General features: G+C 42.9%; 41 protein-coding genes (1 of these 41 cut by a window edge). 18 read left to right on the top strand and 23 right to left on the bottom strand.

The genetic code is table 11. The features are described from left to right. Positions 1-168: 168 nt before the first annotated feature. From crr to cysZ, 5 genes are all read right to left on the bottom strand, one after another. Positions 169-678 (bottom strand): PTS glucose transporter subunit IIA, encoded by a 510-nt coding sequence (gene crr, locus HC752_RS19645; RefSeq protein WP_190336897.1) that lies wholly within the window; start codon positions 676-678, stop codon positions 169-171. A gap of 40 nt (positions 679-718) precedes the next feature. Next, on the bottom strand, positions 719-2446 hold the full coding sequence (ptsI, locus tag HC752_RS19640; RefSeq protein WP_190336896.1) for a phosphoenolpyruvate-protein phosphotransferase PtsI: 1728 nt from the start codon (positions 2444-2446) through the stop codon (positions 719-721). Between the two features lie 139 nt (positions 2447-2585). Then, the gene (locus HC752_RS19635) at positions 2586-2843 is read right to left on the bottom strand and encodes an HPr family phosphocarrier protein (RefSeq protein ID WP_101113636.1); all 258 of its coding nucleotides are present in this window, start codon (positions 2841-2843) and stop codon (positions 2586-2588) included. Between the two features lie 304 nt (positions 2844-3147). Beyond that, complete coding sequence (gene cysK, locus HC752_RS19630) at positions 3148-4116, bottom strand: cysteine synthase A (protein WP_190336895.1); 969 nt, start codon at positions 4114-4116, stop codon at positions 3148-3150. A gap of 214 nt (positions 4117-4330) precedes the next feature. Beyond that, entirely contained in the window at positions 4331-5074 is a 744-nt protein-coding gene (gene cysZ / locus HC752_RS19625; protein WP_190336894.1) for a sulfate transporter CysZ, read from the bottom strand. 336 nt (positions 5075-5410) lie between these two features. Between cysZ and zipA the strand changes: the two genes are divergently transcribed. The 5 genes from zipA (at position 5411) to cueR (ending at position 11060) form a co-directional block, all read left to right on the top strand. Next, positions 5411-6301, top strand: a complete 891-nt coding sequence (gene zipA / locus HC752_RS19620) for a cell division protein ZipA (RefSeq protein ID WP_190336893.1) — start codon at positions 5411-5413, stop codon at positions 6299-6301. An 83-nt stretch (positions 6302-6384) separates the two neighbouring features. Then, positions 6385-8400: an NAD-dependent DNA ligase LigA gene (gene ligA / locus HC752_RS19615; RefSeq protein WP_190336892.1), complete on the top strand. Its 2016-nt coding sequence runs from the start codon at positions 6385-6387 to the stop codon at positions 8398-8400. A gap of 504 nt (positions 8401-8904) precedes the next feature. Further along, entirely contained in the window at positions 8905-9900 is a 996-nt protein-coding gene (locus HC752_RS19610; RefSeq protein ID WP_190336891.1) for a porin, read from the top strand. A 75-nt stretch (positions 9901-9975) separates the two neighbouring features. Beyond that, positions 9976-10593, top strand: a complete 618-nt coding sequence (locus tag HC752_RS19605; protein WP_190336890.1) for a YccT family protein — start codon at positions 9976-9978, stop codon at positions 10591-10593. 68 nt (positions 10594-10661) lie between these two features. After that, positions 10662-11060 carry a Cu(I)-responsive transcriptional regulator gene (gene cueR / locus HC752_RS19600; protein ID WP_190336889.1) on the top strand — a complete coding sequence of 133 codons (399 nt, stop codon included), beginning with the start codon at positions 10662-10664 and terminating at the stop codon, positions 11058-11060. 89 nt (positions 11061-11149) lie between these two features. On the opposite strand, the gene HC752_RS19595 is transcribed toward cueR, so the two are convergent. From HC752_RS19595 to HC752_RS19575, 5 genes are all read right to left on the bottom strand, one after another. Then, a complete protein-coding gene (locus HC752_RS19595) occupies positions 11150-11602 on the bottom strand; it encodes an NfeD family protein (protein ID WP_190336888.1) in 453 nt (150 codons plus the stop codon). A 1-nt stretch (position 11603) separates the two neighbouring features. Beyond that, on the bottom strand, positions 11604-12521 hold the full coding sequence (locus tag HC752_RS19590) for an SPFH domain-containing protein (protein WP_190336887.1): 918 nt from the start codon (positions 12519-12521) through the stop codon (positions 11604-11606). A 192-nt stretch (positions 12522-12713) separates the two neighbouring features. Next, entirely contained in the window at positions 12714-13568 is an 855-nt protein-coding gene (locus HC752_RS19585) for a co-chaperone YbbN (protein ID WP_190336886.1), read from the bottom strand. A 362-nt stretch (positions 13569-13930) separates the two neighbouring features. Further along, positions 13931-14758: an SDR family oxidoreductase gene (locus HC752_RS19580; RefSeq protein WP_190336885.1), complete on the bottom strand. Its 828-nt coding sequence runs from the start codon at positions 14756-14758 to the stop codon at positions 13931-13933. A 75-nt stretch (positions 14759-14833) separates the two neighbouring features. Then, positions 14834-15748: a TIGR01777 family oxidoreductase gene (locus HC752_RS19575; RefSeq protein ID WP_190336884.1), complete on the bottom strand. Its 915-nt coding sequence runs from the start codon at positions 15746-15748 to the stop codon at positions 14834-14836. Between the two features lie 408 nt (positions 15749-16156). Here HC752_RS19575 and HC752_RS19570 point away from each other — a divergent pair, with 408 nt between their 5' ends. The 5 genes from HC752_RS19570 to yfcE all read left to right on the top strand — a co-directional run bounded on the left by HC752_RS19570 (position 16157) and on the right by yfcE (position 19159). Continuing rightward, positions 16157-16891 (top strand): DUF1538 domain-containing protein, encoded by a 735-nt coding sequence (locus tag HC752_RS19570; RefSeq protein ID WP_190336883.1) that lies wholly within the window; start codon positions 16157-16159, stop codon positions 16889-16891. Further along, complete coding sequence (locus HC752_RS19565) at positions 16888-17682, top strand: DUF1538 domain-containing protein (protein ID WP_190336882.1); 795 nt, start codon at positions 16888-16890, stop codon at positions 17680-17682. The genes HC752_RS19570 and HC752_RS19565 overlap by 4 nt, the downstream gene beginning before the upstream one ends. Next, on the top strand, positions 17672-18022 hold the full coding sequence (locus tag HC752_RS19560) for a P-II family nitrogen regulator (protein WP_101113492.1): 351 nt from the start codon (positions 17672-17674) through the stop codon (positions 18020-18022). The genes HC752_RS19565 and HC752_RS19560 overlap by 11 nt, the downstream gene beginning before the upstream one ends. Continuing rightward, on the top strand, positions 18019-18423 hold the full coding sequence (locus HC752_RS19555) for a CBS domain-containing protein (protein WP_190336881.1): 405 nt from the start codon (positions 18019-18021) through the stop codon (positions 18421-18423). The genes HC752_RS19560 and HC752_RS19555 overlap by 4 nt, the downstream gene beginning before the upstream one ends. 190 nt (positions 18424-18613) lie before the next feature. After that, entirely contained in the window at positions 18614-19159 is a 546-nt protein-coding gene (yfcE, locus tag HC752_RS19550) for a phosphodiesterase (protein WP_190336904.1), read from the top strand. 15 nt (positions 19160-19174) lie between these two features. Here the strand turns inward: yfcE and HC752_RS19545 are convergent, their stop codons facing one another. Genes HC752_RS19545 through HC752_RS19530 form a run of 4 tightly spaced genes read right to left on the bottom strand, consistent with a single transcriptional unit; the run spans position 19175 to position 21708 of the window. After that, positions 19175-19453, bottom strand: coding sequence for a SelT/SelW/SelH family protein (locus HC752_RS19545; protein ID WP_190336880.1), 279 nt, complete (start codon positions 19451-19453; stop codon positions 19175-19177). Positions 19454-19463: 10 nt separating this feature from the next. After that, entirely contained in the window at positions 19464-20228 is a 765-nt protein-coding gene (locus tag HC752_RS19540; protein ID WP_190336903.1) for a sulfite exporter TauE/SafE family protein, read from the bottom strand. 45 nt (positions 20229-20273) lie between these two features. Then, positions 20274-20816 carry a regulatory protein ToxS gene (locus tag HC752_RS19535; protein WP_190336879.1) on the bottom strand — a complete coding sequence of 181 codons (543 nt, stop codon included), beginning with the start codon at positions 20814-20816 and terminating at the stop codon, positions 20274-20276. Between the two features lie 19 nt (positions 20817-20835). Further along, positions 20836-21708: a winged helix-turn-helix domain-containing protein gene (locus HC752_RS19530; RefSeq protein ID WP_190336878.1), complete on the bottom strand. Its 873-nt coding sequence runs from the start codon at positions 21706-21708 to the stop codon at positions 20836-20838. Positions 21709-21979: 271 nt separating this feature from the next. Between HC752_RS19530 and htpG the strand changes: the two genes are divergently transcribed. From htpG to rfaH, 4 genes are all read left to right on the top strand, one after another. Continuing rightward, positions 21980-23884: a molecular chaperone HtpG gene (gene htpG / locus HC752_RS19525; protein WP_190336877.1), complete on the top strand. Its 1905-nt coding sequence runs from the start codon at positions 21980-21982 to the stop codon at positions 23882-23884. A gap of 331 nt (positions 23885-24215) precedes the next feature. After that, on the top strand, positions 24216-24860 hold the full coding sequence (gene adk, locus HC752_RS19520; protein ID WP_190336876.1) for an adenylate kinase: 645 nt from the start codon (positions 24216-24218) through the stop codon (positions 24858-24860). Between the two features lie 235 nt (positions 24861-25095). Beyond that, the gene (gene hemH / locus HC752_RS19515; RefSeq protein WP_190336875.1) at positions 25096-26061 is read left to right on the top strand and encodes a ferrochelatase; all 966 of its coding nucleotides are present in this window, start codon (positions 25096-25098) and stop codon (positions 26059-26061) included. 476 nt (positions 26062-26537) lie between these two features. Beyond that, positions 26538-27053 (top strand): transcription/translation regulatory transformer protein RfaH, encoded by a 516-nt coding sequence (gene rfaH, locus HC752_RS19510; protein WP_190336874.1) that lies wholly within the window; start codon positions 26538-26540, stop codon positions 27051-27053. Between the two features lie 32 nt (positions 27054-27085). Here the strand turns inward: rfaH and asnB are convergent, their stop codons facing one another. The 5 genes from asnB to nagB all read right to left on the bottom strand — a co-directional run bounded on the left by asnB (position 27086) and on the right by nagB (position 33855). Continuing rightward, positions 27086-28750 carry an asparagine synthase B gene (gene asnB / locus HC752_RS19505; RefSeq protein ID WP_190336873.1) on the bottom strand — a complete coding sequence of 555 codons (1665 nt, stop codon included), beginning with the start codon at positions 28748-28750 and terminating at the stop codon, positions 27086-27088. A 227-nt stretch (positions 28751-28977) separates the two neighbouring features. Further along, positions 28978-30561: a cation:proton antiporter family protein gene (locus HC752_RS19500; RefSeq protein ID WP_190336872.1), complete on the bottom strand. Its 1584-nt coding sequence runs from the start codon at positions 30559-30561 to the stop codon at positions 28978-28980. 123 nt (positions 30562-30684) lie between these two features. After that, positions 30685-31899, bottom strand: coding sequence for a DNA-binding transcriptional regulator NagC (nagC, locus tag HC752_RS19495; protein ID WP_190336871.1), 1215 nt, complete (start codon positions 31897-31899; stop codon positions 30685-30687). Between the two features lie 2 nt (positions 31900-31901). Beyond that, positions 31902-33038, bottom strand: coding sequence for an N-acetylglucosamine-6-phosphate deacetylase (gene nagA / locus HC752_RS19490; protein WP_190336870.1), 1137 nt, complete (start codon positions 33036-33038; stop codon positions 31902-31904). 13 nt (positions 33039-33051) lie between these two features. Next, on the bottom strand, positions 33052-33855 hold the full coding sequence (gene nagB, locus HC752_RS19485) for a glucosamine-6-phosphate deaminase (RefSeq protein WP_190336869.1): 804 nt from the start codon (positions 33853-33855) through the stop codon (positions 33052-33054). A 256-nt stretch (positions 33856-34111) separates the two neighbouring features. Between nagB and nagE the strand changes: the two genes are divergently transcribed. Next, positions 34112-35677 (top strand): N-acetylglucosamine-specific PTS transporter subunit IIBC, encoded by a 1566-nt coding sequence (gene nagE / locus HC752_RS19480; protein ID WP_190336868.1) that lies wholly within the window; start codon positions 34112-34114, stop codon positions 35675-35677. Between the two features lie 175 nt (positions 35678-35852). Beyond that, positions 35853-37523, top strand: coding sequence for a glutamine--tRNA ligase (gene glnS, locus HC752_RS19475; RefSeq protein WP_190336867.1), 1671 nt, complete (start codon positions 35853-35855; stop codon positions 37521-37523). A gap of 148 nt (positions 37524-37671) precedes the next feature. On the opposite strand, the gene fcrX is transcribed toward glnS, so the two are convergent. From fcrX to HC752_RS19455, 4 genes are all read right to left on the bottom strand, one after another. Then, a complete protein-coding gene (fcrX, locus tag HC752_RS19470; protein WP_190336866.1) occupies positions 37672-38121 on the bottom strand; it encodes a ferric iron uptake transcriptional regulator FcrX in 450 nt (149 codons plus the stop codon). 367 nt (positions 38122-38488) lie between these two features. After that, positions 38489-39022, bottom strand: a complete 534-nt coding sequence (fldA, locus tag HC752_RS19465; protein ID WP_190336865.1) for a flavodoxin FldA — start codon at positions 39020-39022, stop codon at positions 38489-38491. Positions 39023-39083: 61 nt separating this feature from the next. Continuing rightward, positions 39084-39305: a DUF2788 domain-containing protein gene (locus HC752_RS19460; RefSeq protein WP_101113511.1), complete on the bottom strand. Its 222-nt coding sequence runs from the start codon at positions 39303-39305 to the stop codon at positions 39084-39086. 149 nt (positions 39306-39454) lie between these two features. Then, positions 39455-40222, bottom strand: coding sequence for an alpha/beta fold hydrolase (locus HC752_RS19455; RefSeq protein ID WP_190336864.1), 768 nt, complete (start codon positions 40220-40222; stop codon positions 39455-39457). A 92-nt stretch (positions 40223-40314) separates the two neighbouring features. Here HC752_RS19455 and seqA point away from each other — a divergent pair, with 92 nt between their 5' ends. Beyond that, positions 40315-40848: a replication initiation negative regulator SeqA gene (gene seqA / locus HC752_RS19450; protein ID WP_190336863.1), complete on the top strand. Its 534-nt coding sequence runs from the start codon at positions 40315-40317 to the stop codon at positions 40846-40848. Positions 40849-40938: 90 nt separating this feature from the next. Then, positions 40939-41532: the 5' portion of a phosphoglucomutase (alpha-D-glucose-1,6-bisphosphate-dependent) gene (gene pgm / locus HC752_RS19445; protein ID WP_190336862.1), read on the top strand. Its footprint extends 1053 nt past the window's final position; the window shows 594 of its 1647 coding nt (coding positions 1-594); the start codon lies at positions 40939-40941; its stop codon lies off the right edge, out of view.

The raw sequence follows: 41532 nt of genomic DNA, 5'->3' as shown, positions 1-41532 counted from the left end.
GAAATTCAGCAGTAGCTTGAAGTTCTAAAGAAAATTCAGACATAAAAAATCGGTCCCAGATACATATCTGGGACCGATTATGAAGACTATTAAGGATCGTTCAAGAGTCTTAAACGATCGGCATTAACCCGAAGGCAGCGTTTTAAATCGATGATGCGACTAAGAAAATTACTTAGTTACACGAAGTACAGTCGTTTCGCCAACAGATACCGCACCAGAAAGTTTGTTCAACTCTTTGATTTCGTCCATGTTAGATATAACAACAGGCGTTAGAGTTGATTTCGCTTTCTCTTCTAGAAGTGCGAGATCGAATTCGATGATAGTGTCACCTACTTTCACTGTTTGACCTTCTTCAGCGATACGAGTGAAACCTTCACCTTTCAGCTCAACAGTATCAATACCGAAATGTACAAACAGCTCAACGCCATCGTCAGACTCGATAGAGAACGCGTGGTTAGTTTCAAAGATTTTACCGATAGTACCGTTTACTGGAGCAACCATCTTGTCACCAGATGGTTTGATAGCGATACCGTCACCAACGATTTTTTCAGCGAATACTACATCTGGCACATCTTCGATGTTTACGATTTCGCCAGATAGAGGCGCAATGATTTCAATTGCACCAGCGTCAGCACTGTCGTCAGAAACCAGCTTCTTCAGTTTGTCAAACAGACCCATGTCATGCTCCTAAACGTTAATTTTATTCTGTTGAATTATATTAGCAGTTTGTTTTTTCTGCGATAAATTTTTCTACGTGTGCTTCAATCTCTGCGGCTGTTGGCATTTGAAGGGCTTCTTCTGCCATAGCTTTAACCTCTGCGAAGTTGGCGTTACGAATCACTTTCTTCACTTTTGGAATAGAGATACCGCTCATGCTGAATTCATCTAGACCCATACCTAGAAGAAGAAGCGTTGCGCGTTCGTCACCAGCAAGCTCACCACACATACCTGTCCACTTGCCTTCCGCATGAGAAGCATCAATCACTTGCTTGATTACGGTTAGTACAGCAGGTGATAGTGGGTTATATAGGTGAGAGATTAACTCATTACCACGGTCTACTGCTAGAGTATACTGAGTTAAGTCGTTAGTACCAATACTAAAGAATGATACTTCTTTCGCTAAGTGGTGAGCAATTGCCGCTGCTGCTGGTGTTTCAACCATAACACCGATTTCGATGTTTTCGTCAAACGCTAAACCTTCAGAGCGCAGTTCTGCTTTGTATTCTTCAATTGCCGCTTTAAGCTCACGAATTTCTTCAACAGAAATGATCATTGGGAACATGATGCGTAGCTTGCCGTGAGCAGAGGCACGTAGAATGCCACGTAACTGATCACGTAGGATATCACGGCGATCCAAACTGATACGAACCGCACGCCAGCCTAGGAATGGGTTCATTTCTTTTGGTAGATCCATGTATGGTAAATCTTTATCACCACCGATATCCATTGTGCGGATGATTACGGGCTCGCCATGCATCGCTTCTGCGACTTCTTTGTATGCTTGGTATTGCTCTTCTTCTGTCGGAAGCGCATTACGATCCATAAATAGGAATTCTGTTCGGTAAAGACCAACACCTTCACCGCCATTGCGGTTGATGCCGTCACAGTCTTTTACTGTACCGATGTTGCCGCAGACTTCGACGTTGTGCCCATCTAAAGTTGTTGCTGGCAGGTCTTTCAGCTTTGTAAGCTCTTCTTTTTCCGCTAGGAAAGCATCACGGATCGATTGTGCTTCAGACATTTCAGCGTCTGTAGGGTTGACGATAACTTTGTTATTCATCGCGTCCAGAATCAGCATATCGCCATTTTTAACTTGCTTGGTGATGTCGTTAGTACCAACAATCGCTGGCAGCTCAAGAGAGCGCGCCATGATCGATGTGTGTGATGTGCGACCACCAATGTCACAAGCGAATCCAAGAACGTAATCTAGGTTGATTTGTGCTGTTTCTGATGGCGTTAGATCGTACGCAACAAGAATCACCTCTTCATCAATATCACTTAGAGAAACGATGTTGATGCCAAGAGCGTTTTTAACAAAACGCGAGCCAATGTCGCGGATGTCGGTTGCACGTTCTTTTAAGTACTCATCATCCAGTGACTCAAGAGCCGTCGCTTGTTCTTCAATCACAGAATAGATCGCGTTATCCGCTGAAAGCTTATCATTTTTGATCAATGCTAAAATTTCTTCTTCTAGCTCTTCATCTTCAAGAAGCATGATATGACCTTCGAAGATCGCTTCTTTCTCTTCACCGAATGTTTCAAGTGCTTTCTGCTTGACAATTTCAAGTTGGTGGGAAGATTTGTTACGAGCATCGTAAAAGCGTTGTATTTCTGCTTCTACTTGATCGTCGGTGATGGTGTTTGTGTTTAGGACAATTTCATCTTCTTGAAGAAGCAGTGCTTTGCCAAAAGCAATACCAGGAGATGCCAGGATGCCTGAAATCATAGCCTTACCTTAAGTTGGTCAACAATAAACGGGAAAGTGTTTGACTAAAATGCTAACGAGTAGTTGTAGCGTAAAAAGATGTCGTATTCAAATAAAGCCATTTTGCGGTAACAAAATGGCTTTAATCAGAACTTTCTAACTAGTGAAGTTGGTCCATAAGAGCAACTAGGTGGTCTACTGCGTTTTGAGCTTGTGGGCCTTCAGCAGAGATAGTAACAACAGTACCTTTCACCAAACCCAAAGTTTGTAGTTTGAACAAGCTTTTTGCACTTGCACTTTTACCGTTAGAAGTCACAGTGATGTCAGCGTCAAAGCCTTTTGCTTCTTTTACGAACTGAGCCGCTGGACGAGTGTGAAGACCGTTTTCTGCAGTGATTTCTACTTGCTTCTGATACATGTGATATACCCCAATTGATTTATTTTTGTGTCTGTAGTCGGCAGCGTGTTGAGTATTCATAACCAGTGCTAGTCCAGAGGATATGAAAACGCATAACCGATATCAGTGTTTTCAACTTACTTTGCTTGTATTCATATGATACCGCAAAGTTGAGTGATTCTTTAGTTAGCGAGCTTCTTTTATTTTGAAGCGAAAAATAAAGCTGAGGTGATATTACCAAAGGTGAGGCAAGGATCAACCAAAAAGCCCCTTAACGGGGCTTTTTTAGACCAAAAATTGATTTCAACACAGTTTTATTACGTGCTTATTGCAGGTTTTCTTTCTCTGTGAATAGATCTGCAAATAGCGCGGTACTGAGATAACGCTCACCAGAACTTGGAAGAACCGTTACGATAGTTTTACCTGCAAATTCAGGCAGTTCAGCCACACGGTTTGCAGCAACAACTGCCGCACCAGAAGAAATGCCAGCTAGGATACCTTCTTCTTCCATTAGGCGACGAGCCATCTCAATTGCTTCTTCTGAAGTAACAGACTCAACACGGTCAATTAATTCTAGATCCAAGTTACCAGGAATGAATCCAGCACCAATACCTTGAATTTTGTGAGGTGCAGGTTGAATTTCTTCACCAGCAAGTGCTTGGGCAATGACTGGCGATTCTGCGGGTTCAACAGCAACGGTGGTGATTGCTTTACCTTTTTCGCCCTTAATGAAGCGACTAGTGCCTGTTAGCGTACCACCTGTACCTACACCCGATACAAATACGTCGATCTCGCCGTCAGTTGCTTCCCAGATTTCAGGACCAGTTGTTTTTTCATGAATGGCTGGGTTAGCTGGGTTATTGAACTGCTGAAGAAGCAGGTATTTGTCTGGGTTGCTGGCTACAATTTCTTCAGCTTTAGCAATGGCGCCTTTCATACCTTTCGCGGCTTCGGTTAGCTCAAGGTTTGCACCCAGTGCTTTAAGCAGTTTACGACGTTCAAGGCTCATTGATTCGGGCATAGTAAGAGTCAGTTTGTAACCACGAGCTGCTGCTACGAATGCAAGAGCGACACCTGTGTTACCACTTGTCGGCTCAACAAGCTCAATTCCAGCTTTTAGAGTGCCAGCTTTTTCAGCTTCCCAGATCATGTTTGCACCAATACGGCACTTAACACTAAAGCTTGGGTTACGTGATTCAATTTTTGCTAGAACGTTGCCTTTACTTACACGGTTTAGACGTACAAGTGGAGTGTTACCAATAGCTTGTGAGTTGTCTTCGTAGATTTTGCTCATGTTGATGTTCCTTCATTACACGGGGTAGGGTGCACGATGCACTCTGTGTTTATAGTGATTAAGCATAAGTGCTAATAATCAACCGAAAAAGAATAAATGGTTATAACTTATAGGGTGTACACAGTATGCCATTATCCGTTTCTTTGTTTGTAGAAATGGTCTAGTAACGTAATTAAAAGGCTGAAGAATGTCAGCCTTTAAGTCGCAGAAATCGTTATCTCGCATACTGTAGACGGTATTTATCCACCCACATTGCCGTCGCTCCACAAACTGCTACTGGCATCACAAACAGGTTGAGAATGGGGACCATGGTGAACAATGTCACCATAAACCCGAAACCATAAGATACGGATTGATTTTGTTTCAAATCATTTCTCATATCCTGAAAGGAGACTTTGTGGTTATCGAATGGGTAATCACAATATTGTATTGCCATCATCCAAGCAGAAAATAAGAACCAAAGTATGGGACCTACGGTCTGACCTAATGCTGGGATAAGCAGTAAGATGAACAGACCTAGAGCTTTGGGAAGATAGTACATCAGTTTTCGCCATTCACGCCCCAGAATTCGTGGAACATCTTTGAAAAGGGAAAGCATTGACTGATCACTTAGCTTTTTTCCCGTTAGCTTTGCCTCAAGTTGCTCTGCGAGCAGTCCGTTAAATGGTGCGGCGACGAAATTTGCAATCGTGCTAAACAAATAGGTAAAGGTAGCCAGTATGGCAAGTGCTAACAAAGGCCATAGCAAATAGGATAGCCATGAAAGCATATCAGGCAGGTACCCAAGCCAAGCATTAATCCATTGATTTAGATTGGAAAACAGTAAATAGATGGCTCCACCTATTAATAAAATATTTACTAGAAGAGGCAATATCACAAAGCGTCTGATACCGGGCTGAAAGGCCAGTTCAAACCCGTGAAAAAAGTATCCGACGCCACTTCGATTGTTTGTTGTCATAAATTTGATCTTCCTAGATTGCTCTATCAGGGATTCTAACGTATACCCAAGTAACCTCAAGGAGTTAGCTTGATAGGTTTGGTTCATTGTTTGATTCCGGTCTGACTCGAACGCTTAATGTCACTAGGTATAAAATACGCTATATGAACAGAAGCTGAAACTCGCATTTTTAGATAGTTTGAGTATAAAGCGTGCAGAAGGTCACGCGATGCTTGTTAGCATCGACACATATTTATTCAAATTTCTCAGAGAGTTTTGGTAAAGTAACACACATAAATGATAAATAAGCTGCAGCTTGAACACGTATTCAGCGATGCAGAGAACAGAGAGTGAAAAATGCAGGAATTGCGACTAGTACTTATTATCGTAGGCTTACTTGCCATTGCCGCCTTGCTATTCCACGGTTTATGGACAAGTAAAAAAGAAGGTAAAGCCAAGTTTGGTAATAAGCCTCATCGTAAGCTCGAAAATGTCGAGCAAGAAGAGCCCGATTATGCTGCGACTCGTGCGTTTGCTCCAGAAGATGATTTTGAGGTTATTCGCAAGCCACGCACAGAGCCAGAATTCAACCGTGAAGACGCAGAGAAAGAGACGCCATCTTTTGACCCACTCGTCGATAGTGACGAGCCTTTACCTTCTTTCTCGTCCATTGATGATGCTGACGTTGCAGCAAGAACTAATGTCGAAGAACCATTAGACTCTTCGGATGCCACATTATCAGAGGCCCAAGAAGTCATTGAGCCGCGTCCTCAAGAAGAACTTTCTCAAGTTGCGGAAACCGACATCCAAGCCAAAAAAGCAGAGCCAGAGAAAGAAATGGAAGTTCTGGTTTTAAATGTTCACTGCGCAGGTGCCACTCCTTTTGTCGGAACCAGTCTGTTTGAAAGTATGAAACAAAATGGTTTGCTTTATGGTGAGATGGATATCTTCCATCGCCATGCAGATATGTCTGGCACTGGTAAGGTATTGTTTAGTGTGGCGAATATGATGCAACCTGGCACATTGGCACATGATGATCCAGAAACTTTTGAGACAAAAGGTATCTCCTTCTTTATGACGCTGCCATGTTTTGGTGAAGCTGACCAGAACTTCAAATTGATGTTGAAAACAGCTCAGCAAATTGCAGATGATTTGGGTGGAAATGTTCTAGATGATCAACGCAATTTAATGACACCGGATCGATTGGATGCTTACCGCAAGCAGATCCGTGATTTTTACGACAGTTAGTATTGCATTTTACGGATAGTAGATAGAATAAAACAATCAGGGCTCAATTAGAGCCCTTTTTACTGAGCAAAACAGAGCAAGTTATGACTAAAAAGACTGAGCAGCGATATTCTGAATTGAAGCAAACCCTTCACCACCATGCTGTAAAATATTACGTGGAAGATAATCCAGAAGTGCCTGATGCCGAATATGATCGGTTGATGAGACAGCTCCAAGAGATTGAAGCTGAGCATCCTGAATGGGTTACGATTGATTCTCCCAGTCAGCGGGTGGGTGGACCAGCATTAGAGAGCTTTACCTCTGTTGCTCATGAAATCCCAATGCTGTCACTTGATAACGCGTTCGATGATACCGAGCTTCAGGGCTTCTATCGCCGCGCTAAAGAGAGAGCGATAGGTTCTGATTTTTCTACATTCAGCTGTGAGCCAAAGCTGGACGGTTTAGCCGTGAGTTTATTGTACGAAAATGGTTTACTCGTTCAGGCTGCAACTCGTGGTGACGGTACTACGGGTGAAAACATTACAGAAAATGTTCGTACCATTAACGCGATACCTCTTGTACTCCAAGGAGATGACTGGCCAACACGCATAGAAGTGCGCGGCGAAGTGTTTATGCCTAAAGCAGGCTTCGACAAAATGAACCAAGAGGCGCTCAAAAAAGGTCAAAAGCCATTCGTAAACCCGAGGAACGCTGCCGCAGGTAGCCTACGTCAACTCGATTCTAAAATTACGGCCACTCGTCCACTTAGCTTTTATGCATACAGTGTTGGAGTGGTTCAAGGAGGCGCTCTTTCAGACAGTCACTACGAGCGTTTTCTTCAGTTGAAATCTTGGGGTTTACCCATGTGTCCTGAGACCCAAAAAGTAGAAGGATTGGACAGTGTTTTTGATTTCTACAGGCATATTCTAACGATACGAGACAGCCTTCCTTATGAGATTGACGGTGTTGTCATCAAGATCGACGATATTGCCATTCAAGAGGAATTAGGCTTTGTTGCAAAAGCACCTAGATGGGCTATCGCCTACAAATTTCCGGCTCAGGAAGAAATCACCATATTGAATGATGTTGAATTTCAGGTTGGGCGAACAGGAGCGATTACGCCTGTAGCGAAGCTAGAACCTGTTTTTGTAGGTGGTGTGACAGTAAGTAATGCCACCTTGCATAATGCAGATGAAATTGAGCGCTTGGGCGTTAGAATCGGAGACAGTGTCATTATCCGACGTGCAGGGGACGTTATTCCTCAAGTAACTGGTGTGGTGATGGAGCGTCGCCCAGCAAGTGCCTCGGAAATTCTGTATCCAACAAGGTGTCCAGTGTGTTGTTCAGACGTTGAACGTCTTGAAGGAGAAGCGGTCACTCGATGTACGGGTGGGTTAATTTGTCAGGCACAACGAAAAGAGGCATTGAAGCATTTTGTTTCTCGTAAAGCGCTTGATGTCGATGGGCTAGGTGTAAAAGTCATAGAGCAGTTAGTTGATAGGGAAATGGTCGAAACGCCAGCCGATCTCTTTAAATTGACGGCTGGTGTTATCACCGTGCTTGATAGAATGGGACCCAAGTCAGCGCAAAACATTGTTGATGCGTTGAATAAATCGAAAGCAACGACACTTCCTAGATTTTTGTATTCGCTTGGGATTAGAGAAGTGGGCGAAGCGACGGCAGCTAACTTGGCGAGTCATTTCAAAACACTGGACGCCATTCAAGCAGCCTCGAAAGAACAACTTATAGAAGTGAATGATGTTGGTGAGGTCGTGGCAACGCATCTCAAGCGTTTCTTTGAATCAGAGACGAACCTAGATGTTATCGCCAAATTGCGAGAGCATGGTGTTCATTGGGAAGATGTGAGCGATAAAACGAGTGAACAGCCTCAACTGCTTGATGGAAAAACCGTTGTGATTACAGGCAGTTTCTCTCGCTTGAACCGCAATGAAGCAAAAGCAGCACTTCAGGCATTGGGTGCAAAAGTGACCGGGAGTGTATCTAAGAAAACGGATATTTTATTTGCAGGTGAAGCCGCAGGTTCTAAGTTGGCGAAAGCACAAGAGCTAGGCATTGAAATTCAAGATGAGGAAAGCCTTGCAGAGTTGCTTGGTCTATAGCCCAAAATAAACTCAATCATAGAATAAGGCGAGCTTGTGAGCTCGCCTTTTACGTACCTCGCGCCGCCATTGATGATCTATTGTGAATGAAGATATCAATTGTCAGTGACCTTTCTCTGGTTTTGACACCTAACTACTATTGATGTGTCTCATTTTCGAGTCACTTCAATTTTCTTTAAAAGAATTCTTACCTAACTCATTGAAATATATAGGCGTGAATCTTATTTCTAAGCTCAAATTTAATAATTGTGATTCATATCATTAAGTTGAGAAAAGTTTGCTCTCCTTCATATTTTTTTTAATAAAAAATAAGTTCTCATTGATGTTTCTCTCCACGAAGTTAGTCTTGCTTTCTATGGATACACACTGTGTATGCAGGAAGAAAGTCGATAGAGCGAATAGTATTTGGCTCTTCGATAAAATAGGAACATTACCCTTACTCGCAGCGGCCAACTTAGAGTTAGAGGTAATAAAAACAGCTATATCCATTTTTGGGAGTTTTCCATGGACAAATTTTTCAAACGTACGCTTCTTGGTGCCGCAGTTTCTGCAGTAGCACTATCAGGCGCTTCAAATGCAGCGATTGATCTAAACGGCAAAGCTGTACAATTCTACGGTCAAGCAGCTGGTTACATTCAGATCGCAGATAGCGGCGCTGAACTGAAAGATACATCAGTTACTGCAACAATCGAGTCACGTATTGGCTTTAAAGGTGAAGTTGAATTCGAAGACTTCGGACCAAACCTAGTTTGGCAGATCGAAGGTGGTAATGCTGACAACCAAGGTTTTGCGGCTGACAAATCTTGGACTCACGTAAACAATGGTCAGTTGGGTGCTCGTGATACGTTCCTAGGTCTAAGCTTTGACGGTGTTGGTTCATTCAAATATGGTCGTCAGCTAGTTGCTGCATACAACTACGTTGATTGGCCTCACTCAAACCCAGGTCTAGGTGACGTATTTGACTGGAACCAAGACATTGGTGCAGGTTTCCAAGACCGTGCAGACAACGTGATTCGTTTCGATTCAGCTACATTCAATGGGTTTAACTTCCAAGCGACACTAAGCGGCATGGAAAGTGATACAAAAGATGTGGTAACGAGTGTTGGTGCCTCTTTCACTAAAGAGAAATTTAGTGTTCACGGTGGTTACTACAACCAAAACGAAGCGAAGCTAAGCTACGGTATTGTGGGGGGTAGTGTATTCCTTGGCGACCTAACGCTTACTGGTGCATACAAAGCCATGAATCACGATTCTGTTAAGCAAAACGCGATCTCTGCAACTGCTCAATACATCATCGACAGTAAGTGGGTTCTTAAAGGCGGTTATGCGTCAACAGATGACGCTACAGGTCAGAAAGATTCTGGTGACGTTGCTGTAACAGCTCGCTTAGGTTACTTACTTCCAAGCACTTACTTGTTCCTAGATTCGCGCAATTACAAAATGGATAACGCGAATGACTGGGATAATAGAATTCTTGCTGGTGTAGAATACTACTTCTAGTCGAAATACCATTGCCTATCTATTTAGCGAGCACTATGTAGGTGCTCGCTTTTTTTTACACAATGAGGAAAGAGAATGAAATTGTTGTATAAGATATTGATCACAAGTGCTGTTCTTTTGTCTTTTCAGGTTCAGTCTGGTGTTAAAGTTCATTTTCATCGGGATTTAGCACCTGTTGTGATAGATGGTGAAGAGGTAGGGTTTAGTGTTGGTAAAAAAAGCTCAGTGGTGCTTGAAAATGGCATCAATCAAATTGTTGTCAGAGTATCTAAACTCGTGGCGAAACAAGGTGAGCACGAAAAATTTAATTCTGAACCCATAGTCGTTACTTTTGATGCTAAAGATACGGAATTAACGCTAAATCCGACGAAAGTCATTACTCGTGTCGAGCAAATCGGTTCGTTTGGAGACAACCCAAAAGTTGAGATGTTTGATAAGGAAGGGCACGCCTATTTAATTCAGCAAGGAATCTTAAAGAGAGGAAGTGGACTGACACGCGACTACGAACGTGAGTTAGCTAAATTTAACAAAAAAAATGATATCAATCTGCCTTCTGTTACAGCCGTTTCAAATACAACCTATACTTCGTTAAATGAAAAAGCGTCTTCAGCTCTTAATGATTTGAAACTTAACTTCGCGCAGCTTACTCCTACTGAAAAGAAAGAATTCTTAATGTGGGCAGTTGGTCAATAACATAAAGTTTATTCTTCAAAAAATAGCGTTTATAGTTGGCTGATATAAACAGATTACAATGCGTGGATATGAATATCAGCCAAGCCTCTAAACTTACGGGTTTGACCCCTAAATCCATTCGATTTTATGAATCGAAAGGCATCACTTCTCAAGCCATACGCAGTGAGAATGGTTACCGAAAATATTCGGAAAAACACATAGAAGAACTGCAATTAATTGTCAGAGCAAGATCGGCAGGGTTCAGTCTGGACGAATGCAAAAGTTTATTGGAACTCGCATTCAATCCAACGCGAACGAGCGCCGAAGTGAAAGCGAAAACACGCGATAAGCTTGTTGAAATAGAAACCAAAATTGCGGAGTTGAACTTGATAAAAAATCAATTAGAAAGTTGGATATCTGAGTGTCCGGGAGATGAAGGAAATGAGTGCCCGATTATTGATAATTTGTGTGGGCATACTCCTAAATGACCATGCGTCTCTTTAAAAGGAGGCGCAAATAAAAATAGGTTTGTTCGAACAAACCTATTTCATTGTTAGCGTTTATTAGGAATGGGGATTTACTCGACAGCTTTAATGGTCAGTACGATGCCGTCAACGGCGGTTACTTTAACGGTGGTGCCCGCACTGAGCGGTTGATCACTCACCGCAGACCACGTGGTATCACCCATACGGATTCGGCATTTCCCAGCTTGAATGTCTTCTTCTAAGCGAGTTATTTGCCCGACAAGCTGTTTGTCTCGTTGGTTTAAGTTTGTCTCTTCTTCATCTAAGACGTCCTTTTTGTGCTGGTAGCGCCACCAAAGCCAAGTGGTTACCAGTGAGAAAACAGCGAAACATACCCATTGAAGCTCCCAACTGATTGGAATGAGCAATTTTACGAATCCCACTAAGATGGCAGATATGCCAATCCACAATAGGTAGCCGGCAGTGCCGAGCAATTCTCCACACAATAGCACCAAACCTAGAGCAATCCAGTGCCAGTGGTTCATCTGGTTAAGGATTTCAATCATATTATTTCTCTTTCGAGTCTTTGAACATCTCTGCAATACCCGCGACAGAGCCCATTAAGCCTGTTGCTTCGAGGGGCAGCATGATGATTTTCCCATTTTCAGCCTGACCGATAGACTTAATCGCTTCCGTATAGCCTTGTGCAATAAAGTAGTTTACGGCTTGCATATCGCCTTTCGCGATTGCATTTGAAACCATTTCGGTCGCTTTTGCTTCTGCCTCTGCGGCACGCTCCCTTGCTTCTGCTTGAAGAATAGTGGCTTGCTTATCCCCCTCTGCTTTTAGGATTTCAGCTTGCTTTTGACCTTCGGCACGCAAAATTTCAGCTTGTCGAACCCCTTCGGCTTCTAGTACTTCTGCACGTTTATTACGTTCGGCTTTCATTTGGGCGTTCATTGCTGCCGTAAGATCGGCTGGTGGTTGAACGTCTTTGATCTCAATACGCGTCACTTTGACTCCCCATGGATTGGTCGCCTCATCCACGATAGAGAGTAATCGAGTGTTTATCATGTCACGCTGACTTAGCATTTCATCTAATTCGAGTGAACCCAAAACCGTACGGATATTGGTGAGCGTTAGGTTACGAATCGCATGCTCTAGGTCATTCACTTCATAGGCGGCTTTTGCGGCATCTACGACTTGGACAAAACAGACCGCATCAATAGTGACATTGGCATTGTCTTTAGAGATCACTTCTTGTGCGGGAATATCCATCACACGTTCCATCATGTTCACTCGATGACCAATGGAATCAATGAATGGGATAATAAGGTTTAACCCAGGTTTAAGGGTTTGGGTATAGCGACCAAATCGTTCTACAGTCCAGTTATTGCCTTGAGGAACGGTTTTTACACCAGCCACGATAAAAATAATGGCGACAAAAATAAGCACGCCAACAGTGATGAGAATATCGAGTTCCATGACTATATCCTTAATATATATTGGATAAACCAGAATACCGTGAACCGAATTAATCTGAAACTAAATTGATAAAACGAGTTTGATTTTTGCGCAGCATTCGGCACGTCAATACAAATGAGAAGGGAGAAAAATGTAAAGGCAGTGCCATATCGGTTGCTTGGGTATAAGCAATCCGCACTGCCCTGTGAGGAGTTAGTACAGTAATGAATACAGCTTTCGTCTATATTGACCTGCGGAGGCATGCCCTTGTCCAAGCGCTGCTAAAATATCCATAAAGGATTTCTTTAGAGTACCATCAAGTGCATTCAAATCTTTCGACAGGAAAGACCAAAGTAGCTCTAAAGCGTCTTCATCTCGACCTACTCGATGGTATTGCAAACCTAAGTCGTTCGCTAATTGGGCATCGTTTGGTGATTGTTGAAATTGTCGCTCCAATGCCTGAATTTCAGGGCTGTCGGCGGCTTGTTTTTGCAGGTCCAGTTTGGCGACTAGGCTTTTATAGTAATTATCTTGATATTCCAATGGGATGACAGACAAAAGCTGTTCGGCTGACTCAAACTGATTGGTTTCTAACAGGCAATCTACAGTCACTAATTTAACATCACCACGTTGTTTGAATTCCTCCTCCAATGTGGAGATATCGGCTAACGCTTCAATAAATTGTTTTGCTTGAATCTTTTCCTGAATTGCTTTGAATGTGAGTTCGTTTTGATTAGGCAAATGTTTTGTGAGCATTTCCTTAATTTTCTCAATCGACTGAGGACCACCCAAACCATCAACAGGTTGACCATTACTGAAGAGAGCGATCGTTGGCAAAGCCTGCACGCCAAATTGACCTGCAATCATTTGTTCCTGTTCGCAGTTTAACAAAGCAAGAGTAAATGCACCTTGGTATTGGTTAGCCAAAGCTTGTAAATCAGGAATGATTTGTGCGCTTTCTTGGCTCATAGGAGCCCAAAAATGTATTAGTACAGGTGTTTGAGTGGAACTTTCGAGTATTTGTCGAAAATTCTGCTCATTTAACTCAACGATGTAATCTGGCGACATGGTCTTTCCTTAATTGTGGGCACTTCCTATTAGGTAAGGGTAATGAGGCGAGAAATCAAGTGGAAATGCCACATGATGTGGCACTTGGGTAATAAGCGAGCAAAGGAGTAAGTCACAGAATTAAAATAATAAGCACTACACCTATGCTCAGCCAGTTTAGCTGGTTTAGTGTCATTGTGTCCTCTACTGGTATTGCTAGGGGAGACTGGTGAAGCTGAATCGTCTTCAATGTTAATATTAATGAGGAATTATTAACGTTTCATGACAGGGTTAAAATTAATGAGTAAATGGAAAGGTAATGGTCATGCCTTGTTTTAACCTGACTATTTTTCTCTTGCCGAGATTGTTTAAGCACTGATGACTTATGCCGCATTGGAAAGAATTTTATCCAGCAAGCGGGTAGGGAGAATACGTTTTAGGACGGCAAACACTTTGGTGGGGGTGGTGACTCGATAGCGAATTTTGGGTTTCGGTGACTCTATCGCATGAATAAGTGGGGCAATGATGGATTCTGCGGGTAAGGTAAATGCGTTACCGGATTTGTCATTGGCTAAGCGCTGAAGTTGTAATTCGTATTCTTCTTTATGGACACTCGATGCGATGGGGATCCATTGTTCAAAATGCTTAAGTGCGTTGGCTCTGAATTGGGTCTCGATGGGGCCAGGTTCAATCAGAGAGATATGAATACCCGAGCCCTTGAGCTCTAAGCGGAGGGTGTCTGTCCAGCCTTCGAGGGCAAATTTTGAAGCGTTGTATGCTCCCCGATATTTCATTGCCGCAAACCCCAGCACGGAACTGTTTTGGATGATTCGTCCGGATCTCTGTTTTCGCATGATTGGTAATACTTGTTTCACCAGTTCATGCCAACCAAACACATTGGTTTCAAATTGCTCTCTGAGCGCTTCAGTGGGAAGATCTTCAAGCGCGCCAGCTTGACCGTAAGCACCGTTATTGAAAAGGACGTCAATTTTGCCGTCGGTGAGTAGCAGCGCTTCTGAAAGCCCGTTACTAATGCTGTCTTGAACGCTTACATCCAATTGGATACACGTAAGACCTTCCGAGCGAAGCCTTTCAACATCATCTTGGCGACGACATGAAGCAATAACTGTGTAGCCCTTTTTATGCAGGGCATGAGCACAAACGTAGCCAATGCCTGTAGAGCATCCGGTAATCAGAACGGCGGGTTTCATTCAGTTTCCTTGTTAGGGTTGTATTCTGTGCTTTGAGGTAGTTTGGGTATAGTAACTGCGAATGATCAGCAGACCCTAATCTTGATGTTGCAAAATGTTTTTGAGTGCTGGCTCAAGACGAGAGTATGTGAATATAAAACCCAATTCAGTTAAGTGTTTAGGTTTGGCTCGAATACTATCAAACAGCAATGAGGAGGCTTCACCTAATGTTAGTTGAATCGCCCATTTAGGAATGAATAAGATGTGTGGTCGATTCAATATCTTGGCCAGAGTTTTGCTGAAAAGCTGATTTTGAACTGGGTGGGGAGCGCACAGATTAAAAACGCCACGTGCATAATCGGTTTCAATTAAGTACATGATTGCTCTTACCATGTCTTGCAGGTGAATCCATGGCATATATTGCTTACCGTTGCCTATTGGTCCCCCTAGCCCCATTTTGTATGGAAGGATCATTTTTTCAAGCGCGCCACCGTTGGTACCGAGTACGATCCCCGTTCTTAGTATGCATACTCGCGTTCTGTCTGATTCTGCTCGTTTGGCGATAGTTTCCCATTTTGAGCACACTTGGTGAGCAAACTGTTCTTGATGCACATGAAGGTTTTCATCAAAGGGGTGAGATTGTTGATCCCCATAATAGCCTACAGCAGAACCACTAATAAAAACGGAAGGTGGTTGGGTGCTCGCGTGAATGAGCGAAACCAGCTGTTTGGTAATGTCCCAGCGGCTTTCGCATATTTTTTGTTTTTGGGTATCAGACCAACGTTTATCGGCGATGGGTTCGCCAGCAAGATTGACGACCACATCGAAATCATTGAGATCGGAGAAAGCATCGAAACTGGTAATGTATTCAATGTTACCAAAGTCGGCGTGAGTGAGTGTCTCTCTAGCGGTTTCAATACTTCGAGTAAGAATGACGATCTGATGACCGGCTAAGTGTTTTACGAGTTCCTTCCCAATAAAACCGGTTCCCCCAGTCAATAACACTTTCATATTCTTCCTCACTGTCTTCTTCCATTCTTCATTATAGACGTTGGTGGCTAAGATAGATCAAAGTGGCAGTTTGAATGCGTAACGCTTTGAGAGCATAACGCTTGGACAATACGAATAATTGTGCACTACGTGGACAACACGAGTCATAAATAATTCCTTCTTAAATTTCACCACTCCAACAGTGTCACATTTTCTTACATATTTATGTGCCATGCTGTATATAGCCAAGTCATCTTGCGTGTCTTGGTTTACACCCTTATTAAAGAAGCTGAGATTGACTTCAGTTCTCTCTATGTCTTTAAGCTTGCCGTCTGTGAGTGCATGGATGAATTCTGAGCAAATACAGACGATATAAAGACGGTTCTTTGGGGTGCATTGCTTGCGGTTTAGCTTTATACAGGGGGTGTGATGGCTGCCATTTTTGCGCTTGCTAAGTCCATGTTGTCGAGTTTACGAGATCTGATGCCAATCATCTTGGTGATCGGATTTTTTCAACTGGTCGTTCTCCAAGAACCTCTTCCTAATTTATTGTCCATCTTGTTTGGTTTACTGCTGGTTGTCTTAGGGCTAACGTTTTTCATTTTTGGTCTCGAAATGGGGCTTTTTCCAATCGGCGAGTCCATGGCTCAGGCTTTTGCTCGCAAAGGGAGCGTAGCTTGGCTGCTCATTTTTGCTTTTAGTTTGGGCTTTGGGACGACCATTGCTGAGCCTGCTCTCACCGCCGTAGCGCAAGAGGCATCTGAAGTTGCTGCTGAAGGTGGGGTGATTGAGCCTACTGAAGAAGCGATGAAAAGCTACGCAGATGGTCTTCGGTTCACGGTCGCGCTTTCTGTTGGTGTCGCCATTGTTATTGGTGTTATCCGCATATTAAAAGGGTGGTCTATTCACATTATGATCATCGGTGGCTACATCGGCATTGTTATTCTGACGGGTTTTGCCCCAGATACCATTATCGGCATTGCTTACGATTCCGGAGGGGTAACCACATCGACGATTACCGTGCCGTTAGTCACAGCATTAGGAGTGGGGTTGGCTTCTGCGATTAAAGGTCGAAACGCCATGATAGATGGCTTTGGTTTGATCGCTTTTGCCTCTTTGCTTCCCATGATGTTCGTTATGATCTATGGAATGGTGTTGTCATGATCAGTGTGTCTCTATTTGTAGATACCTTTATCAGTACTGTGACTGATGTCATTCCTATCGCTTCTATTATCTTCGGTTTTCAATTTGCTGTGCTTCGAAAACCTATCGTCAATTTGACGAAAGTCGTCTTAGGGTTTGTGTATGTGTTGGTCGGGCTTTCATTTTTTTTGATTGGGCTTGAATTGGCACTTTTCCCATTGGGGGAAGCGATGGCTAGCCAACTAACCGAACCCCAGTTTTTGCAAGAATTTAAAGTGTCTGTTGGTCAGTCTTTAGAGTGGGTAGATTATTACTGGGTATATTTATTTGCCTTTTTTATTGGTTTTAGCACGACGGTAGCAGAGCCATCGCTGATTGCCGTCGCCATTAAGGCAAATCAAGTATCTGGTGGATCCATTAGTGTCAATGGGCTGCGAATAGCCGTTGCACTGGGTGTGGCAGTGGGCATATCGCTTGGCAGTTATCGAATTGTGGTGGGGGACCCAATCCACTACTACATCATTTCTGGGTACATCATAGTCGTTATCCAAACCTTTTTTGCACCCAAGCTGATTGTGCCGTTGGCTTATGACTCTGGCGGCGTGACGACGTCTACCGTTACGGTTCCTTTGGTGACGGCGCTGGGGCTGGGGCTTGCTTCAACGGTGCCCGGGAGAAACCCCGTGATCGACGGTTTTGGCTTGATCGCTTTTGCCAGTTTATTTCCGATAATTTCAGTCATGGGGTACGCACAACTCACCCAGTGGCTGAATCAGCGTGCTTCGTCTAAGGAGAAAGAAAATGCGCTTTAAACTCATCATTGCTTTTGTCGAAGAAAGCAAAACAGACGTGGTTCTTGATGCTGCTCGCGGGGCGGGTGCTACTGGAGCAACGGTAATCAATCATGCAAGAGGAGAAGGCGTTAATAAGAAACGCACTTTCCTTGGGTTGACATTAGAGGTTCAGAAAGATGTTCTTTTGTTTGTCGTTGAAGAGCACTTGTCTCGCCATATATTAGAAAAGATCAGTGAAGTTGGTGAGTTTGATGAAGCGTCGGGGCAGGGGATTGCGGTGCAAATTGATGTTGAGGATGCGGTTGGAGTCGCGCATCAAGTCGAAACCTTAACCAGTGTGGTAGAAGAAAAGCTATGAGTATGCAGATGATGATTCAAGTGAGAGAGGTCATGTCAAGTTCCTATGTCATTGTGGACGGCTTAACGACTGTTCAAGAAGCGATTCATTTGGCACGTAAACACCAAGTGAAAGCGTTACTGGTGGATAAACGCTATGAAGATGATGAATACGGTATCGTGTTAATGAGTGATATTGCGAAGCGCGTTTTGGCGCAAAATCGTTCTCCAGAGCGCACCAATATCTATGAAATCATGACCAAACCCGCCCTTTCGGTAAAACCAACGATGAACGTGAAATACTGTGCGAGGTTGTTCGAGCGTTTCGGCATTAGCCGAGCCCCAGTGGTTGAAGAAGGAAAGGTAATAGGTATGGTGAGTTACAACAACATTGTTATTAATGGCATGTCGAAAGTTATCTAACGAAGTAGTTATCTAACGAAGTGTTTGAGGTGGCTGCGAGCCTATATGTCTCTAGTAAAATAGGCTTACTTAGGTATAGAATCCTTTCAATTATTTATGGGTTTAGCGTACGCCTAAGCCCAATAGTTGAATGGGGAAATCTATTTCATGGGAAAGCTAAAAAATGAGAAAGCGACTGAATGGTAAGGCAATGAAGCTATTCTTTGCCTCGGATATACACGGTTGCGAAAACGCGACTGACAAAGTCATTGATGCATATTTGCAATCGGGTGCGGACCATTTCATCTTATTGGGTGATACGTTAAACCATGGTCCAAGAAATCCTATTCCAGAAGGTTATAATCCTCCAAAAGTGGCGAAAAAGTTAAACGATTACGCACAGCATATCATTTCTGTGAGAGGAAACTGCGACAGTGAAGTGGATCAAATGTTGCTCTCGTTCCCAATGATGATGGATTATTCTTGGGTATTGCTAGAAAGTGGGCAGCGGTTGTTTTTGACGCATGGGCATTTATTCAATACAGCAAAACGGCCGCCACTGAGAGAGGGGGATGTCCTTTGCCACGGTCATACCCATATACCCACTGCCGAGTTAGACCAAGGGATAACGGTGTTTAACCCCGGTAGTGCCACTTTCCCTAGAGAAGGATTCAAAGCCAGTTATGGGCTTTATGAGTGCGGATTACTGTCGGTGTTCACCTTCGATGGAGAGAAAATCGTTCAGTGCGAAGTATAGGTTGCATCCTATTTATTACTTTGAATCTGAATGGCCCAGATCTCTTTCTGGGTCAATAACGTCGCGAACCTTCTGTTTGAGCACTTTAGCTTCAGGGAAACCACCATCTTGCTTCCTTTCCCAAATGACTTTTCCATTGCAATGAATTTCGAAGCGTCCACCGGTATCGGGGTGCAGAGAAACGGTTTCGATCTCTTCGCTGAAGGTATGCAAGAGCTCCTGACTCAGCCATGTGGAACGTAACATCCAATTACACTGTCGACAGTAGTAGATATCGATAATGGCTTTTTGCATAAGTTGCTCCTTAAAGCGCGGAATAAATAAGTTTAAGGCTCACTAAAACAGTCAGTATTTCAAAGGCGACCTTAATCACCGAATTTGGGAGTCGTTGCGTTGCAATGGCGCCAAGCCACCCGCCCAAAAAAGAACTCAGCAACAAGATAGGCACCCATGCCCAATGAGGATCCACACCCACTTGAACGATGGCGATTGCCCCAATACCGTTCCAAAATAAACCCACACAAACCAGAGTGAGGGCGACAGCTTGTTTATAGCTGAACCCAAACCATCGGACGAGAAACAAGGTAACGACCAGACCAGACCCTGCCGTCAACGATCCATTAAATATACCGAGAAGAAAAAGGGCTATGCCACCAATGACCCATCCTTTGCGATCCCTGTTCGTCGGGTTTTCATCTTTCCCCAAATTTTTTTTAATACGAGAATAGAGACCAAGAGATAAGATGATCAGCCCTAAAAGAAGTTCTCCAGCTTTACTTGGCAGCATAACGACCGCGTATGCACCTACAACGACCCCGAGACAACCTGTTATCACAAGATAACAAGTCAGCCTTAAATCAAACTGTTTTGCTTTGAGGTGAGAAAAGGCGGCACCTAACCCCATGGCAACAGTGGCAATTTTGTGTGTTGCTAACGCCGTTTGGAAACTTAAACCAAGGAAAATCAGCAATGGGAATTGAAGTAAGCCAGCCCCACCGCCAGCTATAGAAGAGAGAGTACTGGCAGTTAACGAGCCGACAAATAGGTAAGTGCTTTGTATCCAGTCCATAGCCATATTAAGAAAAGGGAGACATTCCATGCCTCCCTTTGACAGTTAGTGAGAATATAAAACCGTGGAGCCATGATCTAAGCTGGTCATCAACAGGGCTTTTGCGTTAATAATTTCTACGCGTCGGCTCTGTTGTGCGTCCATCTTGAAGATTTGTGTGATGACTTTAAGTTGCTTACTTGTAAAATCTTCCCCTTGGTTTGAAGAGATGTCTTTAAACTCATTAGGCTCGATCAGTAAGTAGTTATCACTCAGTTCCCATGAGCCATTTTCCGATACATTAATAGTGGAAGAGGTTTGTTTTTCATGCGTTCCAGTGTACAAATTGATTCTTGATACTCGTAAGTATGTGCCATTTGGTAAGTATTTTACGTTGGAATCAATGGTCGCTTTACGTAACGGTCCAATAACGTCGTCTTGCTCAGTGTCTGATTCAATAAACAAACGAGTGACCATACGCGACTTCCATTCGCGAGATGTAAGGACGCTTTCTACTTTCGTGCCAATTTGTGTGTAAATCCAAACACTGGTTAAAGCAGACACAATTAACATAGCAATCGCGATTTTCAGATTTCTAGACATATCCATTAGTTACACACCTGATTCATTAGTTACACACCTGAGCAAAATCTGGTTGAGTAGAAAAAATACGCAATGTGACGTTTTCGCTAGAATAATTGATCGGGTGAATATAGTTCAAAATGATTTGACCATTCTGACCACCGGTCGCTATGACCTGTACTGGTGACAACTCACCATCATGTCTTGTCAAGTAGTGCTTGATGCATCGCTTAATATTGGGTAGCGACTGCGTCATACTCGGGTGGTTCTCTGGCATTTTTACAGGTATACCACCAACTTCAGCAATGGTCACAAACGTTGATGGTTTCTTTTGGGTGCCCAAAAAAGTAAGCACTGGCATTAGGAGTGCTAAGACAGCGGCAACCCAGACGAGTTTGTTTTGTTTCTTCGCTGTGTTTTGGGCATCAATCGGAGTCGGTACTGTGTTTTCAGTTTCAACACGGGGTTCTATTGGGGTAACCGCGACCATTTCCGTATTGAGGTTTTCAGGTTGCTCTAATTGCGGGGTGGTCCCGTCAGTCGATTCTGGCAGTTCATCACCACTTGCAGAAGGTACACTGCGCTCTACCGATGAAATTAGCTGATAGCCTCTTTTGGGTACCGTTTTAACAAATTGAGGCGATTTGGTGGAGTCCTTCAGCATTTTTCTCAAGGTGGAAATTGCTTGAGTAAGGCTTGAATCATCGACCTGAAATCCTTGGTCTTGCCATACATACTCGTGTAACTGCTGACGGGTAATCACCTCATTTGGTCTTTCCGATAGCATCAACAAAATACGGCTTTCATTACTTCCTAGACGAATAACTTCATTGTCGCTATGTTGGTCTATCAACGAATTACTGTTGGGATCAAATATAAACCGTTGGGCGAGAATGAATTTAGTACCGATATTAGTCATTATTGAAGCGCTTAGTCTTATGTTAAGGTTCTGTGGGTCAGAAGGAATGCAGGTGTGATACTTGTCACACTTTATATTCTTTGAGAATTTTTATGCACCATAGAATAATCAAAAATGATCAAAAAAACACTGTTTTTATCTATTTTGACCTTGAATTTACATTTACCAACCACATCTATCTAGCATTCTTGGAATTAGTTTGAAAACCAAGCATAAAGAAAGTTCCTGGTTTTCAATTCTACTTATCTAAATGTCTAGTTTTGGAGTGAAGATGAGCGAGACAACAACACACAATAAAGAAACTCGAGGCTTTCAATCTGAAGTAAAACAATTGCTTCATTTGATGATTCATTCTCTATATTCGAATAAAGAAATCTTCTTACGAGAGCTAATTTCTAATGCTTCGGATGCTGCCGATAAATTGCGCTTTCAAGCGCTATCAGATGCTGAATTGTATCAGGGCGACGCTGAATTAGGTGTTAAACTGTCGTTCGATGCCGACGCAAATACCCTAACTATCTCTGACAACGGTATTGGCATGAGCCGAGATGATGTTATTGAACATTTAGGTACCATTGCGAAATCGGGAACGGCAGACTTCTTTTCAAAGTTATCTGAAGACCAAAGTAAAGATTCTCAATTGATTGGTCAGTTTGGTGTGGGTTTCTATTCAGCGTTCATTGTGGCTGATGCTGTGACTGTTCGCACTCGTGCCGCCGGTCTTTCAAATGATGAGGCTGTACAATGGCACTCTGCTGGTGAAGGTGAATACACCATCGAAAGCATTACTAAGGAATCTCGTGGTACAGATATCGTGCTTCACATGCGTGACGAGGGTAAAGAATTCCTTTCTGAATACCGTCTTCGCGATGTGATCAGCAAATATTCCGATCATATTGGTATTCCTGTATCTATTCTTACTCACGTTAAAGACGACGAAGGGAAAGAAACAGACGAAACCAAATGGGAACAAATTAACAAAGCGCAAGCTCTTTGGACGCGCAGCAAATCTGATATTTCAGACGAAGAATACAACGAGTTTTATAAGCATATTGCTCATGATTTTGCTGATCCGCTGACGTGGAGCCATAATAAGGTTGAAGGCAAAAACGATTACACAAGCTTGTTGTACATCCCCGCCAAAGCACCTTGGGATATGATGAATCGTGACCATAAGAGTGGTCTAAAGTTGTATGTCCAACGTGTTTTCATTATGGATGATGCTGAGCAGTTTATGCCTAGCTACCTGCGTTTTGTTCGTGGTTTAATCGATTCAAATGACCTTCCATTGAACGTATCGCGTGAAATCCTGCAAGACAATAAAGTGACTCAGTCTTTGCGTGGTGCCTGCACCAAACGTGTCTTAGGGCTACTAGAGAAAATGGCGAAGAAAGATGAAGAACAATATTTGTCTTTCTGGAAAGAATTTGGCTTGGTGCTGAAAGAAGGTCCTGCTGAAGATTTCTCTAACAAAGAGAAAATTGCTGGCTTGATGCGTTTTGCTTCTTCCGAAGTGGACAACTCAGAACAAACAGTGTCTCTAGAGTCTTATGTCGAGCGCATGAAAGAAGGTCAAGATAAGATCTTCTACCTAACGGCGGACAGCTATGCTGCGGCGAAAAATAGCCCGCATTTAGAGCAGTTTAAAGCGAAAGGCATTGAAGTCATATTGATGTTTGATCGCATCGACGAATGGCTAATGAACTACCTAACAGAGTTCGATGGTAAGCAGTTCCAGTCCATTACCAAAGCGGGTTTAGATCTTAGCAAGTTTGAAGACGAAGAAGAAAAAGAAAAGCAGAAAGAAACGGAAGAAGAGTTTAAGTCTGTTGTCGAACGCACTCGATCCTACCTTGGTGATCGTGTGAAAGAGGTTCGCACTACGTTCAAATTAGCGTCTACACCTGCGGTTGTGGTCACGGATGACTTTGAAATGGGTACGCAAATGGCGAAGTTGCTAGAAGCGGCTGGTCAGGCCGTCCCTGCAGTGAAGTACATCTTTGAGCTGAACCCTGAGCACGATATGGTTAAGCGTATGGCGGATGAAGCCGACGAAGAACTATTTGGTCGCTGGGTGGAAGTCTTGCTTGGGCAGGCTATGCTTGCTGAGCGTGGTGCTTTGGAAGATCCAACGCAATATGTACGTGCCGTGAACCAGCTTTTGACTAAGGTGTAATGGTCGAAACGCCATCACTGAGTCACACTGAACGTAAACCCCGCTTTTTAAGCGGGGTTTACTACCTGAGCTCAGAATAAGGGATTGGTTCGTCCCATACCCCAAATTGAGGTCACTTAAGCTGATAATGTCGCTTTAAATCACCTTTGGTAATTAGATTTTGGTCACTTTTTGAGTAGCCAGATAGGCAAGGGTCGAAAATATCTGTTTATGTATGATATATTCACGCCCGATTTCATTGAGGTCTAACGCCTCGTAAAGCAGTTATACCGAAACTTACCGTTCAAGCTGTGAGCTTCGGTATAAATTTAAAATATTAAGAGGATCCAACATGCGCATCATTCTTCTAGGTGCTCCAGGTGCAGGTAAAGGCACGCAAGCTCAATTCATCATGGAAAAATATGGTATTCCACAAATTTCTACTGGTGACATGCTACGTGCGGCTATCAAAGCGGGCACTGAGCTTGGTAAACAAGCGAAAGCAGTGATCGATGCAGGTCAGCTTGTTTCTGATGATATTATTCTTGGGCTAATCAAGGAGCGTATTACAGAAAGTGACTGTGAAAAAGGCTTCCTTCTGGACGGCTTCCCGCGCACCATTCCACAAGCGGACGGCTTGAAAGAAATGGGTGTGGATGTAGACTATGTCATCGAATTTGATGTTGCAGACAGCGTGATTGTCGAGCGTATGTCTGGTCGTCGTGCCCACTTAGCATCTGGTCGTACTTACCATGTGGTATACAACCCACCTAAGGTTGAAGGTAAAGATGACGTCACAGGTGAAGATTTGGTCGTACGTGATGATGACAAAGAAGAAACGGTACGAGCTCGTTTAGGTGTTTACCATGAGCAAACGGCTCCACTTATTCAGTATTATGGAAAAGCAGCGGAAGCTGGTGATACCAAGTACCTGAAATTTGATGGAACTAAGCAGGTCTCTGAAGTGAGTTCAGATATCGAAAAAGCGCTCTCTTAATCGACGTATTTTTCAGTATCTTGATGGAGTTAAAGCGGTCATAATGACCGCTTTATTTATTTTTGATTTCCCCAAATCTGCGAAAAAAACAAGTTTTTATGCCAAAAGGATTAATCCAACTCGCTTTGAAGTTCGTATATCTCTAAAATTAACGACGTATATTGGCTTCAATGCCTGTAAGAGACTTGAGCGTCAGGTTTCTTGAGTGTCATTTTCAACCTACAATTGGAAAAATATGGAAAACATGCCCAAACAAGGCATTTTGTTGGCGAACTTAGGGACACCCGATGCGCCGACAGCGCCTGCTGTAAAACGATTTTTAGCTCAGTTTCTAATGGACAAGCGTGTCGTTGATCTCACTCGTTGGTTATGGTGCCCAATATTACATGGCGTGATTCTACCAATACGATCGCCCAAGGTTGCGAAACTATACCAATCTGTGTGGATGGACGAGGGCTCGCCATTGATGGTCTATTCAAAGCGTCAAGTGAAGGCGTTAGAAATGTCACTAGATATGCCTGTGGAGTTGGGAATGACCTACGGCAATCCTAGCTTACAAGATGGCGTTGGTCGCCTAATGGCGCAAGGCTGTAAGGAAATTGTAGTCTTGCCATTGTTCCCACAATACTCATCAACAACTACAGCCGCAGTATCTGATGGTTTGGCAAAAGCCTTTAAGGGCTTGCCTGAAATCCCAGGTTATACAATTATTCGTGACTACCATAACCATCCAATGTACATCAAGGCACTCGCAAGCAGTGTTCGAGCCCATTGGAAGGAAAACGGTCAGTCTGAGTATTTGCTTTGCTCTTATCACGGTATACCCAAACGCTACGCGGATAATGGTGATATCTATCCTCAGCATTGTGAGGAAACCACACGGCTACTAGCAAAAGAGCTTGGTCTTACAGACGCGCAAATGGGGATGACCTATCAGTCTCGCTTTGGGCGAGAAGAATGGTTGCAACCTTATACCGATGAAACCGTGAAAGCATTACCCTCTCGGGGAATCAAAAAACTTCAAATTATTACGCCTGCTTTTTCCGTTGATTGTCTTGAAACGCTTGAAGAGGTCGCGGAGGAAAACAGGGGGATTTTTATGGAGGCTGGAGGCGAAAATTATCAGTACATACCTTGTTTAAATGACCATTCTAGCCATATTGATATGATGGTAGATATACTTAAGCCTTACCTTCGCTAACGATTAAAATATTTTCTTAAGGCTGTCTTCAACGCAGCCTTAAACAATTCACTTCTCATTTCAGTGCTTTTTCACTCGATTTGGTAATTAAAATTCTCTTAAAAATCGAATGGTAATCGACTTTAAAGGATCATGTCTCTTCTTCTAGTTTGAACCCTCTTTACTGCTGTTGGCAGTTAAAAGAAGTCCACAATAATCCTGAATAGAATGCCCTAATGCCGTAATTTTTGTTTTCAATATTGCATTTAGGCTGATAAATGAAAGTGGTATCATCTATAACTAGCTTCAAACGTACCTTTCAGTACGAATGATTCGCGGTATTACAGGCTTTAATTTGTCATGTATTTGTATAAATTAGTTTGATTGCTATAAAAAAGGTTGACCATGAAAATAGGTTAACCTACAGATAATTAATAATCTGTTTCTCTGTCTAAACATGTTTGCTGAGAAATAGGTTAGACAGTTTGGTTATTTTAATGAAACGTTGGTATCTCTTATATTGCAAACGAGGTGAACAAGCGCGCGCTAAACTTCATCTCGAAAATCAGGGAGTAGAGTGTTACTTTCCCGAAATAGAAGTTGAGAAAATACTTCGAAACAAGAAACAGACAGTAAAAGAGCCTTTGTTTCCTTGTTATATTTTTATTCGATTTGATTATCAGGTTGGTCCGAGTTTTACGTCCGTTCGGTCCACCCGAGGGGTGGTCGATTTTATCCGCCTTGGTGCCCTGCCATATGAACTGGAAGGTGATTTAATCTACGAGTTGCGTCTTTTAGAAAAGCAGGAGAACAATTGCATTAAGCTCCCAGAGCCTGAAAAAGGTCAGAAAGTTAAGATTGAAGAAGGACAATTTGCTGGCATTACGGCTATTTATGAAGAACCTGATGGCGATAAACGCTCATTTTTGTTGGTGGAGATGATCAACCGCCCTGTTAAAGTGAGTGTTGAAAATGAGTTACTGAATTGGGAAGAAAATAAAGGCGCTGAATAGCGCCTTTATTGTATTTCTCATTGTATGGGCTTTTAGTACGCGTCGTTATGAACGGCTTTTACCGCACGACCTGAAGGATCTATGCAATTCTGGAATGACTCATCCCACTCAATGGCTTTCGCGGACGAACATGCGACAGAAGGACCTCCTGGCACACATTTCGCTGCTGATTCTAATGGGAAAAGCTCCTCAAAAATCTCTCGGTATACATACCCTTCTTTTGTTGCTGGTGTGTTATAAGGAAAGCGATAAGCTGCCGTTTCCATTTGCTGATCGGTGACTTTTTCCTCGGCAACTTCTTTCAAAGAATCTATCCATCCGTAACCTACACCATCAGAAAATTGTTCTTTTTGACGCCAAGCGATGGAGTCTGGTAAGTAATGTTCGAAACACTCACGTAAAATGTGCTTCTCCATTTTTCCGTTGCCACACATTTTATCTTCAGGGTTTAATCGCATTGCGACATCGATAAATTCTTTATCTAGGAATGGGACACGACCTTCCACTCCCCATGCGGCAAGTGATTTGTTAGCGCGAGCACAGTCGAACATGTTGAGTGCCAATAGCTTTCTTACGGTTTCTTCGTGGAACTCTTTGGCGTTTGGTGCTTTGTGGAAATACAAGTAACCACCGAATATTTCATCTGCCCCTTCACCTGAAAGCACCATCTTGATGCCCATTGCTTTGATCTTGCGACCCATTAAAAACATAGGGGTAGACGCACGAATCGTTGTGACATCGTAGGTTTCGATATGGTAGATCACGTCGCGGATCGCATCCAAGCCTTCCTGTATGGTATAGGTCATTTCGTGGTGAACCGTACCTATTTTGTCTGCAACTTCACGTGCTGCTTTTAAGTCTGGTGCCCCCTCTAAGCCGACTGCAAATGAGTGGAGCTGTGGCCACCATGCTTCTGACTTTTCATCATCTTCGATACGCATAGCAGCAAATCGCTTAGCGACCGCCGAAGTGATGGAGGAATCCAAGCCACCTGAAAGAAGCACACCGTATGGCACATCTGTCATTAATTGGCGTTTTACTGCATCTTCAAGGGCTTGGGTGAGCTCTTCTTTGCTGGTGGAGTTACCTTGCACTGCTGCATATTCGTTCCAGTCACGTGTGTAGTAACGCTGGGGTTCCGTATCAGCACTTCCGTAGAAGCAGCCTGGAGGGAATTCGCTGATGGTTTTACAAACCGGAACCAAAGCCTTCATTTCAGATGCGACATAGTAATTTCCATGTTCATCATACCCCTGATAAAGAGGAATGATACCGATATGATCGCGGCCAACTAAGTAAGTGTCTTTTTCTTCATCATAAAGAACGAATGCAAAAATGCCGTTGAGTTCTTCTAGTAGTTCAGCGCCTAGTTCTTGGTATAGAGCTAAGATAACCTCACAGTCTGAATCCGTTTGAAAATCGAACTTGCCTTCGTATTTTGCTCGAAGCTCTTTGTGATTATAGATTTCGCCGTTGACGGCAAGAATGTGTTTCTTGTCTTGGCTATATAAAGGTTGTGCGCCGCTGTTTAAACCTACAATGGCGAGTCTTTCATGAGCTAAGATCGCACGCTCTGAAGAATATATACCGGACCAATCTGGACCTCGGTGACGAAGTTTCTTAGACATTTGCAAAGCAACCGATCTTAATGCTGCCGCATCACTTTTTATATCTAAGATACCAAATACTGAACACATACCATTACCTCAATTAAATCCGTTTTAATCTTTTGAATTTAATTTGCCATGATCAATAAAAAAAGCAACATCTAACTTTAAATTGATTTTATTAAAATGCTTTTTATTAAAAAAAATCTAAAATTTATGGCTGTTTGGTGAATGAGTTCTATTCTAGGCTGTTTTTTGTGCGACTTACAGGAAAATACCGGCTTAGCAGCCGGTACTTATGCATTAAGATTGATCACTTATACCTTAAAATTAGGTTTAAGCTGCTCGCATACGTGTCTTGCAAATCCGCTACCTGCCTCATTGTATATATTGAAAGCGGCATCAACACCCAATTCAGTCAACTCTTCTAACTGATCGGAATACTCTGCAATGGCGGCAATTTGCCCTTTGAACTTTTTACGTTGCAGTTGATTTAGGGCTAGTTGGTTTCCTAAGTGGTGGGGCATGGCAAGTAATACCAGTTTTACGTTAGCGGTATCGAGTATTCTTTCCCAAAAATCGGGGTCAGTGGCATCGCCTTCAATGACATTACGCCCTTGAAAGCGGTGGTTGGCTGCTGCGTCAGATCGTACTTCGACGCCTAGGCTTATCTTCCCATAACGAGTTCTTAGCTCGTCATAAGCGCCTGTCCCAATCCTGCCCATTCCCAAAATCAAAACTTGCGCATGACCAGGATTAATTAACTGATCTTTAGCATGAAGCTTTTCAGCAGCAGCTTCTTTTAACCATTTGGCGCTTCGTTGGTAAATTTCATGTCCGGCTCTGGTGATTGGAGCTGCTAACACAAAGGATATGGATACCGCAATCGCAATGGAAACCAGAATATCGCCAGGTAACCAGCCCATTTTGTATGCAAGACCACCAACAATGAGCCCAAATTCACTGTAATTGAACAAGGTAAGTGAAGCGAGCAAAGACGTACGAACTCTAAACTTAAAGAAATTAATGGTGAAGAAGTACAGAATGCCTTTGACTGGCAGTAGCAACATAAACAAGATAGCCAAAGAAAGACCAGTCAATGTTGGTTCCTCTGCCAACCCAATGTTTAGGAAGAAGCAGACTAAGAAGAGTTCTTTTAGATTGAGTAAGGACTTGGATAATTCTGAGGCTTTCTTGTGACCCGCTAAGATCATTCCCATGATCAGTGCGCCGAGATCAGGCTTCATACCAACTATATGAAAGAGCCCCGCCCCAACGACCAGTGCAAAGAAAATACCAAATAAAACGAGCATTTCTCCATGCCCAACCCAATCAAGGGCTTTAAAGAACAAAGGTCTTAAGAGTGGTAGGATAAACAATGCGACCGCATACCATTCTGGAATTTTACCTGTCGATGCTGTTAGGAACACGACGGCGAAGATATCTTGCATAACCAAGATACCAATAGCGAGTGTACCGTAAGTTGCGTTCATTTCGCCTTTCTCTTGAAGGCTCTTGACGGCAAATACCGTACTAGAAAAGGAAAGGGCGAAACCAAGCAAGACAAGCTGCTCTAATCCAATTGATGAAAGGGTACTGACACCTAGGGTTTTAAGCAAAAGGAGAGCAGTGGTAAAAAATGTGGTAGAAATTATATTGTGTACCGTCGCTCCTAACCAAATCTCTTTGGCTAATAAGGTTTTTACGTCTAGTTTTAAGCCTATGGTAAATAAGAGAAGAGTGACACCGAGGTCGGCTAGTGCCGTAATTGTGTCGTTGCTCTCGTAACCAAATGCCTTGAGAGCGAAGCCCGCAAGTAAAAAACCAACCAGGGGGGGAAGGTTGCATTTAAGTGCCGCAAAACCTGCGAGAAAAGCAACTGAGATAAAAATGAGTTCCATTGAAAGCCAGCTTTTAGTTAGTAGTTGGATTAACGATTCATTACGCTTGATCGCCAGGTAGAAAAATGGGTCGTTTAAACGACCCATTTCATCAGCGTCAGAATGTATTTTTCCACCAAACTTTTATTCTTCAAGTAATTTTTGTAATAAAACGCCATTCAGCATTGCTCGCTTAATCATAGCAAACGCTCCCATGGCAGGTTGGTGATCAAGTTCCGAGGCTACAATAGGTAATCTGGAATGAAAAGTTCTTAGTGATTGGGTTTCCACATTTCTTCTTATTGCAGGAAAAACAATATCCTGTGCTTTTGTAATATCACCAGCAATGATGATTTTTTGTGGATTAAATAGGTTAATGGTAATTGCGATGGCCTTTCCTAGCTGATTTCCAACTTTAACTAAGCTTTGGCTTGCCAATTCATCACCTTTTAAAGCGTGTTGGCAAACATCTTCCATCGTGGGAGTGGTAATGTTACTAAGGCTTGAATTGTAACCTTTATTCAAGAGATTACGGATGCGCTCCAAGATAGCAGGGTTCGATGCTACCGTTTCAAGGCAGCCAAAGTTGCCACATTGGCACTGTTCGCCAAGAGGATCAATTTGTATATGACCTATTTCACCAACATTTCGGTTAAATCCTAGGAATACTTGCCCATTCACAATAATGCCAGAACCGGTACCACGGTGCACACTGACCAAAATAGAGTCTTGGCAATCCCGGCTTGCGCCAAAGTAATGTTCTGCCAGTGCCATACCTCTAACATCATTACCAACGAAGCATTCTACATTAAAGGTATCTCGTACTACGTCGCCAAGTGCAAGGTTATCGATATCCGTATTTGGCATGTATTCTACGACACCAGTTTCGGGGTTCACGAGCCCAGGTAAAGATATACCAATGGCAATGAGTTGCTCGATGCGATCTCTATGCTGCTCAATAAAGGTTCGTATTAGTTCTATCAAACCTTCCATTAAGTCTGTTTGGTTTTGGTAGATAAAAGGAGCGTAGTGATTAACCAACTCCCTACCACCGAGGTTGTAAAGGCTGAGATGAATATAATCACGACCGATACGAATTGCGATTGAATGAAAGGGTTCAACTTCTGTTGTGAGAGAGATGGCTCTTCGTCCACCTGTAGAAGCTTGTTGCGCGACCTCCTTAATTAGGCCGCGCTCCAATAGCTGGCGGGTAATTTTAGTAACACTTGCAGGAGCAAGCTGACTTACATCGGCAACTTGAATCCTAGAAATAGGACCTTGCTGATCAATCAAGCGGTAAACCGCTGCACTGTTAAGTTGTTTAACTAAGTCTACGTTACCTATTTGTCCGCCATTCATGCTTAATTTTGCTCGTATTGTCCGTTAACTACTGTCGCTTTGACATTGAAGTCACGGTCAAATACAGCAAGGTTAGCAACCATACCTTTTTTAACTCGGCCAAGTTTGTTCTCTGCACCAATTGCGCGCGCAGCATACAAGGTAGCCATTCGTAGAGCTTCATCCAAAGCGATACCCACGTGCTCAACTGTGTTTTGAACTGCTTCGATCATAGTTAGTGCTGAGCCGCCTAGTGTGCCATTTTCATCAACACACTTGCCATCTCGGTAATATACTTTCTTACCTACAAAAATAAAGTGATCCATATCAGCGCCTGCTGGAGCTGTGGCATCGGTCACTAATACGAGCTTTTCGCCCTTAATTTTGTGAGCAATTCGAATGTTTGCATAGTCTACGTGGAACCCATCGGCGATAACGCCCGCGTATACTTCCGGAGTATCATATATTGCCCCTACAACACCAGGTTCACGTCCCGCCATTGGGGTCATTGCATTGAACAGGTGAGTTGCAAACGTAATACCCGCTTCAAAGCCTTTACGTGCTTCAGCGTACGTACCATTTGTATGACCGATCGCAACAACAATCCCCGCCTTTCGAAGTTTTTCGATATGTGCTGGATCATTCTGTTCAGGTGCCAGTGTCACTTTCGTCACCAGATCGGCATTTTCACAGATGAAGTCGATCATGCTGTCATCAGAGCGACGAATGTAGTCGACACTGTGAATGCCTTTCTTCATGACATTCAGATAAGGGCCTTCAAGGTGAAGACCTAAAGATTGGTTTTCATACTTAGCATGGTAATCACGTGCAGCCGCGATAGCCTGACGCATATTCTCGTCAGAAGAAGTGATGAGCGTTGGCAAAAAGCTAGTACAACCCGATTTCAGGTTCGCTTTGTGCATGATTTGGATGGTTTCAGCTGTGATCTCGTCATTTAGCATCACACCACCACAGCCGTTTAGCTGTAGGTCGATAAAACCCGGGCTGACATTGGCGCCATCTAAGTCAATGGTTTCAAGGTCAGTAGGAAGCTCAGTAACAGGACAGACAGAATGAATATTGACTCCGTTAATGACAACGGCGTGATTGTCCAAGACATCGCTACCTGTATAAATTTTACAGTTCGTTAGCGCATACATAGTGTAATAACCCTTACTTAAGATCTTTCGTATTTTCTGCTTCTAGCTCTCGGAAGTATTTCACTGTCTTCACTTTTAATTCTTGAGTCGAAGGTTCATCACAAACGATAACCGACTTAGGGTGAAGTTGTAGTGCGGATACTGTCCATAGGTGGTTCACAGAACCCTCTACCGCAGCTTCCAGTGCAAGTGCTTTATTGTGACCCGTAATTAAGATCATGATTTCTTCAGCGTCAAGTAATGTACCTACACCGATAGTCAATGAATATTTTGGTACTTGGCTAATGTCGCCATCGAAAAAACGAGAATTTGCAATGCGCGTATCTTCAGTTAGCGTTTTAATGCGTGTGCGAGAAGAAAGAGACGATGCTGGTTCGTTGAATGCGATGTGACCATCGTTACCAACACCACCCATAAATAGGTTGATACGACCATAAGATTTGATCTTATCTTCATAGCGTTTACATTCAGCTTCTTGATCTTCGGCGTTACCGTTAAGAAGATTGATATTTTCTTCTTGAATATCAATATGATTAAAGAAGTTATTGTACATAAACGAGCGGTAAGACTCAGGGTGATCAGAAGGAAGACCAACATACTCATCCATGTTGAAAGTAACCACGTGTTTGAAACTTACTTCGCCGGCTTTATGAAGTTCAATTAAACGCTTGTAAGTGTTTAATGGTGTACCACCAGTTGGTAATCCTAAGACAAATGGTCGATCCGCAGTCGGCTGGAACTTGTTGATTCTACTGATAATATGACGTGCGGACCATAAGCCAACATCAGTGGCTGTATTTAGTGGAATTAATCTCACGGTGATACCTCAAATTTATACAGGGAATGATTAAATCTTGGTGCCTCTTGGCATTTGTTTTGGATGATAAAATAAGTTTTATGATCTCGCTAGCAAAATCCTTTGCGCTTACCCGAAACGGGTGATTACGATCACAAATGAAAAGGTTTTAATTTGCGGAGTAAAATTAATGTCATAAACTGACTACGACTAAATTGAGCCACTAAAAAAAGTGTCTCAAATCTAATACAAAAAAATCCTATAGGGGGAACTTAAGGTGAATATACTTGGATATGCGCAGAGATTAGGTAAAGCTTTGATGCTTCCTATTGCAGTGCTTCCAATAGCAGGTTTATTACTGCGTTTGGGACAAGGTGACGTGCTTGATATCGCTTTCATGGCGCAAGCAGGTGGTGCGGTTTTTGGTAACCTACCAGTTATCTTTGCAATTGGTATCGCAATCGGTCTTTCTAAAGACGGTCACGGTGCAGCTGGTTTGGCTGGTGCAGTGGCTTACTTCGTTTCTAATGCAACAGCAACAACAATCAATGCCGACATCAACACTCAGGCATTCGGTGGTATTCTTGCGGGTATCGTAGCGGGTCACGCGTACAATGCGTTCAATGCGACTCGTCTTCCTGAATGGTTGGCCTTCTTCTCTGGCAAACGTCTAGTGCCAATCATGGCTGGTCTTTTCGCTCTTGTACTGGGTGCAGTACTAGGCGTGGTTTGGCCTGCAATCCAATCTGGGCTTGATGCTCTAGCGCAAGGCGTATCTTCTTCTGGTGGTTTTGGTCAATTTGCTTACGGCTTCCTTAACCGTCTACTGATTCCAATCGGTCTACACCATATCGTGAACAACATTTTCTGGTTCAACTTAGGTTCATGTCAGGAAATCTTAATCACAGGTGCGCAGGCTGCTGGTCAAGCTCTGGATCTAACTAAAGTTTGTGTAACACCAGAAATCGCAAAATCTCTAGTTGTTGGTCAAGAAACGACGTTTACTTTTGCTAACTCTGTAACTCCAGAAATCGTTGCAACTGTTAAAGAAGTGACTGAAACAGTCGCGTCTGGTGACCTATTCCGCTTCTTTGCAGGCGATAGAGGCGCTGGCGTATTCATGAATGGCTTCTTCATGGTTATGATGTTTGGTCTGCCTGGTGCTGCTCTTGCAATGTACCTAGCTGCTCCAGCTGAGAAGCGTGCTCAAGTTTCTGGTGCTTTGTTCTCTGTAGGTTTCTGTGCATTCCTAACCGGTGTTACTGAGCCAATGGAATTCATGTTTGTATTCCTAGCTCCAGCACTATATGCAGTACACGCAGCATTCACAGGTCTGGCTCTTGTGGTGGCAAACATGTTTGGCACGCTACACGGCTTTACGTTCTCTGGTGGTGCAATCGACTTCGTACTTAACTTTGGTATCGCAACTAAGCCTCTAGTGCTACTTGCTCTAGGTCTGGCGTGGTTTGCTCTATACTTCGTTACATTCACATTCGCTATCCGCGCATTCAACCTGAAGACTCCAGGTCGTGAAGATGAAGAAGAGACCGTTGCTGCAACTGGCGATGCTCCAAAAGGTGACCTTGCTCGCCAATATCTAAAAGCTCTAGGTGGTCATGAGAACTTAACGTCTATCGACGCGTGTATCACTCGTCTACGTCTAACGCTTAAAGATCGTTCTTTAGCTGACGAGGCTGTACTTAAGAAGCTTGGTGCTAAAGGTGTAGTGAAACTAGGTGAAAACAACCTTCAGGTTATCCTAGGACCACTAGCTGAAATCGTAGCTGGCGAAATGAAGAACATTGGTGCAAGTGAAGATTTGTCTGATGTCAAACTGCCTTAATCTCTGATTAAGAAATCTTGAATACGAATGCCTCCTTTAACGGGAGGCATTTTTTTTAGACGATCAAAACTAAATTTGGCAATAAAGTGTTTGAGGCAGTTGTGTATCTCGTAAGAATGGTGGATCATTAGTGATTAACTATTCTGACAATACTTTAATACATAGAGGTGTTTAGATGAGTGAAGCTGAGGCTCGTCCATCGAACTTTATCCGTCAAATCATTGATAAAGATTTAGCGGAAAGCAAACATAGCAGCGTGCGCACTCGATTCCCGCCGGAGCCTAATGGGTACTTGCACATCGGTCATGCTAAATCTATTTGCCTTAATTTTGGTATTGCTCAGGACTATCAAGGACAGTGTAATCTACGCTTTGATGACACAAACCCTGAAAAAGAAGATATCGAATACGTCGAGTCGATTAAGAATGATGTTAACTGGTTAGGTTTTGAATGGAGTGGGGAGGTTTGTTATTCCTCAAACTACTTTGATGAACTATACGGTTATGCAGTTGAATTAATTAACAAAGGCTTAGCGTATGTTGATGAGCTAAGTCCTGAGCAAATCCGTGAATACCGTGGCACACTTAAGGAGCCAGGTAGACCAAGCCCATATCGTGACCGAAGTGTTGAAGAAAACTTAGTACTTTTTGAAAAAATGCGTGACGGTGGGTTTGAAGAAGGCAAAGCGTGTCTACGCGCTAAAATTGACATGTCTTCATCTTTTATTGTTTTACGTGATCCAGTTCTTTACCGTGTGCGCTTTGCGACACACCATCAAACGGGTGATAAATGGTGCATTTACCCAATGTACGATTTCACGCATTGCATTTCTGATGCAATAGAAGGTATTACACATTCCCTTTGTTCATTAGAGTTTCAAGATAACCGTCGCCTATACGACTGGGTATTGGACAACATTACAATCGACTGCCAGCCACGTCAGTACGAATTCAGCCGCTTGAATTTGGAATACACAGTCATGTCTAAGCGCAAGCTTAGCCGCTTGGTTTCAGAAAACTTGGTAAATGGTTGGGATGATCCTCGTATGCCAACGGTGTCGGGCTTACGTCGTCGTGGATTCACACCAGCATCAATCCGAGAGTTTTGTAAACGAATTGGTGTAACGAAGCAAGAAAACATGATCGAGTTCAGCTCGTTGGAATCCTGCATTCGCGATGATCTTAATGAAAGTGCACCTCGAGCGATGGCGGTTTTGGAGCCAGTTAAAGTTGTTATTGAGAACTTTGCAGAAGGACAAGTCACTAACCTATTGATAGCTAACCACCCTAACAAGCCTGAGATGGGGGAGCGTGAAGTACCGTTTACTCGCGAACTGTTTATCGAAAAAGATGACTTTCGTGAGGAAGCGAACAAGAAATACAAGCGTTTGATCTTAGGTAAAGAGGTTCGCTTACGTGGCGCTTATGTTATTAAAGCTGAGCGTATTGAAAAAGATGCTGAAGGTAATATAACCACGATTTTCTGCTCGTATGATGATGAAACTCTTGGTAAAAACCCTTCCGATGGTCGAAAGGTGAAAGGTGTAATACATTGGGTTTCTGCGGCTAAAGGGCTTCCAGCGGAAATTCGTCTGTATGACCGTTTATTCTCCGTTCCCAACCCTGGAGCTGTTGATGACTTTGCTTCAACGATTAACCCTGAATCATTGACAGTGCTTAAAGGGGTTGTTGAACCAAGCATGGCAAAAGCGAATCCGGAGCAAGGGTATCAGTTTGAGAGAACAGGGTATTTCTGTTTAGACTCGAAAGATTCATCTAATGATCATCTTGTTTTTAACAGGACGGTAGGGCTAAGAGATACTTGGGCGAAAATTGAATCCAATTAAGTAGTGACTTAATTTATATCAAAAAAAAAGAGCGCGTGAGCCCTCTTTTTTTTGACTGGAATCAAAGTATATTGTTTGAAACCTATATTAAACGATTACAAAAAAAGCCGAAGAATCATACCTTCGGCTTCCCTATCATCTATACAGACTATTTTTTAGGCTTATGAGCACTTGGGTTGTCTTTACACGAACCATCGCTACATTTACCATATAGGTACAGACTGTGATTTGTTAATTCAACATTGTATCTTGCTGCAATTTGTTTCTGACGATCCTCAATGATGTCATCAGAAAATTCAATGACTTCGCCACAATCCAAACACACCAAATGATCATGATGATGTTGGGTTGATAATTCAAATACAGATTTACCACCTTCGAAATGGTGACGAGTAACAATGCCAGCATCATCAAATTGGTTTAAGACTCTGTAAACAGTAGCAAGTCCAATTTCTTCACCTAAATCGATCAATTTTTTATATAGGTCTTCAGCGCTAATGTGTTGACAATCTGGCTGTTGAAGCACTTCTAAGATCTTTAAACGCGGAAGCGTTACTTTTAGTCCTGCTTCTTTGAGGGCTTGGTTATTGTCTGGCATATTTTTTCCTGTAGAGGTTCTGCAGCAAAATACAGAAGTCGTAGTTAATTCCATTATAGGCTAGTAAAACGTAACAATAAACCACGAAGTTCAAAGGGTTAATAATGGAAGCTTGTAAATATGCCTCAAATCACGGATATCAAGGTCAGACCAGCTTCGGTTTGATACCACTTTATGCATAAGGATCTGAGTGAGATTTACACACAAAAACGCGTTAAGTTGGCTTTCAATATTTTGCCTCTCTTTTTGAGAGAGGAGAGGAAAGTATTCGTATAGGATAAGAAGATAAGGCTTCGATAGATGTAATAGAAAATGCAGACGTAATAGAAAAATGCCTCCAGATCAGGAGGCACTCAAAATAAACGAATTAATCGTCCAATTCGGCTAGGCACATTTCTTCAAAGATTTGTTCAACCCAGTTTTTTACTCTTTCTTCGGTCAATTCTGGTTGGCGATCTTCATCAATACAAAGACCAACGAATTGAGATTCATCACCGTCGACGAGTGCTTTAGACGCTTCAAACTCATATCCGTCTGTTGACGTGTAGCCTAAAACCGTTCCGCCTTTTGCTTCCACGATATCACGGATCGTGCCCATCGCATCGCAGAAATACTCTGCGTAGTCTTCCTGATCGCCACAACCAAATATAGCCACTAGCTTTGTAGAAAAATCAACTTGTTCCAGTTCTGGGAAAAAGTCATCCCAATCACATTGGGCTTCGCCATAATACCAAGTTGGAATACCCAGTAGCAAAAGGTCAAAATTATCAATATCTTCTTTGCTACTTTTAGCGATATCTTGAACATGAACCAGTTTTTTACTTAGTTGCTTTTGAATCATCTTAGCAACGGCTTCAGTGTTACCTGTATCGCTACCAAAGAAGAGTCCTACACTTGCCATAAAATCAGTACCCATATAGTGACAGTTTTGTTTGGTGAATTCTTAAAGTTGTATTTGTTGGTTAACCTAAACCCGTCCCCTCCCAGCTTAGCTGAATAAGACCTTTTGCGATAAACCCTGCACAACCTAAAAATAGGACAAGCCAAACTATACGACGCCCAAATGGCGGGACATTCCCCTGTTTCAATACGTCCTTTATTGCCATTCCTATAAAAAAGAAAATTGCTGCAAATAAAAGGTCCAACCCAATGGACTCTAGCATATTGATATAGTCGTAGAGCATGACGTTCCTTGTAGTCAAATTTCTGAGCGCACTATACCACTCTTACGCCTCAAAGTTAATGAGAAGGATTCTTCAATAGCTGTAAATTATGGGTATTTATCTTTGCAACGAGGGCTGAATCAAACATTGAGAGTTCGCAAAAGTGATTTCTATGTTGAGATAAAGCGACGCAATACTCGTAGAACATCATTTGGTTTCTCTGCGTGCAACCAATGACCGGCATTAGAGATAACGTGGGCTTTTGCAAGCGGAAACTGCCGGCGGATCTGTTCTTGATGCTCTTCTGTTAAATAGTCGGAATGTCCTCCTTTAACAAAGAGTGTTGGTATTTCTACTGGTGGTAATTCATGCCACGTAAGTATGTTGTTATAATTGTTATACAGTGACCTCACATTAAACCGCCAGCTTAGATGCGAGCCATCTTTGTAAAGCGATTTCCCCAGAAACTGCCTAACACCCTCTATTTCAACGTGTTGAGAAAGAACTTTCATGGCATCTGAGCGAGAGGTGGGTTTTTGTTGTTCTATTGCATGTAAACCCGCGAACACATTGTCATGTCTGCTTTGGGTATAAGCGACAGGTGCCATGTCCAACACAACAAGATGCCTCACCTGCTTACCATGGATGGAAGCGAGTTTCATTGCTACTTTGCCGCCCATCGAATGCCCGACTAACGTGACATGATCTAACCCCAAATGATGGATTAGGGCTTGGACATCTCTTGCCATTTCTTCGTACGTATGACTATCGCTATGAAAGGATAAGCCATGATTTCTTAGATCGACGGTGAGCACTTGATGATCTTGGATCAAATCACGAGCAAGTAGACCAAGGTTATCGAGGTTGCCGAACAATCCATGCAGAAGAACAATCGTTGAGCCTTCGCCCTGCAACTTATAATTCAAAAGTGATGACATTTTCTCTTTATCTTGTTGGGTTTGCCGTAGAGTATCACGGAAGAACTGGTTATAATCTCCCAGAGTTTAAACATAGAGATTGTGAAAAGCGAATGAAAACAATAGAGGTTGATGAGGATTTATACCGTTACATAGCCAGTCAGACCCAACATATTGGGGAGAGTGCATCTGACATTCTTCGACGTTTGTTGATGACTGATAAAGCAAAAGCAGTAGAGACTCCGGCTCCAGCAGTGAATGGAATTGTAGTCAGTAAGGATGCAGGAAAGGACTTGGCAGTAGACGGTGTCAAAGTACTTCGCTCTTTATTAATTTCTGATGAATTTGCAGGTAAAGGCAAAGCAATTGATCGGTTTATGCTGATATTATCGACCCTTCACGGCATTCACAACGATCACTTTGCGGAAGCAACTCAAGTTAAAGGTCGTACTCGAGTCTATTTCGCTAACAATGAAGACACGTTACTTGCTAGCGGGAAAACAACCAAACCACGCCAAATTCCTAATACGCCTTTCTGGGTCATCACCAATAATAATACAAACCGGAAACGCCAGATGGTAGACCAATTGATGACTCGTATGGGCTTTCAAGGTGACTTAATTGAAAAGGTGTGTAACGCAATTTAAAAGCGCATAACTTAAGCCTCATGATGACATCATTAAATGTTATTGTGAGGTTTTGTTTATGTGGGTAAGAAAAATAAAAGGAAAATAAAAATGGCTATCCATCCTCGAGCAGGGCAAAAAGCACTGCAAGAAGATTTACATAATATCCCTTCGTTAGTTGCTAATTACTTTCTACTTCAACCTGAGCCATCCAATTCTGAACATCGTGTTCAATTTGGTACGTCAGGTCATCGCGGCACCTCAGACAAATCCACCTTTAATGAACATCATATCCTTGCCATTGCTCAAGCAGTTGCAGACGTTCGTAAAGAGCAGGGGACGACAGGTCCTCTCTTTTTAGGTAAAGACACGCACGCGTTATCTGAACCGGCTTTTACCAGTGTTATTGAAGTTCTCATTGCAAATGATGTAGAGGTAGTTGTTCAAGAAAACAACGGATTTACACCTACGCCGGGTATTTCACATGCAATCTTGACGCATAACCTCAAGCATTCTGAAAAAGCAGATGGCATTGTCATTACGCCTTCGCATAACCCACCACAAGACGGTGGTATCAAATATAACCCTACTCACGGTGGTCCTGCTGAAGCTGAACTGACTCAGGCAATCGAAGATCGAGCGAATGTATTTATTGCTGAAGGTTTGCAGGGCGTTAAACGTATCCATTCGGTTCAAGCTAAAGCA

It is taken from the genome of Vibrio sp. S9_S30, assembly GCF_014694455.1.
Lineage (GTDB): Bacteria > Pseudomonadota > Gammaproteobacteria > Enterobacterales > Vibrionaceae > Vibrio.
This window is presented reverse-complemented; position numbering and strand designations above follow the sequence as displayed.

What these genes read in the sequence shown, in the direction of transcription:
- cueR (WP_190336889.1), top strand. Translation starts at nt 10,662, where the DNA reads ATGAATATCAGCCAAGCCTCTAAACTTACGGGTTTGACCCCTAAATCC.
- HC752_RS19565 (WP_190336882.1), top strand. Translation starts at nt 16,888, where the DNA reads ATGATCAGTGTGTCTCTATTTGTAGATACCTTTATCAGTACTGTGACT.
- htpG (WP_190336877.1), top strand. Translation starts at nt 21,980, where the DNA reads ATGAGCGAGACAACAACACACAATAAAGAAACTCGAGGCTTTCAATCT.
- crr (WP_190336897.1), bottom strand. Translation starts at nt 678, where the DNA reads ATGGGTCTGTTTGACAAACTGAAGAAGCTGGTTTCTGACGACAGTGCT.
- HC752_RS19585 (WP_190336886.1), bottom strand. Translation starts at nt 13,568, where the DNA reads ATGTCGCCAGATTACATCGTTGAGTTAAATGAGCAGAATTTTCGACAA.
- ptsI (WP_190336896.1), bottom strand. Translation starts at nt 2,446, where the DNA reads ATGATTTCAGGCATCCTGGCATCTCCTGGTATTGCTTTTGGCAAAGCA.
- HC752_RS19595 (WP_190336888.1), bottom strand. Translation starts at nt 11,602, where the DNA reads ATGATTGAAATCCTTAACCAGATGAACCACTGGCACTGGATTGCTCTA.
- cysK (WP_190336895.1), bottom strand. Translation starts at nt 4,116, where the DNA reads ATGAGCAAAATCTACGAAGACAACTCACAAGCTATTGGTAACACTCCA.
- rfaH (WP_190336874.1), top strand. Translation starts at nt 26,538, where the DNA reads ATGAAACGTTGGTATCTCTTATATTGCAAACGAGGTGAACAAGCGCGC.
- fldA (WP_190336865.1), bottom strand. Translation starts at nt 39,022, where the DNA reads ATGGCAAGTGTAGGACTCTTCTTTGGTAGCGATACAGGTAACACTGAA.
- asnB (WP_190336873.1), bottom strand. Translation starts at nt 28,750, where the DNA reads ATGTGTTCAGTATTTGGTATCTTAGATATAAAAAGTGATGCGGCAGCA.
- HC752_RS19590 (WP_190336887.1), bottom strand. Translation starts at nt 12,521, where the DNA reads ATGGAACTCGATATTCTCATCACTGTTGGCGTGCTTATTTTTGTCGCC.
- HC752_RS19500 (WP_190336872.1), bottom strand. Translation starts at nt 30,561, where the DNA reads ATGGAACTCATTTTTATCTCAGTTGCTTTTCTCGCAGGTTTTGCGGCA.
- HC752_RS19555 (WP_190336881.1), top strand. Translation starts at nt 18,019, where the DNA reads ATGAGTATGCAGATGATGATTCAAGTGAGAGAGGTCATGTCAAGTTCC.
- HC752_RS19605 (WP_190336890.1), top strand. Translation starts at nt 9,976, where the DNA reads ATGAAATTGTTGTATAAGATATTGATCACAAGTGCTGTTCTTTTGTCT.
- HC752_RS19610 (WP_190336891.1), top strand. Translation starts at nt 8,905, where the DNA reads ATGGACAAATTTTTCAAACGTACGCTTCTTGGTGCCGCAGTTTCTGCA.
- adk (WP_190336876.1), top strand. Translation starts at nt 24,216, where the DNA reads ATGCGCATCATTCTTCTAGGTGCTCCAGGTGCAGGTAAAGGCACGCAA.
- nagA (WP_190336870.1), bottom strand. Translation starts at nt 33,038, where the DNA reads ATGTATGCGCTAACGAACTGTAAAATTTATACAGGTAGCGATGTCTTG.
- cysZ (WP_190336894.1), bottom strand. Translation starts at nt 5,074, where the DNA reads ATGACAACAAACAATCGAAGTGGCGTCGGATACTTTTTTCACGGGTTT.
- fcrX (WP_190336866.1), bottom strand. Translation starts at nt 38,121, where the DNA reads ATGCCAGACAATAACCAAGCCCTCAAAGAAGCAGGACTAAAAGTAACG.
- ligA (WP_190336892.1), top strand. Translation starts at nt 6,385, where the DNA reads ATGACTAAAAAGACTGAGCAGCGATATTCTGAATTGAAGCAAACCCTT.
- HC752_RS19580 (WP_190336885.1), bottom strand. Translation starts at nt 14,758, where the DNA reads ATGAAACCCGCCGTTCTGATTACCGGATGCTCTACAGGCATTGGCTAC.
- HC752_RS19575 (WP_190336884.1), bottom strand. Translation starts at nt 15,748, where the DNA reads ATGAAAGTGTTATTGACTGGGGGAACCGGTTTTATTGGGAAGGAACTC.
- seqA (WP_190336863.1), top strand. Translation starts at nt 40,315, where the DNA reads ATGAAAACAATAGAGGTTGATGAGGATTTATACCGTTACATAGCCAGT.
- HC752_RS19560 (WP_101113492.1), top strand. Translation starts at nt 17,672, where the DNA reads ATGCGCTTTAAACTCATCATTGCTTTTGTCGAAGAAAGCAAAACAGAC.
- HC752_RS19530 (WP_190336878.1), bottom strand. Translation starts at nt 21,708, where the DNA reads ATGACTAATATCGGTACTAAATTCATTCTCGCCCAACGGTTTATATTT.
- glnS (WP_190336867.1), top strand. Translation starts at nt 35,853, where the DNA reads ATGAGTGAAGCTGAGGCTCGTCCATCGAACTTTATCCGTCAAATCATT.
- HC752_RS19455 (WP_190336864.1), bottom strand. Translation starts at nt 40,222, where the DNA reads ATGTCATCACTTTTGAATTATAAGTTGCAGGGCGAAGGCTCAACGATT.
- HC752_RS19540 (WP_190336903.1), bottom strand. Translation starts at nt 20,228, where the DNA reads ATGGACTGGATACAAAGCACTTACCTATTTGTCGGCTCGTTAACTGCC.
- HC752_RS19460 (WP_101113511.1), bottom strand. Translation starts at nt 39,305, where the DNA reads ATGCTCTACGACTATATCAATATGCTAGAGTCCATTGGGTTGGACCTT.
- HC752_RS19535 (WP_190336879.1), bottom strand. Translation starts at nt 20,816, where the DNA reads ATGGATATGTCTAGAAATCTGAAAATCGCGATTGCTATGTTAATTGTG.
- HC752_RS19635 (WP_101113636.1), bottom strand. Translation starts at nt 2,843, where the DNA reads ATGTATCAGAAGCAAGTAGAAATCACTGCAGAAAACGGTCTTCACACT.
- nagC (WP_190336871.1), bottom strand. Translation starts at nt 31,899, where the DNA reads ATGAATGGCGGACAAATAGGTAACGTAGACTTAGTTAAACAACTTAAC.
- HC752_RS19570 (WP_190336883.1), top strand. Translation starts at nt 16,157, where the DNA reads ATGGCTGCCATTTTTGCGCTTGCTAAGTCCATGTTGTCGAGTTTACGA.
- yfcE (WP_190336904.1), top strand. Translation starts at nt 18,614, where the DNA reads ATGAAGCTATTCTTTGCCTCGGATATACACGGTTGCGAAAACGCGACT.
- HC752_RS19545 (WP_190336880.1), bottom strand. Translation starts at nt 19,453, where the DNA reads ATGCAAAAAGCCATTATCGATATCTACTACTGTCGACAGTGTAATTGG.
- zipA (WP_190336893.1), top strand. Translation starts at nt 5,411, where the DNA reads ATGCAGGAATTGCGACTAGTACTTATTATCGTAGGCTTACTTGCCATT.
- hemH (WP_190336875.1), top strand. Translation starts at nt 25,096, where the DNA reads ATGGAAAACATGCCCAAACAAGGCATTTTGTTGGCGAACTTAGGGACA.